The following is a 57,671-nucleotide window of genomic DNA, read 5'->3' as shown; positions in this document are numbered from 1 at the left end:
GCCCTTCTGCCGGGGTGGTTCGACGTGGATCATGGTTCTGCCCCGTCCGCTACCACACCCGAGGACGCAGCCTGTGCATGACGACGAACCGGTCTTCAAACGGAGCAAGTGGGGGACGAACCGCTACTACTACAACCCGCGCAACCCCGTGGGACTCGCGCTGATCGTCATCTCGCTGCTCTTCGGCGGGACGATGATGATCCTGATGGCCAACCGGGCCGGGCCGTTCGCGCCGGAGCCCGAGCCCCCGCTGCCCAGCCCGCCGCCCTACCACTACGCGCCGCCGATGCCGTCGGGCAGCCCCTCGCCGTGGCCTTCCCTGCCGCCCACCGCCGGCCCGGGGGGCGGGTGAGGTGGACGGGGCCGGCGGACGGGGGGCCAGTCGGCGAAGATGGCATCGTCACCCGTAACGCGCAACCCGTCACCCATCACCGGTCACCCGTCACCCGGCGCGCGAGCCGTCGACCGATCGAGGAGCGTCCTGCCGATGTCCAGCCCCGGATCCGGTTCCGGTTCCCGCAGGCGGCCGCCGACGATCGCCGATGTCGCCCTGGCCGCCTCGGTGTCGCGGACGACCGTGTCCCATGCCCTCAACGGGCTCGGCAAGGTCGACCCCCGGACCCGTGAACGCATCAAGCAGGTGGCCGCCGAGCTCGGGTACCGGCCGAACCTGCGCGCGCAGCGCCTTCGCCAGGGGCAGGCCAAGGCCATCGCACTCGCCTCCTCGATGCCCTTCGCGGTGGCCGGCGGCCCCTCCCGGCTCGGCTTCTACATGGAGGTCGCCGCGGCGGCGGCCGAGCGCGCCCTGCTCCACGGGTACGCGCTCGTCCTGGTGCCTCCCGTCCAGTCCGGATCCGCGCTGCACTCCCTCGACATCGACGGCGCGATCGTCGTCGAGCCAGGCGAGGACGACGCGGCCGTCGCGCAGTTGCGCGAGCGGGGCCTGCCGTACGTGGCGCTCGGACGCGAGATGCCGTCGGGTACGGACGCCCCGTACGTCGACCTGCGCGGCGGCCTGGTCGCCGAGCTGCTCCTGGAGCACCTGCGGGCCCAGGGCGCCCGCCATCCCGCGCTCATCATCGGCGCCGGCACCCGCCACTCGGCCGTCGACGCCCGCGCCGCCTACGAACGGGCCGCCGCCGAACAGGGCTGGACCCCGGTCGTCGCCACCGCTCCGGAGGAGGGCGGGGAGGACGCCGGCTACGAGCGCTGCGCGGCCCTGCTGGCCGAGCACCCCGAGACCGACGCCGTCTGCGCACTCGTCGACGCCTTCGCGGTGGGCGCCGTCCGCGCGATCCGGGACAGCGGCCGCAGGGTTCCCGAGGACGTCATGGTGGTCACCCGGTACGACGGTCCGCGGGCCCGCACCTGTGAGCCCCCGCTCACGGCGGTCGACCTCCAGCTGGACCGGGCGGCCTCGGAGGCGGTGGAACTGCTCCTCGCCCGCCTGCGCGACGACGCGGGAGCCGGTACGGAGGCCACCGCCGCCGGGGCGGCCCCCGCGGCGGCGGTGTCGGCGCCCGAGCCCCGCGTCATCGCGCGGGCCTCGTCCCTGCGCATCACGGGGCGAGGATGAGCACTGCCCCGGAAACGAGGGCGAAGACGAGGACGAGGGGGCGCATCTTCGCGGCGTCCACACGGTGGTGTGCCAGTCGGCTCAGCCACGCCCCGACGGCCAGCGCGGGCAGCAGCAGCACGGCCCAGCCCAGTTGTGCGGGGCTGCCCTGGCCGGTCGCGAGCAGCAGGGCGAGGGAGACGACCTCGCCGATGAGGAAGCACACCGCGACCGTGGACCGCAGCTCCGCCGGGGGACGGTGCTGGTAGACGAGCGCCAGTGGCGGACCGCCCACACCGGTCGCGGTCTCGGTGAGCCCCGTGACGAGCCCCGCGCCGAGGTAGGCGGCGCGGCCGGGCACGAAGGCCGGTGCGGCCAGACTCACCACCGCCGCCAGTACGGTCGCCACGCCGACGACCACCCCGAGCTGCTGCTCCGGCACCGCCCAGAGCAGTACGAGTCCGCCCGGGGTCGCCACCAGCCGGGCCGCCGTGATCCAGCCGGCGCCCCGCAGGTCCAGGGAGTGCCGCTCGCGCCAGGCCACGTACACGTTCAACGGGATCATCGACGCGAGGACGAACACCGGGAGCAGGGCGGGCGCGAGGAGTCCGGCGACCGGTGCGACGACCAGGGCGAAGCCGAGGCCGCTGGTGCCCTGGACGAACGCGGCGGCGGCCACCACCAGGGCGAGGACCGCCAGGGTCGAGGCGCTCACCGCGCGGCGCTCCTCTCCCGTGCGTCCGTGGAGGTGCGGTGCACGCGTTCGACCCCGGCCCGCCCGACGACCTTTCCGGCCAGCTCGGCCGCCCGCCGTACCAAGGCGCGGCCGTCCCAGCCGACGGGCCGGCCCTGGAACATGCGCAGCCGTCCGGCGACGAACACGGCGGTGATCTGGTCGCGGTTGCCGCGGCGCACCAGTTCCCAGGTCAGGTCCCAGGAGGCGCGCATCTCCGGTCCGCTCGCGTCGACGAGCAGGAAGTCGGCCGCTGCGCCCGCCTCGATCCGGCCGGTGAGCGCTCCGAGGCCGACCGCGTCCGCTCCGCCCGGACCTGCGTGTTCGAGCCAGGTCCAGCCGGCTCCGCAGGAGGAGTCCCCGGTGGCCAGGCCGTAGGCGAGGCGCTGGGCGAACTCCGCGGCCTCCATCAGCCGGAAGCCGTCGCCCCGGGTGCCGTCCGTGCCCAGTCCGAAGCGGATCCCGCGTTCGGCCATGGTGGTCGCGGGCGCCACGGCGTTGCCCTTCCAGGCACTGGCGACGGGGTTGTAGCTGACGGCGGCGCCGGTGTCGGCGAGCAGGGTCAGCTCGGCGGGCGTGACCAGGGTGGCGTGGGCGGCCAGCAACTGCGGTCCAACGGCGCCGACCTCCCTCAGGTACTCCAGGGGGCGCAGGCCGTGCCGGACGAGGGAGCGCTCCACGCCGGCGAGGTGCTCGTTGACGTGGATCTGGACGACGGTGCCCGCTTCGGCGGCGAGCCGGGCGGTGGCCCGCAGCGTGTGCGCCGTGGCGGCCTCCGGCACGGCGACCGCCAGCGAGGGGTGGACGAGTTCCTCCCCCTCGTAGCGGGCGAGGTGCTTCTCGGCCCGGGCCAGGACCTCGGCCGGCGTACGGGTGGGGACCGCGGGGTCGCCGGCGTCCTCGGCGTCGTGGCAGACGAGTCCCAGCACGCAGCGGATTCCGGCGTCGCGGGTGGCCGAGGCCACGACGTCGACGTCCACGGGGGCCCGGGTGCCGGCGTCCGCGACGGTGGTGAATCCTCCGCGCAGCGATTCGAGCGCCGCCAGTTTCGCCGCCACGTAGGCGGATTCCTCGTCCAGGGCCCCCTCCAGCGGGACCCACACCCGGCGGAAGATCTCGGAGGGCTCGCCGAAGGCGAGTGCGGAGCCGAAGCTCTGCGTCAGGTGGTGGTGTGCGTCGACGAAGCCGGGCATCAGTACGTGTCCGGGCAGTCGGAGGGGTGTGAGGTGCGGGTGGTCGCGCTCCAGCAGGGCGGCCGGTCCGACCGCGAGGAAGGAGCCGTCGGCCACGACGACCGCGTACCGCTCCTTCGGGCCGTCGGGGGTCATCACGACGGCGGGTTCCAGGAGCCGGACCTCGCCGGTGAGCTGGTCGGGGCGCAGGGCCTCGGGGGCCGGGCCGCCGCCCGCGTGCGCGTCGTACTGCGTCAGGTCGGTCATCTCACTCTTTCCGTACGGGTCATGCGTGGGGGACGGCGCGGGACTCGCCCGCGTCGACGAGGGGGGTGAGGGGCTCGCCGGGGCGTGCCCGGGCGAGCCGGGGCCGTACGTGGTTGAAGAGGACGTTGAGGATGGCGGCGGTGAACGCGCCGACGGCGACGCCGCTTTCGAGCAGGATCCGCGCGCCTGACGGCAGTCCCGCGTAGACACCGGGGACCAGGATCGGGAGCAGTCCCAGGGCGATGGCGACGGCGCAGATGAACCCGTTCGAGTGCCGGTCCAGGTCCGCCTTCCCCAGCATCTGGACGCCGAGGACGGTGATCACCGCGAACACGACCATCGCGGTGCCGCCGACGACGGCGGACGGGATGACGCTGATGGCGCGGATGACGGGGGCGAGGAAGCCGATGGCGATGAGGACGATGCCGGCGGCCGCGGTGACGAACCGGCTGCGTACGCCGGTGACGCGGACGATTCCGATGTTCTCGCCGCTGGTCACCATCAGCGGAAGTCCCAGGAATCCGCCGAAGAGGGAGACCAGTGCGTCGCCCCGGATGGTGCGGGGGACGATCGTCCGCTTGTCGATCTCCTTGCCGACCGTCTCCGCGTTGATGACGGTCTGCCCGGTGGCCTCCGCCATGGAGGCGAGTCCGTAGAGCATCAGCGGCAGCGCGGCGACGAGGTGGAACTCGGGTGAGCCGAAGGGCATCAGCTGCGGTGCGCTCAGGATCCCGCCGTCGGCGACGCCGCCGAAGTCGAACCGGCCGAGTGCGAAGGCCAGTGCGGCGCCGGCGATCAGGCCGAGCATCACGGCGAGTTGCCGCACGACGCCGGTGAACAGCCAGTAGAGGGCGACGGTGAAGCCGATCGTGGCCATGCCGAGCGCCAGGTTGGTGGGGTCGGCGAAGCCGGGTGTGCCGGGCCGGCCGGTGACGAGAAGCGCGCCGACCTTCACCAGGTTGACCCCGACGATGACGATCATCGTGCCGATGACGAGGGTGGGGAAGAACTTCAACAGGCGCGAGAAGACGGGCAGGACGACGAAGTAGAAGGCGGCGCTGATGATCACCGCTCCGGTGGCGGTGCGCACGCCGTGCTGTTCGGCGATCGCCAGGAACAGGATCAGCGGTGCTCCGCCGGGCAGCATGACGAACGGCAGCCGGGGCCCGAACTTCCAGGGTCCCAGGGACTGGATCAGGGAACCGACCCCGGAGAGCACGAAGGCCGCCGAGAGCAGGTTCACGGTGAGGCCGGGGTCGAGGTGGAGGGTGGCGCTCATCAGGAAGATCGCCGAGACGGGGGTCGCCGCCATGACGAGGACGTGCTGGATGCCGAACAGCAGGATCCTGCTCAGCGGTCGGGATTGGTCCACGGGGTGGGGGAGAGTGCTGGGACTGGACACGTTCGAGCTCCGTTCGGCTCGCTCCGGCTTCGGCCACGATCCGGCTCCGGGCAGGGGCCAAATCGATTTGGCCAAATCGATTTGGCCGTCAGTATGTGAGGGCTCCGGAGGCCCGTCAAGGGTTGCGGACGCACCGCTTCCACCGAGTTTCCGGCGAACTCCTGGCGGACCGGACGCCGGCAACCCCACGGAATCGGGCCCCATTTGGGGCCAGAAGGGACGACCCGGCCCGCCGCCGTCTCAAAAACGACCCTGGCCCCTTCTGGCTCGACGCACTGTCGGGTACCGTCCGGAACCGTTCGATCCGCTTACATGCCGTCGACCCGCTTCGAGGACCCATGCCCGCTCGTGAAGTCCCCGCCCACAGCGCCCGCCGCGGACGCCGCCCCGCGCACGCGGACGCCCCTCGGCCCGCCCCTGACCCTCCGTCCCGCACGCCGGCTGGAGGAGCTCTGGTCCCTTGAGGTTCCGGATCACACGCCCGGCCCGACCGACCGGGGTCCCCCTTCCGCGGGATCCCGACCCCGCGCCCGACCCCGCTCCGGCCGCCTCACCCACCGCCCCGCCCACCGCCCCGCCGGAGCCCGTCCCGCCCCCGCTGTCCGCCCACGAGACGGCCCTCATCCGCGCCTCGGTCGCGGTGGTCGAGCCGCTCGCCGCGGACATGACGGTCTACTTCTACGCGATCCTCTTCGCCCGGCACCCCGCGGTGCGGCCGATGTTCCCGCCGGGCATGGACGCCCAGCGCGGCCGCCTGCTGCGTGCGCTGCTGCACATCGTCGACCTGGTCGACGATCCGGAGGGTCTGGTGCGCTTCTGCTCCCACCTCGGACGCGACCACCGCAAGTTCGGCGCGCTCGGCGCGCACTTCCCCGCCGTGGGCGAGTGCCTGCTCGCCTCACTGGCGCGTTACGCGGGCCCCGCCTGGAACGCGGAGACCGCCGCCGCGTGGACCAAGGCCTACGGCGCGGTCGCCGACGTGATGATCGACGCCGCCGAGCAGGACGCCGCGGTCCGCCCCGCCGTGTGGCCCGCCACGATCGTGCGCCTCGTACCGCACGGGCACGGGATCGCCGAGGTCACCGTACGTCCCCATACCCCGTACGAGTACGCCGCCGGCCAGTTCGTCAGCATCGAGACCCCCTGGTACCCCAGGCAGTGGCGGTACTACTCCCCCGCCCACGCGCCGCGCGAGGACGGCACCCTCACCTTCCACGTCCGCGCCGTGGCCGGCGGTTCGGTCAGCACCGCACTGGTGCACCGGGCCTCGGTGGGCGACGTACTGCGACTGGGCTCGCCGATGGGCGACATGGTGCTGGACGCCGCCGTCTGCCGGGAACTGGTCTGCGTGGCCGGCGGTACCGGTCTCGCCCCCATCCGGGCGATCGTCGAGGAGGTGGCCCGGCGCGACGGGCGCCACCAGGTGGAACTCTTCCTCGGCGCCCGCACCGGTGCCGAGCTGTACGGGGTCGACGACATGCTGCGGCTCTCGCAGCGGCACCACTGGCTCACCTTCAGGGGAGCGGTCTCCCACGAGTACATCCCCGGCATCCGCGGATCGCTGCCCGAGGTCCTGGCCGAGTACGGACCGTGGCACCAGCACGACGTCTACCTCAGCGGTCCGGCCCCGATGGTCGTCTCCGCGGTGGAGACGCTCACGCTCGGCGGCACGCCGCCCGACCGCATCCACCACGACCCGTTCGAAACCCCCGTCCTGACCGCGTCCTGAGACACGGCCCGATCACCTCCGCGACCGCGAGGCCGTGCCGTCCTCGGTGCGATCGGGGTCGATCCGGTCGACGACCACGACCGCCACGTCGTCCGCCAGCGCACCCTGGGTGTGCCGGAGCAGAGCCTGACGCAAGCCCTCCAGGAACTCGGGCCGGGTGTGGTCGCGCATCGCCGCCAGGGCCACCGGCAGGTCGAAGAAGGCGTTGGAGGCGTCACGGGCCTCGATGACCCCGTCGGTGTGCAGCAGCAACCGGTCCCCCGGCTCGAAGGGATAGTCGTCCGTCCGCCCGGGAGGGCCGATGATGAACTCCTCCAGACCGAGCGGCGGCAGCGAGGTGGTGGGCACCAGGGGCCGGACCTTGCCGTCGCTCAGCAGCAGCGGCGCCGGATGGCCCCGGTTGACCACCTCGATGACGGGGCCGTCCGGGATCTGGGCCACGAGCGCGGTGACGAACCCCTCCAGGAGCGCTTCCTCACCGTCGGCCAGGGCCGCGCCGACGCCCGCGCCCGCCAGGGCGGCGTCCCGCCGCAGGGCGGCTCCGCAGTGGTTGACGACCTCGACCAGGTCGTCCTCGTAGTGCACCGACTCCCGGAACGCGCCGAGCACGACGGCGGCCGCCCGTACGGCGGGCAGCCCCTTGCCCCGTACGTCCCCGACGATCATCCGGACCCCGTACCGGGTCTGGACCGCGTCGTAGAGGTCGCCGCCGATCTGCGCGCCCGTCTCGGCCGCCAGGTACATGCTGGCCGCCCGTACGGGGCCCAGCCGGTCCGGCACGGGTCTGAGCAGGACCTCCTGGGCCGCCTCCGCGATCCGGCGGACCTGGTTGAGCTCGTTCTCCCGGCGCGTGCGCACGGCGCTGCTCGTCATGTAGCTCGCCACCGTCACCAGGCACAGGGCGACCAGGTTCGTGTAGACCTGCTGGCCGCCCCAGGCCTGGTTGTGGGTGACGGTGATCACGCTGACCACCAGGGCCACCCCGGCCGCCGCGAGGGTGCCCATGGGTCCCATCGTCACGGCCGCCAGTGCGGGCGTCGCCACCAGCAGGGGGCCCGTGTAGACGAAGTGGAGGGGCGTGAGCTCGATGACGAGCACCACCAGCGCGATCACGAAGGGCACGCACTCCGCGAACGCGAAGAGGACCTGGTGGCCGCCGGCTCCCGGTTCCGGGGGCGAGCGCAGGGGCGCTCTCATGTGTACAGCCTGCCCCGCCCGGGCGTACGGCCGCCACTCTTCGGCGCACCGGCGACCGGGGGCGCGTCCGGTCCCCGCCCGGAACGGGTACGCATGTGTGAACGGCGGAGCCCCTCGAATCCGCCGCCCTAGAGAAGTCTGGAGCGCCGCACGCCCATGAGCACCGACCCCCCGGAGGTTGCCCGGGTCTCCCGCCGGGAATTCGATGCCCTCTTCGCCTCGGTCCGCACCTGGGGCCGCTGGGAACGAGCCGACCGGGGCGCCTGGAACCGGGTCACCCCGGACCATGTGCTCCGGGCGGCGGCCCTGGTACGGGACGGAAGGACGGTATCCCTGGGGCTGCCGTGGAACACCCGGCCAGGCCCCGACAACGCCAGGCCCGCGCTGCACTACATGTCCGACCTCGGCGACATGGAGCCGCCGGAACCGGCCGCGTACAAGGACTTCCTCGCCGTCGACTACCACGGCAAGGCCGTCAGCCACCTCGACGCGCTGTCACACATCGCCTACCGAGGGCTGCTGTACGAGGGGTACCCGGCGCGCGATGCCTTCGGTGCCGCCGGCGCCCGCTTCGGGTCGGTGGCGGCGCTCGGCCCGCTCGTCACCAAGGGGGTGCTCCTCGACCTGCCCGCCGTGCTCGGGACGGACTGGCTGGAGCCCGGGCGGGCGGTGCGCGCCGGTGATGTGCTCGCCGCCGAGCGGGCGCTCGGCGTCGGGATCGACGACGGGTGCGCCGTCCTGCTGCGCTCCGGCCGGTTCCGGCGCCGCCGCGAGCTGGGTCCGTGGGACGTCGGCGCCGCCGGCGCGGGCTTCCACGTGGACGCGGTGCCGCTGCTGGCCGAGCGTGCGATCAGCCTGCTCGGCGCGGACGGCGACAGCGACGTACGGCCCTCCCCGGTCGAGGGCCTCCACTCCCCCGTCCACGCCCTCGCGGTGGCGGCCATGGGAGTGCCCCTGCTGGACAACCTGGACCTGGAGGCGCTGTCCGCCGCCTGCGCCGAAGCGGGACGCTACGAGTTCATGATCGTCGTGACACCCCTCGACGTCCCCGGCGGGACGGGCTCCCCGGTCAATCCGGTCGCTCTCTTGTGAACTGACAAATAGCCGGGAATATACTCAAAACGCACCTCGCAGGCCGGGGCGGTCATCCCCGTACGGCCGAGGGCGCACCGGCAAGGGGAAGTGATGCAGATGGGGGTCACGGGAGAGCAGATCGGTCCCGCACGCTCCCGTGAGCGGTTCCTCGTGGGCGAGTGGATCGAAAGCGGGGTACGGGGCCCGATCCTGGACTCGTGGCTGCGCTGCCGACTGCTGGGGCTGTCACCGGACCAGACCGAGCTCCCCTACCGGGACGACTTCGACACGGACAGCCGGCTCGTAAGGGCGGCCTCTCCCGTCCTCGACCAGCTGCAGTCGCGGTTCTCCGGCAGCCGGATGAACATCTCGGTCGCCGACGCGAACGGCACCGTGCTGCAACGCCGCTTCGGTGACCCCTCCCTGGCCCGGAGCCTGCCGCCGATCCAGAGAGTGCCCGGCTTCGTCTTCGCCGAGCGGTATGCCGGGACCAACGGCATCGGCCTCGCGCTGGCCGAGCGGAGCCTGATCCGGGTGTACGGAGCGGAACACTTCGCCGAGCGCGCCCAGTCCAACGCCTGCTGCGCCGTCCCCATCCGCGACCAGCTCAGCGGGCAGATCGTGGGCGTGCTCTGCTTCGGGTACCCGCACTCCTACGAGCGGCCGTCCCTGTCCGTCCTGGTCGGCCGGGCGGCGCAGACGATCGAGCGGCGGCTGATGGAGGAGGGCTCGGCGCGCGAGCGCGGGCTGCTGCGGACGTACCTCGACGCCGAGCGGCGCGCGAGGACGGCCGGGGCCGCCGGGGACGGGCTCCGCCTCGGGCCCGCCGTGCCGGCTGGTCCGGCCGGGCTGGACCGGCTGGACGAAGTGGTCGACCTCCGGCTCGACCCGCACGACCAGACGATCCTCAAGGAGAAGGCGACCGAGCTGATCTCCTCGGCCCGGCCCGGCGCCGTGGACGTGGTCCTGCCGCACGGCCGGGAAGTCACCCTGCTGAGCCACCCGGTCACCAGCCCCTCCGGCGTGGCGGGCATCGTCGTCGAGGCCGTGCTCAGCGGCGGCACCCCGCCGGTCCACCACCTGCCCCTCTCGCCCCCTCCCGGCCCGCCACCGGCCGAAGCACCGGCCGACAGCGCGGCCCCGCGCCCCGGCGCGGTCCGCGGCCTGGTGCTGGTCGGCGAGCCGGAAGTCGGGAAGTACGCCGTCGAGGCACGCCGCCGACTGGAACTGCTCGCCGAGGCCAGCAGCCGTATCGGCACCACCCTGGACGTGAGCCGCACCGCGTGGGAGCTCGCCGAGATCGCGGTCCCGCGCCTGGCCGACTACGTCACCGTGGACCTGCCCGAGGCCGTACTGCGGGGCGACGAGTCCGCCCATCCCGAGGCCGAACTGCACCGTGCCGTGCGCCACGGCCTGCGCGCCGACAGCCCCTTCTTCCCGGTCGGCAAGCACGTGGAGCTCCAATCCGGGTCCCCCCACATGCGCGCGCTGGCCGAAGGGCAGGCGGTCCTGGAGGCAGAGTTCGACCCCGCTGCCGGCTGGATCACCGCGAACCCCGCTCACGCCCGGCACGCCCGGCGGATCATGGCGCACGGCGTGCACTCCCTCATCGTCGTCCCGCTGCTGGCCCGCGGCGTGCTGCTCGGCATCGCGAGCTTCTACCGCGCGCAGGACCCCGCCCCCTTCGGCGACGACGACGCCCGCCTGGCCCAGGAGCTCACCGCCCGCGCCGCCCTGTGCATCGACAATGCCCGCCGCTACACCCGGGAGCACACCCTCGCCCTGACCCTGCAGCGCAGCCTGCTCCCGCGCGCCCTGCCCGAGCAGGGTGCCGTGGAAGTCGCTCACCGCTACCTGCCCGCCGAATCCGGGGTCGGCGGTGACTGGTTCGACGTCATTCCGCTGTCCGGCACCCGCGTCGCCCTCCTCGTCGGGGACGTCGTCGGCCACGGCCTGCACGCCGCCGCCACCATGGGCCGGCTGCGGACCGCCGCACGCAACTTCGCCGAACTGGAACTCGCCCCCGACGAGCTCCTCACGCACCTGGACAACCTCCTCGTCCGGCTGGACCGGGAGGAGGCCGACGACGAGCTCGCGGGCAGCACCGGCATCGTCGGCGCCACCTGCCTGTACGTCATCTACGACCCCACCTCGCGCCGGTGCACCATGGCCCGGGCCGGCCACCTCCCGCCGGCCCTGGTCGACCCGGACGGAACCGTGTCCTTCGCCGACCTGCCCACCGGCCCCCCGCTGGGCCTGGGCGGGCTGCCGTTCGAGACGGCCGAGATCGAGCTCCCCCCGGACAGCACGCTGATCCTCTACACGGACGGGCTCGTCGAGGACCGCCACCGCGACATCGACGTCGCCCTCGACCGGCTGAGCCACGCTCTGGCCCACCCGGACCGGCCCCCCGAGGACACCTGCCAGGCGGTCATGGACGCCATGGCACCGGAGCACCCCACCGACGACATCGCTTTGCTGGTCGCCCGCACCCACACCCTGCCCTCCGACCGGATCGCCGTCTGGGACCTGCCCGCCGATCCCGCGCGGGTCGGCGACATCCGGGCCGCTGCCACGCGCCGGCTCGCCGACTGGGGGCTGGACGAGCTCGCGTTCGCCACCGAGCTGATGCTGAGCGAGCTGGTGACCAACGCGGTCCGCTACGGCGGCGAACCCATCCAGGTGCGGCTGCTGCGCCCGGTCGACGACCGCGTCCTGATCTGCGAGGTCTCCGATGGCAGCAGCACCGCCCCTCACCTGCGGCGGGCCGCCAACACGGACGAGGGCGGCCGGGGCCTGTTCCTCGTCGCACAGCTGTCCCAGGCATGGGGCACCCGCTACACCTCCCGCGGCAAGGTCATCTGGGCCGAATGCTCCCTTGACGCGGCATAACAGCCGTCATGCACGGGATTGCCTGTTCGCTGCCAGTAGCATCCTCGTTGTCCCAGCCTCCCGAAAGGGGGATCCGAGGCCGGCCCCCGGAGACGTCCGTGCATGACGCCCATGGCACTTCCGACACCTCGACGAACCGCCCGCTCCGGCGCTCCGACGGGGAGCCGCTCGTGCGGATACGCGGCCTCGTCAAGTGGTTCGGCGGCACCGTCGCGCTGGACTCCGTCAGCCTCGACATCCACCGAGGCAGCGTGCTCGCCCTCCTCGGCCCCAACGGCGCCGGGAAGTCCACGCTCATCAAGGTGCTCGCCGGGGTCCACCGGGCCGACGCGGGCGAGGTGATCGTGGCCGGGCATCCGCTCGGTTCCGAAGCCGCTTCCGGGAGGATGTCGTTCATCCACCAGGACCTCGGCCTGGTCGAGTGGATGACGGTCGCCGAGAACATCGCCCTGGGGACGGGTTACCCGCGCCGCCGCGGCCTGATCTCCTGGCGGCGGACCCGCGAGCGGTGCGCCGAGGCCCTCTCGATCGTCGCCGGACACCTGGACCCCGGGACCCCCGTCTCGGCCCTCGCGCCCGCCGAGCGCTCCCTGGTGGCCATCGCCCGGGCACTCGCGCGCCGGGCGGAGCTCATCGTGCTCGACGAGCCGACCGCCACGCTCCCCGCCGCGGACTGCGCCCGGCTCTTCGACGTGCTGCACGCCCTGCGCGACCGGGGGCACGGCATCCTCTACGTCAGCCACCGGCTCGACGAGGTGTACCGGGTGGCGGACGCGTTCGCCGTGCTGCGCGACGGCCGTCTGGTCAGCGGAGGCCCCCTCGAAGGGTACGGCCCCGCCCGCCTGGTCCATGACATCGCGGGCGGCGTACCGGCGGGGCGCGGTCCGGCCGTCCCGGTGCCCGCGGGCCGTGCTCCCGTACTGAGCCTCACCGCCGTGACGACGCGGCGCGCCGGGCCCGTCCACCTCGATCTGGCGCCCGGGGAGATCGTCGGCCTGGTCGGACTGACCGGCGCCGGCCACATGCACCTGGGCCGCGCCCTCGCCGGCGCGCTGCCGCTGCTCGGCGGGCGGGTACTGCTCGACGGCCGGCCGTACCACCCCCGCTCCGTCGCCGCCGCCCTCGACCGGGGAGTCGGCTTCGTGGCCGCCGACCGCCAGGAGGAGGGCTGCGCCCCCGATCTGACGGTTCGGGAGAACTTCCTGGCCAACCCCCGGGCGGCCGGGGTGCCGGCGTGGCGCTGGCTCGGCCCCCGGCGCGAGCGGCACGAGGCCGCCGTCCTGATCGAGCGGTTCTCCGTACGCCCCCGGGACGGCGAGGTGCCCATCGCCACCCTGTCCGGCGGCAACCAGCAGAAGGTGGTCCTCGGCCGGGCCCTGCACGGGCGGCTGCGGCTGCTGGTCCTGGAGGAGCCGACGGCGAGCGTGGACGTGGGCGCCAAGGCGGCGGTCCACCGGCTGCTCGACGAAGCGGCCGCCGGGGGTCTGGCGGTGCTGCTGGTGTCCACGGACTTCGAGGAGGTCTCGGACCTCTGCCACCGCGCGCTGGTGTTCGTCCGGGGCTCGGTGGCGACCGAGCTCGCGGGTGCCGCCCTGACACCCGCCGGACTGACCCGTGCCGCCTCGGCGATGCCTGCGATCACCGGGGATGCGGCGCCGTGACCCGCTGGTCCCCGCGCGGGCACCACCTCATCGGGAGCTACGGTCTGCTGGCCCTTGCCGTCCTGCTCTTCGCGGTCTTCTCCGGCGTGCTGCCGGACACCTTCCCCACCCGGGACAACGTGTCCTCGATCCTGTCCAACCAGTCGATCCCGGCGCTCCTCGCGCTCGGCGTGACGCTGCCCATCGCCACCGGCAAGTTCGACCTGTCCGTCGGCTACGGGCTGGGCCTGGCGCACGTGCTGGTGATGTACCTGATCGTCGATGCGGGGACACCCTGGCCGATGGCGGCTCTCGCCGTCGTCCTCGGCGGGGCGCTGGTGGGCGCGCTGAACGGGGTGATCGTCGAGTTCGCCCGGATCGACTCGCTCATCGCCACCCTCGGCACGGGCAGCATCATGTACGCGTTCACGGGCTGGCTGACGGACGGCAGCCGGATCGTGCCCGGTCCGGAAGGCCTGCCGCCCGCGTTCACCGGCCTGTACGACGGGCGGTTCCTGGGTCTGCCGCTGCCGGCCTTCTACGTGGCGGCCGCTGTGGCCGTCCTCTGGACGGTGCTGGAGCGGCTGCCCCTCGGGCGGTACATGTACGTCGTCGGCTCCAACCCGCGTGCCGCCGGCATCCTGGGCATCCGCACCCGCAGGTACTCGGTCTACGCCTTCGCCGGTTCGGGCCTGGTGGTGGGCATCGCCGGGGTGCTGCTGGCCGCGCAGCAGCAGATCGGCAACCCGAGCGTGGGCCTGGACTACCTGCTGCCCGCCTTCGTGGGCGCGCTGCTCGGCTCCACCACGGTCAGGCCGGGCCGTGCCAACGCGCTCGGGACCCTGGTGGCCGTGGGCCTGCTCGCCGTCGGGCTCGCCGGGATCGGGCAGCTCGGCGCCCAGTTCTGGGCCACTCCGCTGTTCAACGGCTGCACGCTGCTGCTGGCCGTGGGCCTCGCCGGGTACGCGTCCCGGCGGCGGCTGCGCGCGCAGGCCACGGACCACCCGCACTGATCACCCCGCGAGCACCTCACGTCAGGAGCACCGTGTACCCGAACCGCACCAGCGTCCTCGCGGCCGCGGCCCTGTGGGCAGCCGTCTCCCTCGCCGCCTCGGGCTGCGGAGGCGGCCCGGACCGGGCCCCGGCCGCCTCCCCGGGAGCGGGCTGCCCGGCGGCGCTCGCACGGGCGAAGTCGGCGGTGGAGCGGGCCGAACGGACCGACCTCGCCTGGAACGGGCCCACGACCGGGCCCACGGCGGTTCCCGGCAAGACGCTGGTGTACGTCGCGCAGACCATGACCAATCCGGGAGTCGCCGGGGTCGCGGCCGGCGTCCGGGAGGCCGCGGCGGCCATCGGCTGGCAGGTCCGGGTGATCGACGGGGGCGGTACACCGGCGGGCATCCAGGCCGCGCTGAGCCAGGCGGTCACCCTGAAGCCCTCGGGCATCGTCATCGGCGGCTTCGATCCCCTGCTCACGACGCAGCAGACCGCGCGGGCGGCGCGGGCGGGCATTGCGCTGGTCGGCTGGCACGCGGTCAGTGCTCCCGGCCCCAGCGCGAGGCCCAGGCTCTTCACCAATGTGACCACCCGGGTGGAGGAGGTGGCGGGGATCAGCGCGGACTGGGTCATCGCCCGGTCCGGCGCGAACTCCGGGACCGTGGTGTTCACCGACGACTCCATCCCGTTCGCCCGCAACAAGGCAGAGCTGATCAAACGGCGACTGGCCGACTGCCCCGGCGTACGGCTGCTGGCGACGGAGAACATCCCCATTCCGGACGCGAGTCAGCGCACTCCTCAGCAGGTCTCGTCCCTGCTGTCCCGCTTCGGGGACGACTGGACCGATTCCGTCGCGATCAACGACCTCTACTTCGCCGATGCCGCCCCGGCGCTGCGCGCCGCAGGCCGTCCCGGCGAGGGACCGCCCTTCAACATGGGTGCGGGCGACGGCGATCCGTCCGCGTTCCAGCGCATCAACAGCCGGCAGTTCCAGGCCGCCACCGTCCCCGAGCCGCTGTCCCAGCAGGGCTGGCAGATCGTCGACGAGTTCAACCGCTCCTTCGCGGGCCGGCCCGCCAGCGGCTACGTCCCGGCCGTTCACGTGGTGACGGCCGGGAACAGCGGAGGGGCCACGTCCTGGGACCCACGGGGCTACCGGGAGGCGTACCGGAGGATCTGGCGCGGGCAGTGAATTCGATCGGGGTCGTGAACCGGTCCCCGAGGGGCCACAGGGTGTGCCCGGTGCGCACCGCACGGGCGAGCCGCCCGCCGAGGACGCCCCGGCGACCGGACCCGCCGAGACGGTGACGCGCGTGCCGCGGATCGCACTCGCATTGCTCCACTTCTTAAAGGGGGGCGCCGTCGGGTGGCTTGAATCCGCCTCTTGCGACCCGCTCGTCAGCCGCCCTGGCCCCGAGACGGCCACGCGCCGACCGCCGGCCGCCCCAGCTGCCGCCCTGAGCGGCAAAACCCCTGGTCAAGCAGGGTGAGTACCCGTGACGACATCCTGAACGAGGCCGGGGAGCGGCGACGCGGAACCGCGGAATCCGGTACTCGGCTCCAGGCGCAAGGCAGCGAATCGACGGAACGCGACTAATCGGGTTGGTCGGTCATACAAAAACGCACAACGCGGGGCCGTTTGTCTTCAGGGAATCAACCGACACCCGCTTGACCGATGGACCCGCGGGCACGTACTTTCGACCGTACCTACTCGTGACGTACCAACTCGTGAGCTGCTGGAAGGAGGCGAAGCCGGATGTCGACCATCTCCGAACTTCTTCGTCTCGCTCACCAGATCGCCTGGGCTCCGGGTCGAGTAGCACACGGCTCTTAGCAGCCGCTTGTCCGGCGTGCCCGTTCCAGGGCCCCGGGGATGTTCCATCTCTGTCACCACCTGCGGCGCGTCTCGCGTGCCGACTTGGCGCTCTCCTGGTTCTCGGGCTGCGCCAACGAAAAAGAAAGCTCCTAAAATGGCGACTAGGGTAGTCCGATCGACCGCGCCCCGAAATGAGGACGTGCCATGGTAGAGGCGCGCATCACGGTAAACGGGAAAGAAACACCGCTTTCCCCTTCCGCACCCCACACCACGGTGCTCGATTTCCTGCGCGAGCGCGGCCTGACCGGTACCAAGGAGGGTTGCGCCGAGGGTGAATGCGGCGCCTGTTCCATCCTGGTCGCCCGTCCCGGTGTCGACAAGCCCACCGACTGGGTCGCGGTCAACGCGTGCCTGGTCCCGGCCGCGGCGCTCGACGGCCAGGAGGTCATCACCTCCGAGGGTCTCGCCACCCCCGGCGAGGCCGGCGAGGCCCCCACGCTGCACCCGGTGCAGCAGGAGATGGCCGTCCGCGGTGGCTCGCAGTGCGGTTACTGCACCCCGGGCTTCATCTGCAGCATGGCCTCCGAGTACTACCGTCCGGGCCGCTGCGCCCAGACCTGCGGCGAGCCGAGCGACGACTCGCACGCCGAGGGCGACGCCGAGCACGGCCCGAACGGCTTCGACCTGCACTCGCTGAGCGGAAACCTGTGTCGCTGTACGGGCTACCGCCCGATCCGCGACGCCGCGTACGCCGTCGGTGAGCCCACCGAGGACGACCCGCTGGCCCAGCGCCGCGACGAGCCCGCTCCCGAGCCGGCCGTCACCGACTACACGCAGGACGGCCGCACCTTCGTCCGCCCGGCCACCCTGGCCGAGGTGACCCAGCTGCTCCGCGAGCAGCCGAAGGCCGTCCTCGTCGCCGGCAGCACCGACTACGGCGTCGAGGTGAACATCCGCTCCCGTCGTGACGACCTCGTGGTCGCCATCGACCGCCTGCCCGAGCTGCGCGAGCTGAAGTTCGAGGCCGACTACGTCGAGATCGGTGCGGCGGTCACGCTCACCGAGATCGAGCGCCGCCTCGACGGCAGCGTCCCGCTGCTGGCCGAGCTGTTCCCGCAGTTCGCTTCCCGCCTCATCCGCAACAGCGGCACCCTCGGCGGCAACCTCGGTACCGGCTCCCCGATCGGTGACAGCCCGCCGGTTCTCCTCGCGCTGGAGGCGTCGCTGGTCCTCGCCGACGCCGACGGCGAGCGCGTGGTCCCGCTGGCCGACTACTTCACCGGTTACCGCCAGACCGTGCGCCGTCCCGACGAGCTGATCCGCGCGGTGCGCATCCCGCTCCCGCTGTCGCCCGTCACGGCTTTCCACAAGATCGCCAAGCGCCGCTTCGACGACATCTCCAGCGTCGCCGTCGGCTTCGCGCTCGAGATCCAGGACGGCATCGTCACCAAGGCCCGCATCGGCCTCGGCGGCGTGGCTGCCACCCCGATCCGTGCCCTCACCACCGAGGCCGCCCTCGAGGGCAAGCCCTGGTCGGCGGAGACCGTGGAGGCCGCGGCCCAGCTGCTGCAGGCCGAGGGCACCCCGATGAACGACCACCGCGCCAGCGCCGAATACCGTTCCGCGATGCTCGGCCAGAGCCTGTTGAAGCTGTTCGCAGAGACCCCTGAGGCGGTGTCGTCATGAGCCATCTGTCCGAGATCCCCGAGAAGCCCGTAGTCGGCGTTTCCATGCCGCACGAGAGCGCCAACCTGCACGTCACGGGTACCGCGCTCTACACGGACGACCTCGTGTACCGCACCAAGGACGTCCTGCACGCCTACCCGGTCCAGGTCATGAAGGCCCGCGCCAAGGTGACGGCGCTGCGCACCGAGGCCGCCCTCGCGGTGCCCGGTGTGGTCCGTGTGCTGACCGTCGCCGACGTGCCCGGTGTCAACGACGCCGGCATGAAGCACGACGAGCCGCTCTTCCCGGACGAGGTCCAGTACTACGGCCACTCGGTGGCCTGGGTGCTCGGCGAGACGCTGGAGGCCGCGCGCCTCGGTGCGGCCGCCGTCGAGGTGGAGCTCGAGGAGCTGCCCTCGATCATGACGCTCAAGGAAGCCATCGCGGCGGAGGCCTTCCACGGCGCCCGTCCCCTGATGGTGACCGGCGACATCGACGCGGGCTTCGAGGAGTCCGCCCACGTGTTCGAGGGCGAGTTCCAGTTCCAGGACCAGGAGCACTTCTACCTGGAGACGCACGCGGCGCTGGCCCAGATCGACGAGAACGGTCAGCTGTTCATCCAGAGCAGCACCCAGCACCCCTCGGAGACGCAGGAGATCGTCGCGCACGTGCTCGGCATCCACAGCCACGAAGTGACTGTGCAGTGCCTGCGCATGGGTGGCGGCTTCGGCGGCAAGGAGATGCAGCCGCACGGGTTCGCGGCCGTCGCCGCGCTCGGCGCCAAGCTCACCGGCCGTCCGGTCCGTCTGCGGCTCAACCGCACCCAGGACCTGACCATGTCGGGCAAGCGCCACGGCTTCCACGCCAAGTGGAAGATCGGCTTCGACGCCCAGGGCCGCATCCAGGCCCTGGACGCCACGCTGACCTCCGACGGTGGCTGGAGCCTGGACCTGTCCGAGCCCGTCACGGCTCGCGCGCTGTGCCACATCGACAACACGTACTGGATCCCCAACGCGCGTGTCGCCGGTCGCATCGCCAAGACCAACAAGGTCTCCAACACCGCCTTCCGCGGCTTCGGCGGCCCCCAGGGCATGCTGGTGATGGAGGACATCCTCGGTCGCGTCGCCCCGCAGCTCGGCCTGGACCCGATGGAGCTGCGCGCGCGCAACTTCTACCAGCCGGGCCAGGGCCAGACGACGCCGTACGGTCAGCCGGTCACGCAGGCCGAGCGGATCTCCCTCATCTGGGACAAGATCCAGAACGACGCCGGCATCGCCGACCGCAAGCGCGAGATCGCGGCCTTCAACGCCGCGCACCCGAACACCAAGCGGGCGCTCGCGATCACGAACATCAAGTTCGGCATCTCGTTCAACCTCACCGCCTTCAACCAGGGCGGCGCTCTCGTGCTGATCTACAAGGACGGCTCCGTCCTGATCAACCACGGTGGCACCGAGATGGGCCAGGGCCTGCACACCAAGATGATGCAGGTGGCCGCGACCGCACTGGGCATCCCGCTGCACAAGGTGCGCCTCGCCCCGACCCGGACCGACAAGGTTCCCAACACCTCCGCCACCGCGGCCAGCTCCGGCGCGGACCTCAACGGTGGAGCGATCAAGAACGCCTGTGAGCAGCTGCGCGAGCGACTGCAGCAGGTGGCCGCCGGCCAGCTGGGCGGGAACGCCTCGGACGTGCGCATCGTCGACGGCGTCGCCCGCGTCCTCGGCAGCGACAAGGAGCTGGCCTGGGACGACCTGGTCCACACCGCGTACTTCCAGCGCGTCCAGCTCTCGGCGGCGGGTTACTACCGCACCGAGGGTCTGCACTGGAACGCGCAGACGTTCCGCGGCTCCCCGTTCAAGTACTTCTCCTACGGCGCCGCGGCGGCCGAGGTCGAGGTGGACGGTTTCACCGGCAAGTACCGCATCCGGCGCGTGGACATCATCCACGACGTGGGCGACAGCCTCTCCCCGCTGATCGACATCGGTCAGGTCGAGGGCGGCTTCGTGCAGGGTGCGGGCTGGCTGACGCTGGAGGACATGCGCTGGGACACCAGCGAGGGTCCGAACCGCGGTCGTCTGCTCACGCAGGCGGCGAGCACCTACAAGCTGCCGAGCTTCTCGGAGATGCCCGAGGAGTTCAACGTCTCGCTGCTGGAGAACGCCTCCGAAGAGGGTGCGGTCTTCGGTTCCAAGGCGGTCGGTGAGCCTCCGCTGATGCTGGCGTTCTCGGTCCGTGAGGCGCTGCGGCAGGCCGCCGCCGCGTTCGGGCCGGCCGACATCAGCCTGGAGCTCGGTGCCCCCGCGACGCCCGAGGCGGTGTTCTGGGCGATCCAGAACGCGCGTGCGGCCGACGCGAAGCTGGACGTCAGCGAGATCTCCGCTGACACGGCCGCTTTGAGCAATGTCTGACATGACGTGGGTGGCCGCGGTCGCGCGGTTGCGGGCGAACCGGGAAGCCGGAGCGCTCGTGACCGTCGCGACCGTGCGCGGCCACGCGCCCCGCAAGGCCGGTGCCAAACTCGTCGTGGGTCGGACCGAGACCTGGGGTTCGATCGGGGGCGGCAACATCGAGGCCGTTGCCATCGACCGGGCCCGCGAGCTGATCGGTTCGCCCGATCCGGAACCGGAACTCATGGAGTTCGCCCTCAACGACAAGGTCACCAGCCGGCACGGCGTCCAGTGCTGCGGTGGGGCCGTGAGCGTGCTCGTCGAGCCGCTCCCGGTGGTCGAAGCGGTGGCGATCTTCGGCGTGGGGCATGTGGGGTTGGAGCTGGCCCGTATTCTGGCCCGCCACAACCTCGACCTGCACTTGATCGACACCCGTCCCGAGATGCTCTCCGACGAACGGCTCGGCGTGCTCTCGGACGCGGTGGCGGAAGTCAACGTGCACCACACATTGCTGCTTCCCGAGGAGGTGCTATCCGAGCTGCCGCCCGGTACGCACGTCCTGATCATGACTCATGATCACGCAGAGGACGCCGCCCTGTGCGACGCCGCTCTGCGCACCAGTGGTCTCGGCTCGGTCGGCCTGATCGGGTCTTCGGCCAAATGGGCGCGGTTCCGGCAGCGCCTGGCCAACGAGGGCGGTCACGACGCGGCCACCATCGATCGGATCAAGACCCCGATCGGACTCACCGAGATCACCGGCAAGGAACCCGCCGTGATCGCGGTCAGCGTCGCGGCGGACCTGCTCCGGACCTTCGAACAGGACCGGCAGTGGGCGGTCTCGAACGCGGTTCCCTCGGTGGTGCCGCAGACTCCGGTCGCCAACCCCGTGTAGGTGACACGGGCCGGGCACGGTCGCCCGGCCCGGCACACGACCTCCACCCTCTGGGTGACGACGGCCCGCCCGCGCAACCTTGCGCGGGCGGGCCGTCGTGCTCTCCTGGCAGGATGGCCGCCATGGAACGAGTGCTGGGAATCGGCGGGTACTTCATGCGGGCCGGCGACCCGGCGGCCCTCGCCGCCTGGTACCGCGACTGCCTGGGCCTGGACGCGGACGAGCACGGCCTGTGGCGTCAGGAAGCCGGGCCGACGGTGTTCGCGACGTTCGAGTCCGGAACCGACTACTTCGGGGCCGGCTCCCAGGGGACCATGCTCAACTTCCGCGTCCGCGACCTGGACGCGATGCTCGCTCAGCTGCGCGCCAAGGGCGCGGACGTGGCCGCGGAGACCCAGGACATGGAGGGCGTCGGCCGGTTCGGCTGGGTCACCGATCCCGAGGGCAACCGCGTCGAGCTGTGGCAGCCCGCCTGACGCTTGCGGACATGCGAACTCCACGACTTGATGTTGGAATGGCCTGGCGGGCTGACCCGCGCCGCCTGTCGTGGTTCGTGAGGAGTGGTTGCGGTTGTCCAATGCCGAGACTCGACCTTCCGAAGCGAAACAGCCCGAAGAGGCGAACCTGTTGGGTGAACTGCTGAGCAGTCCCGGCTATTTGAAGACCCTCGTCTTCTGCGCGCTCATCGGCGTCCCGGTGTCGCTGGTGGCGTTCTGGTTCCTGGTCGGGCTCCACCAGCTGGAGAAGCTGATGTGGGACGGCCTGCCGGATGCGCTCGGCTGGAACGTCCCGCCGTGGTGGTGGCCGTTGCCGCTGCTGCTCGTGGCCGGTGTGACCGTCGGGCTCGTGGTCACCCGTATGCCCGGCGGGGGCGGCCACATTCCCGCCGGGGGACTGCACACGGGAGGTGTCTCGCCCGCAGCCCTGCCCGGCGTGGTGCTCGCCGCCGTGCTGAGCCTTCCCCTCGGTGCCACCCTGGGTCCGGAGGCCCCGCTGATCGCCCTCGGTGGCGGCTTGGCCCTCGTCTTCAGGGATCTGGCGCGGATCCCGGCGAACCCCCAGAGCGCGGCGCTGCTGGGCGCGGCGGGAGCGGCGTCGGCGATCGCGGTGATCTTCGGGAGCCCGCTGGTCGCGGCGGTGCTGCTGATCGAAGTGGCCGGGGTGGGCGGGCCTCAACTGTTCGCGGTCATGCTGCCCGCACTGCTGTCGAGCGGGGTGGGCGCGCTCGTGTTCACCGGGTTCGGCCGCTGGACGGGCCTCGACGCGCCCAGCCTCTCCATGAAGGTCGGCGCCCCGGTGTCGCACCTCGATGCCGGGGACGTGTTCTGGGCGGTCCTGATGGCCGTGGCCATCGGCGCCGGCATCTTCCTGATCATGCAAGGGGGGCAGCTGACCGCGCGGTTCGTCGCGAAGCGCACCGTCCTCCACACCACCCTCTGCGCCGTGGCGGCCGGTGTCTGCGGCGCCGTGTACGCGCTCGCCACCGGCCGGACGCCCGCCGACGTGGCGTCCTCCGGCCAGGCGACGCTGGGCCGACTGGCCGCCGATCCGCACAGCTGGGGGGTCGGGGACCTGATCGCCGTACTGCTGTGCGCCGGCGCCGCCTATGCCCTGTGTCTGGGCAGCCTGCGGGGCGGCCCCATCTTCCCGTCGCTGTTCCTGGGCGGTGCGGTGGGCGTGCTGCTCTCGCCCCTGCCGGGCCTGGGCGTCGTACCGGGAATGGCCGCGGGCATGGCGGCCGCGTCCGTCAGCGCCCTGCGGCTGCCCGTCAGCAGCATCGTGCTCGTCGTCCTGGTACTCGACAGTGCCGCCATGACCCCGGTGATCGTCCTGGCGGCCGTCGTGTCCTTCGTGACCACCCAGTTGCTGATGCGCCGCTCCACGCGCCGGGCCGCGGGCGCACCCGCGCGGCCGACGGCCGCCCCTCCCCCCTCCCCCGGCGCGGCGGGTGCGGCCGGCTCCGCCTGAGCCCCGTCCGCCGCACCTCCGTCGCACACCGAGGAGCCGCGCATGCCCCCGACCGCATCGGGAGAACAGTGGCCGCTGCGCCGCGGCGCGCAGGCCGCGGTGGTGGTCGAGCTGGGCGGCGCCCTGCGCGAGTACGCGGTGGGCGGGCGGCCGCTCCTCGACGGATTCGCCGCCGACGAGCCGGTCACCGGTGGTCGCGGGCAGCTCCTCGTACCGTGGCCGAACCGGGTGGCCGGGGGGCGCTACCGGTTCGGCGGCGGGGAGCGGCAACTGCCGCTGACCGAGCCGGAGAACGGCAACGCGATCCACGGCCTGCTGAGGTGGGTTCCGTGGCGGCTGCTGGCCCACGCGGAGGATGCGGTCACCGTGGGTACCACTCTCTTCCCGCAGCCGGGATACCCGTTCCGGCTGGAGGTGTCCGCCGAGTACCGGCTGGGCCCGGACGGGCTGGAGACCACCGTCACCGCCACCAACCGGGGGGAGAGCGCCGCGCCCTACGGCGTGGGCCAGCACCCCTATCTGACCGTGGGCACCGATCTGGTGGACGACGCGCTGCTGACCGTGCCGGCCCGCCTCCGGCTGGACGCCGACGAGCACGGCGTGCCGATCGGCGAGGAGCCGGTCGAGGGCACGGCGTACGACTTCCGCACGGCCCGGCCCATCGGCGAGGAGCACCTGGACACCGCGTTCACGGGGCTCGACAGGGACCCGGGCGGCCACTGCGCGGTACGGCTGGCGCACCCGTCGGGGGACCGCGGCGTCGACGTACGGCTCCTCCAGGGCGTTCGGTACGTGCAGGTGTACACCGGGGACACGCTGTCCGAGCCCGGGCGGCGCCGGCGGGGTGTGGCCGTCGAGCCGATGTCCTGCCCGGCGGACGCCTTCCGCAGCGGCACCTCGCTCACCGTTCTGCAACCGGGCGACAGGCACGTCTTCCGGTGGGGTCTTTCCCCGTGGGGATCCTGGTGACCCCGGATTCCGGGCCGTCGGCGCCGGGGCGCATGAGCGATGGCGCGTTCCGCGCACTGTACGAGGAGCTGCGCGAGCACACCCCCCGCGCGTCCGACGACCGGCGCGGCGCGCTCGGCCACCTGACGCCCGAGCGCGTCGTGGCCGCCACGGCCGAGGTCCGCTCCGGACGTACGGTGTCCCTCGCCGCGCCCGTCGAGACCCTGGCGGGTGCGGACAATCCCGAGCCCGCGCGGCACCGGATGATCGAGCCCTCCGGGGGTGAGACCGGTGCGTCGGGCGGCGCCGGGCTGCACTTCGCGCGCGACCGGTTCGCGATGAACGTGCACGGGGACGCGGACAGCCATCTCGACGCGCTCTGCCACGTGCTGTTCGACGGGGCGCTCTACAACGGCGTGCCGGCGAGCAGTGTCACCTCCGAGGGCGCCGGCGCGCTCTGCGTGGAAGCCGTCCGGGACGGCATCGTCGGCCGTGGTGTGCTCCTGGACGTTCCGCGGCTGCGGGGCGTGCCGTGGCTGGAGCCCGGGGAGCACGTGACCGCCGCCGACCTGGCCGGGGCGGAGGCGGCCCAAGGCGTGCGGGTCGGGCCGGGGGACGTGCTGTTCGTACGGGTGGGGCATCGCCTGCGGCGCCGGGAGCTCGGGGCGTGGGACGCCGCACGGGCCCGGGCCGGCCTCCATCCCACGGCCGTACGGTTCCTGGCCGAGCGGCGGGTCGCCGCGCTGGGCTCGGACGGCAACAACGACACCGCCCCCAGTGCGGTGGCCTCGGTGGATTTTCCCGTACACGTGCTGGCGGTGCACGCCATGGGACTGCACCTGATGGACTACCTGCAGTTCGAGGAGCTGGCGCCGGCCTGCGCGGACGCGGGCCGGTGGTCCTTCCTGTGCGTGGTGGCGCCGCTCAGGCTTCCCTCGGCCACCGGCTCGCCCGTGAACCCGATCGCCGTCCTCTGACGGCCCGGCGGGGGTGCCGCCTCCGTCGTCCCGCCGGGTCGCCGTTCCCGGCACGGAGGGATACGTTCGAAGAGGTGGGGTGGCTGCCGTGTCGCGGCAGAGCGCAGGGAGAGGGCCGGTGACAGGGCGGGCCCACGAGCGCAAGGACGGTGGTCGCCGTGGGCGACTCCCCGCACTACGACGTCGTCATCATCGGTTCGGGCGCCGGCGGCGGTACGCTCGCCCACCGGCTCGCCCCGTCCGGGAAACGGGTGCTCATCCTCGAACGCGGTGACTACCTCCCCCGCGAGCGGGACAACTGGGACTCCACCGCCGTGTTCGTGAAGGGCAAGTACCGTGCCCCGGAGTTCTGGCTCGACAAGGACGGCAACGAGTTCCCGCCCGAGGTGAACTACTACGTCGGAGGGAACACGAAGTTCTACGGCGCGGCCCTCTTCCGGCTGCGGCCCGAGGACTTCGGGGAACTCCGCCACCACGACGGACTGTCCCCGGCCTGGCCGATCCGCTACGAGGACCTCGAGCCGTACTACACACAGGCCGAGCACCTCTACCTGGTCCACGGACGCCACGGGGAGGACCCGTGGGAAGGGCCGTGCAGTGCCCAGTACGCCTATCCCCCGGTCGAACACGAGCCTCGGATCCAGCAGTTGAGCGACGACCTGGAGAAGCGGGGGCTGCACCCCTTCCACCTGCCCATCGGTGTGAACCTGGTACAGGACGAACACGGGCGTGCGAGCGGCTCCAGCGTCTGCATCCGCTGCGACCGGGTGGACGGGTTCCCGTGCCTGGTGCGCGGCAAGTCGGACGCCCAGGTGATCTGCGTGGAGCCGGCGTTGCGGCACCCCAACGTCGAGATGGTCACCCATGCGCGGGTGGTCCGGCTGGAGACCGACCCCACCGGACGCACCGTCAGCGGTGTGGTGACCCGGAGCGAGGACGGTGCGGAGACCTCCTACACGGCGGACATCGTGGTCGTGGCCTGCGGGGCGGTCAACTCGGCGGTGCTGCTGCTGGCTTCGGCCGGCGACCGCCACCCGCACGGGCTGGCGAACAGCTCGGGCGTGGTCGGCCGGCACTACATGCGGCACAACAACCTCGCGTTGATGGCCATTTCGAAGGAGCCCAACGACACGAAGTTCCAGAAGACCCTGGCCCTGCACGACTGGTACCTCGGCGCCGACGACTGGGACTACCCGCTGGGCGGCATCCAGATGCTCGGCAAGTCGGACGCCGACCAGATCCACGGTGAGGCGCCCCGCTGGGCCGGCGCCGTGACCCCCGACATGCCCTTCGAGGTGATGGCGCATCACGCGGTCGACTTCTGGTTGTGCGGCGAGGACCTCCCCCTCCCCGACAACCGCGTCACGGTCGACGGTGACGGCACCATCCGTCTCGTGCTGGACGAGAAGAACAACGTCGCGGGGCTGACCCGCCTGCGGCACAAGCTCCAGGGCATGCTCAGCCATCTGGGGATGCACGAGCACCGGCTGCTGTCGCGGAGCATCTATCTCCACAAGGGCATGCCGATCGGCGCCACGGCGCACCAGGCCGGCACCGTGCGGTTCGGCGAGGACCCGGCCGCCTCCGCCCTGGACGTGAACTGCAAGGCGCACGACCTCGACAACCTGTACGTGGTCGACACGAGCTTCTTCCCGAGCATCGGGGCGGTCAACCCGTCGCTCACGGCGATCGCGAACGCCCTGCGGGTGGGCGACCACCTGCTGGAACGGCTGGGCTGACCCGGACCCCCACCCCTGTGCCCACCCCTGCCCCACAAGTTCCTCCGACCGGGCGGCGATGCTCCGCCGCGTGGCCCAAGACCACCTCGCCCGGGGCGCCGGTCCGCGGACGGGGTGCTTGGGTGGCGTTCGGACGCTGCCGTGCCGCGGTCCGGCGGCCCGGGCCGGGCATTCGAGGAGGCGGTCTACGTTGAGTTCCCACCGAAGCGGACCGCGGGGAGTGATTCCCGCTCACCTGCTCAAAGGCCAGAAGGCGCTGGTCACCGGCGCCAACAGCGGTATCGGCAAGGCCACTGCCATCGGCCTGGGTCGGGCCGGAGCCGATGTGGTGGTGAACTACGTGGCCGGCGAGGAAGAGGCCCGGAAGGTGGTCGAGGAGATCGCCTCGTTCGGCGTGCGCGCCGCCGCGTACGAGGCGGACGTGTCCCAGGAGGACCAGGTCGTGGCCATGATGGACCGGATGGTCCAGGAGTTCGGCACGATCGACATCCTGGTCGCCAACGCCGGACTGCAGCGCGACGCCCCGTTCGAGGAGATGACGCTCGCCCAGTGGCAGAAGGTGATCGACGTCAACCTCACGGGCCAGTTCCTGTGCGCGCGGGAGGCCACGAAGGAGTTCCTGCGGCGCGGTGTGGTTCCCGAGGTGTCCCACGCGGCCGGGAAGATCATCTGCATGAGTTCCGTGCACCAGATCATCCCCTGGGCGGGGCACGTGAACTACGCCTCCTCCAAGGGCGGCGTGCAGATGCTGATGGAGACCCTGGCCCAGGAGCTCGCGCCCAAGAAGATCCGCGTGAACGCGATCGCCCCGGGCGCCATCAGGACGCCGATCAACCGGGGCGCGTGGGAGACCGAGGCCGCCCGGGAGGACCTGCTCCGGCTGATCCCGTACGACCGCATCGGCGACCCCGAGGACATCGCGCACGCGGCCGTGGCCCTCGCCTCCGACCTCATGGACTACGTCGTGGGCGCCACGCTCTACGTGGACGGCGGGATGACCCTCTTCCCCGGCTTCGCCACCGGCGGCTGAGCCCGGCGGCCCCGGCCCCGTACGGCCCGTGATCCCGAGCGGCAAAGGAACACATGCACACCACGTTCCACCTGCTGGCGGCGGACGCACCCGCGCAGCTGCTCCCGGCCAGGGAACTCATGGCGTTCACCCTCGCCTCCCACATCATCCTGGTGCCGATGGGAGTGGCACTGCCGCTCATCACCCTCCTCATGCACTACCGCGGCCTGCGCCGGAACGACGCCACGGCCCTGCTCCTGGCCCGGCGCTGGTCGGCCGTGATGGCCGTGCAGTTCGCGATCGGCGTCGTCACCGGCACCGTGTTGTCGTTCGAGTTCGGCCTGCTCTGGCCCGGCCTGATGGGCAGGTGGGGCGATGTCTTCGGCATCGGTTTCGGCGTCGAGGCCTGGGCGTTCTTCCTCGAAGCGGTACTCATCGCCATCTACCTCTACGGCTGGCGCAGGCTGAAGCCGCGCACTCACTTCCTGCTCGGGCTGCCCCTGCCGGCCACCGCGCTGCTGGGGGCCTTCGGCATCCTGGCCGCCAACTCGTGGATGAACACCCCCCAGGGGTTCACGCTCGATTCCGCGGGCGACCCGGTCGACGTGAACGTCTGGAAGGCCGTGTTCACCCCGATGTTCGGGCCCGAGTACTGGCATTTCGTGATGGCGATGCTGGTGACCGCCGGCTACGTCGTGGCGGGCGTCTACGCCGTCGGGTGGCTGCGCGGGCGCCGGGACCACTACCACCGGCTCGGCTTCGCGGTCCCCTTCACCCTCGCCGCGGTGGCCACTCCGGTGCAGTTCGTACTGGGTGACTCGATCGCCCGGCAGGTGTTCCACAAGCAGCCCGTGAAGTTCGCCGCGACGGAGCTCGTCTGGGAGACCGGCACCCACGTACCGGAGTACCTGTACGGCCGGCTCCATCCGGACGGGAGCATCTCCGGCGGCATCAGGATCCCCCAGCTCGACTCCATCCTGGCCGGGTTCACACCGGACACGGAAGTGACCGGGCTGAGCTCCGTCCCGGCGAGCGACCGGCCGAACGCCACCCAGGCCACGATCGCGCACTGGGCCTTCGACACCATGGTCGGAATCGGCAGCCTGCTCCTGCTCCTGGCCCTCTGCTACGGCTTCGTCTGGCTGCGCCACCGGCGGCTGCCCCGCTCCAAGTGGTTCTACCGGGGCGCCGCCTGCGCCGGCGTGGCCTCCGTCATCGCCGTCGAGTGCGGCTGGATCACCACCGAGGTGGGGCGCCAACCCTGGATCGTCTACCAGCACATGCGCGTCGCGGAGGCCGTCACCTCGACCCGGTCCACCGCCCTCTGGGTCATGTTCGGTCTGGTGATCGTGGTGTACGTGTGCGTCTTCGGGGTGTTCCTCGGGATCCTGCTGAAGATGCGCGACGGCTGGCGCCTGGCCGACGGGCGGGCGGGCGGGCATACCGGCGGGCCTGCGGTGGATGAGCCCGAGGCGGTCACCCCTTACGGTCCGCGCCCGCCGGCGGGAGGTGGCACGTGATGGCCGGGGTCGTCGCCTTCGTGCTGCTGCTCGCGGTGGCCGCGTACGCCTGCGGCGGCGGGACCGACTACGGGGCGGGGTTCTGGGACCTGACGGCCGGCGGGACCGAGCGCGGCAAGCGCCCGCGGTGGCTGATCGACCACGCCATGGCGCCCGTGTGGGAGGTCAACAACGTCTGGCTGGTCTTCGTCCTCGTCCTCATGTGGACCGGGTTCCCCGTGATGTTCCAGACCGTGTTCACCGCGCTGTGGCTCCCCCTCGCGCTGGCCGCCCTCGGCATGGTCCTGCGCGGCGCCGGGTTCGCCCTGCGCAAACCCGCCCGGCGACTGGCCCGGCGACGCCTCTACGGCGCCGTCTTCGCGATCTCCTCCCTGCTCACCCCGTTCTTCCTCGGGGCGGCGGTCGGCGCCATCGCCACCGGCCGGATCGCGCCGGGCACCGAGGCCTCCGCGGACGCCTGGGCCAACCACGCGTCCCTCGCGTTCGGGCTGCTCACCATCGCCGCGACAGCGCTCCTCGGTGCCGTGTTCCTGACCGCCGACGCCGCCCGCTTCGACGCGCCCGACCTGGTCGGATACTTCCGGCTCCGCGCCCTCGCCGCCCTCGTCGCGGTCGCCCTGACGGCGGTGGGCGTGCTCCTGGTGACCCGGGGCGACTCCCCCCACGTCTGGCACGGACTGACGCACGGCGCGGGGCTCGCCCTCGCGGTCGTGTCGTTGGTGTGCTTCGCCGCCACGGGACTGCTCGTACTGCGGCGGCGGGTCCACTGGGCACGCTTCGGCGCCGTCGGAACCGTCTGCGCGGCCGTCCTCGCCTGGGGGCTCGCACAGCGCCCCTACCTCATCCCCACCTCCCTGACCGTGGCGGACGCCGCGGGCGATCCCCAGACGCTGATCTGGCTGTCGGTGGTCAGCCTCGTCGCCCTGCTGCTCGTCGCCCCGGCCGTCTTCTTCCTCTACTGGCTCGACACCCACGGCGAGCTGGAACCCCTCACCGATTCCGACCTGCGCCGGTCCGGCCCCGCGCGGGGGGACGAGTCGCCGTGACCGGGGAGGGGTCACACCGGGCCGGCGGGCGCCGTCTCCGCGACCCCGGCCCGTTTGTAGGTGCGCATCAGCAGGGCCGTCTCCACCTGGGTGCCGGCGCCGAGCCGGGGGAAGACCCGGGCCGTGAAGGCGTGCAGGTCCGCGAGGTCGCGGTGGCTTGAGTAGCCGAGGAGCCCCGCGGTCCCCGTGGTGACCACGAGGTGCCGTACCGCGGGCTCGTGCGCGAGCTGGCGTACCGCCGCGTCGAGGCTGCTCTGCGCCACCCCGACCCGGAACCGGACCTCCACCGGATAGCCGAGCACCGCCGGATCGGCGTGCAGGCGCAGGTGCAGGATGTGCGAGGTCATCAGGCGGGCGAGGCGCCGCCGGGCCGTGGTCTCGCTCACCCGCAGCTCACGGGCCAGCCGCGTGGTCGACATCCGGGCGTCCGCGCCCAGCAGCGCGACCAGTCGCCGGTCGAGATCGTCGACGGTGAGCGGCGGGGGCACCTCCAGCCCCGCCATGGCCAGCCGCCGCACCGCGGTCGGCTCCTCGTCGTACGGCGCCCAGTCGCTGGCGGTGAGCAGCAGCCGCAGGACCACGCTGGAGTGGATGTCCACGACCCCGTCGAGCCGGCCGATCACCGAGTCCACGAGGGTCAGCAGGGCGTCGTGACCGGGCGCGTTGAGCTCGGCGAACACTTCCAGGGCGCCCGTGGCCACCTCCACGGAGCGGGTTTCGGGCCGGCGGGCGATGGCCAGCGCCGTCTCGTGGACCCGCCCGGGGGCGCAGCGGACGGCCAGCTCGGCGGTGATCCCCTCGCCCTGGTACTCGGGGATGAGGGCAGCGGTGAAGCGGACGTGGCCCGTCGCGGTCATCCGCTCCAGGCGGCGGGCGACCGTCCGCTCGTGCACCCCGGCCGCCTCGGCCACGTCGGCGAAGGCGGCGCGCGGATCGCGGTGCAGGGCGCGCAGCACCGCGTGGTCGACGGCGTCGAGCTCGGGCGGGTCGGCGGAGTGGGGGGCGCGCTGCGCCGCGCCCGGGGTACCGGTGTTCATCGAGGGCCTCCCAACCGCCGGACGGTACGACACTGCGCGCGGCCCCGCCGACGGCTGTCCGAGCCGCGTCCCCACGGCCTCCGTCGTGCCGGATTCCGCTGCCGAACAGGGGGTGAACGCCGCGTTCACCCGATTATCGGCCCCACTCTTGCCCGGGGTGCGGCCCGCACCGGACATTGTGGTGCGGAATCCGCCCCGCAGGCGGCCCGCCCCTCCCCCTGCCTCGGCCGCACGGCCCGTTCCCCGAACAGGTGATACGTATGACGGACACGGACGCCAGACCCTCGCACTCCCCCGCCGGGGCCTCCTGCGGAGTCCGCGCGACCCCCGGGGGCGCGATCATCGCCTCCGTCATGCTCGTGGAGCTCACCAGCGGCATCACCCAGGGCTTCCTCTCGCCGCTGCTGCGCGGCCTCACCGACACGCTGGGCGTGACGGCGGCCGACCTCAACTGGATCAGCATCGCGAACCTGCTGGCCAGCGTCGCCTTCACCCCGGTCCTGTCCCGGATGGGCGACCTCTACGGCCACCGCCGCGTGCTGCGCTGGAACCTGCTGATCGTCCTCCTCGGCTCGGTCCTCGTCGGACTCAGCCGCGACTTCACCACCCTGTTGTGCGGCCAGATCCTGCAGGGCGCGTTCGCCGGCTTCTTCCCGCTGCTCGTGGGCATCCTGCGCAACCGCAGCCGGGGCGGCGACGCCGAGAGCAGGCGCGGTATCAGCGTGATGGTCGCCGCGCTCGTCGCGGGCCTCGCCCTCGGGCTCGTGGCCAGCGGTTTCGTGGCCAGTACGGTCGACAGTCCGACGGCGGCCCTGTGGGTGCCCGCGGTCGCCACCAGCCTGGCCCTCGCCGTCACCTGGCCGCTGCTGCCCGAGTCGGACCACCGGCCGGGCGGCCGGATCGACTGGGCGGGCGGCGTACTGCTCTGTCTCGGCCTGGCCGCCGTCATGCTGGGCCTCGGCCTCGGCGGCACTCCGGGCTGGGAGTGGACCTCCGTCCGCACCCTGGGCTGCCTGGTGGGCGGCGCGCTCGTCACCGCGCTGTGGGTGCGGGTGGAACTGCGCACTCCCCAGCCGATGATCGACGTGACGATGTTCCGCCGCCGGGGTGTCGTCGTCGTCTCGCTGGTCACCTTGACCTTCACCTTCTGCATGATCGGGCTCCAGGTCGCCAACGCGGTGTTCATGGGGACCGACCCCGCCGCGTACGGCTACGGGCTGGGCCTCGACCCGTTCGCGATCGCCGTCGGCATGCTGCCCAACCTGGTGGCCCTGGCCCTCGGGGCGCTGATCGCGCCGGCCGTGGCCGCCGCCATCAGCGACCGGCTCACGCTCGTCACCGGCTCGCTGCTGATGGCCGCCGGGTACGTGCTGTCGCTGTCCTTCCACGGCGACCTGGCCCTCTTCCTCGCGGGCACCGCCGTGGCGGGTCTGGGCACGGGATTCCTCCAGCACTCCACGCGGACGCTGGCCGTGGAGTCCGTACCGCACGACCGCACCTCGGTGGGCTCCGGCATCAACGAGCTCCTGATCAACGTCGGCGGATCCATCGGCGCGGCCGCCGTGCTGACGGTCTTCGCCTCCCGCACCCCGGCCGGGCGGCCGCTGCCCGAGCTGAGCGCCTACACCCTCTCCTGGACGGTGTGCGCCCTGGTCTCGGTGGCCGGCGCCGCCATCGCGCTGGTCTACCGCAGGCCGCGCGCCGAGCGCACCGGGCAGGTGGGCCGATGAGCGCCCCCGAGCTGCTGCGCGAGCGCGCCCGGGCCGTTCTGGCAGCGCGCCAGGACGCGGTCATCGGCCTCAGCCACGCGCTGCACGCCGATCCCGAACTCGCCTACGAGGAGCACCGCGCCGCCCGGCGCATCGCGGACCTCGTCGAGGGGGCCGGTTTCGAGGTCACCCGAGGCGCGTACGGGCTGCCGACCGCGTTCAGCGCCACCGCCGGCAGCGGCGAACTCGTCATCGGGATCTGCGCCGAGTACGACGCGCTGCCCGGCATCGGCCACGCCTGCGGCCACAACGTCAACGGCGCCGCCTCCGTGGCCGCCGCGCTGGCGCTGGCCCCGCTCGCCGACGAACTGGGCATCACCGTCAAGCTGCTGGGCACACCGGCCGAGGAGTCCGGCGGCGGCAAGGTGGACATGCTGCGCGAGGGTGCCTTCGACGACGTGGCCGCCGCGATGATGGTGCACGCCGCTCCCTCCGATTCCGTGGGCATGAGCTCGCTCGCCATCAGCAGTTGGAAGGTCGGCTACACCGGGCGGGCCGCGCACGCCGCGGCGATGCCCGAGCGCGGTGTCAACGCCGCCGACGCCATGATGATCGCCCAGGTGGCCATCGCCGCGTACCGGCAGCAGATGCGGCCCGGCGCGGTGGTCTCGGGGGTGGTCACGGGGGGCGGGGAGGCCGCGAACGTGATCCCGGCGCTGACCACGGCCGACTACGACTGCAGGGCCGTCAGCAGTGAGGAGCTCGCCGAGCTCCAGGCCCGGATCCGGGCCTGCTTCGAGGCGGGAGCCCTGGCCACGGGCGCCGAACTGGCCCTGGAGACCGTCGGGAACGACTACGCGGACCTACGCCAGGACTTCGCGATGGGCCGCAGCTACCTCACGGCCGCCCGCGACCTGGGCCGTCGGGTCCAGGACCTGGACCCGACCTTGCGGGGCGGCTCCACGGACATGGGCAACGTCTCGCACCTCGTGCCCACCATCCACCCGATGATCGGCTACGACTGCGGCGAAGCGATCATGCACAACCCCGAGTTCACCCGGTACGGAGTCACGGCCCAGGCCGACCGCGCCGTGCTCGACGGGGGGCTGGCCATGGCCTGGACGGCGATGGACCTAGCGACCGATCCGGAGCACCGCCGGTCCCTGCTGACCCGCCTGGCCGCCCGGCCCGTTCCGCAAGGCTGAGTGACGCGAGGGGTGACCCCGGGCCGCACGTGCCGGGGCCCCCTCGCCTTCGCCGCTACGGCGCGGCCACGGGCATGGCGTAGCCCAGCAGGCCCTCCCTCGTGTACGGGCCTTCGCAGTCGGCCCTGCCGCTGACGAAGTGGTCGAACACCGACGGGATGTAGCACCGGTAGAGGGGCACGGAGCCCGGAACCTGCTTGGTGTACACGTATCCGACCGCGCCGAGGGGCTGTTGGCCCTCGCACCCCGGATCGTGGGTCAGCAGCGAGTGCTCGGCCGCCTTGCACTCGTAGAGCCGGACCGTACCGGGCGCGGGGTCCCGCAGCACCTTCCAGACCCCCTCGTGGGTGAACCCGGCGGGCAGGGGGCGTGAGGAAGCCAGGTGCCCGCTGTGGGCGCGGTAGCCGCGTACCAGCGGTGCGTACGGGGTGGTGTGGCCGCTGCTGCGCTCCCAGGTGCGCAGGTAGCCCTCGGCGCCCCGCATGAGTTCGTCCACCACGTCCTGGCCGCCGGTGACCCGAATGTCCTCGATCCAGTCCGGTACGAGGCCGTAGTGGGTTCCGCCGCCGTCGGTGTTGACGTCCCAGACCCGGGAGCCGGTGACCTGCCGGTCGAGGACCGAACCGCCGTCGGGGCTGCGGAAGGGGTAGTGGACGGGGCTTCCGGCCGCGGCCCGGGGGCCGGGGAGCCAGGCGAAGCCGTTCATGTCGGTGCCGATCCCGTACCCGGCGCCGTACTTCGCCCGCAGGTCCGCGTGCCTGCGCGCCTCGGCGGTGAAGGCGGTCGCCTCGTACATGTGGCCGGTGATGAAACCGCCCAGGCGGTAGACGCGTTCCGTCCAGTTGTCGTCCATCCAGCCGTGGGTGGACAGGGCACCGGAGTACTGCTCGGCTTCGAGCACGCGCAGCGCCTGGTTCGCCGCCTTGACGCTCATGTGGTCCAGTTCCAGCATCATGTTGCGTTTCGTCATGCCCAGCACCGCGTACTCGCCGAGCGCCGTCAGGCCCCGCCGGTTGCACTGCGCCGCCTGCAAGGAGGTCCCGTACTGGGGCAGTTCGACCCCTTCGGGCAGCGCGGCGCGGACCCTGGCTTCCGCCTCCGCCTGCGAGGTGCCGGGTTCCCCGGCCGACAGGCCCGCTGCGAGTCCGAAGCCGATCGGGTTGTCGTGCTCGGGGCCGGTACAGGGCTCCGTGCTCCAGAAGGTGCCGGTCGACAGGAACTGGCCGACGTTGATCGCCATGCCCGTGGTGCCGGTGTCGAACCGGACGCCGCACAGGGCGTTGTCGAACTTGTGGCACAGGAACATGCTGCGCACGCCGAGCCGGTGCAGTTCGTCCAGGCCGCGGTCGATGTCGGCCATGGTGCAGCGGGCGCCGTCCAGCACCTGCTTGCAGCCGAACGGTTCGGAGGTCTCCACGCCGAGGACGACGGCGAGTTTGCCCTGCTCGATGACCTTGCGGGCCTGATCGGGCTCGGTGACGACCCGGAACCATCCCTTGCCGGCGCCGCCGTACATGGCGTCGACGTAGTCCTGGAGTTCGTAGGTCTTCTGGATCTGGAGCCTGATCGCGGTCATCTCGTCGCAGCCGCGGTCCTTGAAGAAGTACAGCGAGCAGATGACCCCGTTGGTGACCATGTCGTTGACCAGGACGCGCTGGCCGCCCCGCCAGGCTCGCTCGACCCAGGCGTAGTAGGTCTGCTGGTGGGTGGAGGAGTCGTGGGCCGGCCAGTCCCGGAACGTGGGCCAGCCGTTCGGGTCGTGCCGGCCGTCACCACCCTTGGTGATCATGTCGAAGAGGGCGAGGACGCCGTTCGGGTAGTGCTCGGGGCAGTCCCTCAGGGCGTCCGCCACGCCCGCCGGGGAGAAGACCTTCCCGCAGACCAGCCGTCCGCCGAAGCCCTCGTTCGACATCAGGTGGACGTGCCCGTCGACCCAGCCGCGGACCCGGCCCTGGGCGTCGGTCCCGGTGAACGGCTCGCCCGTGACGCCCACCTGCGAGTCCGGAGCCGGGCGCGCCACGGGCTCGCACCACTGCGGGCCCGCCGACGCGCCGGCGGCCGCGGGGCCGAGCACCAGGGTGAGCATCGCGAGGACCAGGCCGAATAACAGGTACCGGCGTCGTCCGAGGACCCTTCGTCGATTCATCCCGAACCCTTTCACGATGAGTTCATGACAATCTGGCCGCCTCGTGGGCACGGACCAGGGCCAGGTAGTCCGCCGCGAGCCGGTGGCAGTCGCCGGGCCACCGCGCGGAGACGTAGTTGCCGTCCTTGACGGTGAAGCCGCGTCCGGGCCGGGCGGCGGTGTCACGGACGGGCAGCGGCGGGCCGGCCAGGAAGTGGCGCGGATCGGCGAGCGCCGCGGTGACCTCCTGCTGCACGGTGGTGCGGTAGGTGCGGTAGTACCGGCCCAGCCAGAGCCGGGTCAGGTTCCACCCGGTCAGCTCCAGCAGGGAGGTCAGGGCCGTGGTGCGCCTGCCGTGGAGGACCGAGCGCCCGGTGGCGGTATCGGTGGCCCGGGCGGCGAGCAACACGCCGTGGCAGACGGCACCGACCGGCAGCCCTTGGGTGAAGACCTGGGCGAACAACCGCTGGGCGGTGGCGTCCTCCAGCAGGGTCCGCATCCCCTCGGCGTGGCCACCGGGTACGAAGAGGCCCGTGACGGCGTCCGGTTCGACGTCCGCGTAGGCCGACGGGGCGAGGAACCAGGGGTCTTCGGTGAGGCGCCGGTAGGCGGCGAGCTCGGCGCGGCGGGTCATGAGCCAGGGCGACAGCCAGGAGAAGCCGAGGTCGGTGAGCCTGGGGTCGGCGTACGCGGCCTTCCCCGCGGGGGTCGCGAACCGCACCTCGAAGCCGGCGTCGCGCAGTGCGGCCCAGGGCACCGCCGCCTCGGTCGGGTCGTAGTCGCCTGCGGGGAGCAGGAAGAGAATCACGGCGTACTCCTCTGAGCGGTGTCCGAAGGCGACCTTAGGAGCGCCCGGCGGCGCCGTCATTCACCCGGGCGGCCAACCCGTTGACTCCCCGGGCCGCCGACCGTCCCCGACCGTCCTGCCTCCCGTGCCCCGGGCGGTGTTGACGCGGCCGGTGCTCCGGCATTGACTGGCGGCCGTGTCCCTCACCGAGCCGCCCACCGTCACCTCGTGCTACGCCCTCGCCGTGCTGAGCGCCGCGGCGGAGGGCACCGGCGGTTCCGGTCCCCGGGCCCTGCCCGCGGACCGGCTGCAGTACGCGGAGATGCGTGTGCTGTGGGACGAGGTCCTCGGCGCCCGGGGCGCGGGCCCGCACACCGGGCTCCTCGTGGGGGACCGCATCCGGCCCACGGGCCTGCACATCCTGGGACACCTCGTCCTCACGAGCGCCAGCCTCGCGGAGGCCGCGCTGGCGGCGGAGCACTACCACTCCCTGGTGAGCCAGGCCGGCAGGGTGAGCGTGGACCGCCGGGGGGACGTCGGCCGGGTCCGCTACCGGCCGACCGTGGACCCGGCGGCCATGCACCCCCAGCAGGTGGAGGCGGTCGTCAGCAGCATGGTGCGGGCGGGCCGCTGGATCGCCGGCGACGGCTGGGCGCCGCTGTCCGTGTCGTTCGCGCACCCGCGTACGGGTTCGGCGGAGCCGTACGCCCGCGTCCTCGGCTGTCCGGTCGTGTTCGACGCCCCGGAGAACGTGATCACGGTCGCCAACGAGGACCTCGACAGGCGCCGACCGCTCCACGATCCGGCGCTCAACGCCCTGCACCGGGCCTACGCCGACCGGCTCCTGCACCGGCTGTCCACGCCCCCGTCCGTGGCCGATCGCGTACGGCAGTGGCTGGAGCCGGCCGCGCTCGGGGACACGGGCCCGGAGGGCCCCGCCAAGGAGCTCGGCCTCAGCGTCCGGACCCTGCGCAGGGCCCTGCAGGCGGAGGGCACCTCGTGGCGCGCGCTCCTCGACGACGCCCGCCACGGCCGGGCCCGTCGGCTGCTGGAGACCACGATCCTGCCGCTGGACCGGATCGCGCCGCTCGTCGGCCTGAGCGGTGCGACGGCCCTGGTGCGCGCCTTCACCCGGTGGGAGGGCATGCCTCCCGGGGCGTACCGCAGCCGCGGGGCCGGACCCGGCGGCGGGTGAGGAAGGTCACCGCCCGGCGGGTCCCCGGGCGGCCGTGTCCGTTGCTAACTTGTCCGGCGGCCTTGCGAGGCCCCGGACGAGATGCGCCGTACCCGGTTACGCACGACGACGCGCGAGGTGCCGCCGACGCGGCGCCGACCGCTGTCCGCACCCGGGCAGCGTCCTCGTCGAGCAAGATGGGCCGTACGCCATGACCGTGCCACTCACCCGCAGCCTGTACCGGACGACCGCGCACGCCGCCGGGGGCCGTTCCGGATCCGTCCGCACGGACGACGGGCGCCTGGACGTCCGTCTCGCCCCGCCGCGCAAGAAGGTGCCCGGCACCACCAATCCCGAGCAGCTGTTCGCGGCCGGTTTCGCGGCCTGCTTCACGTCCGCGCTCGCGGAGGTCGCCGCCGAGTTCGGGGCGGACGCCTCCGCCGCGCGCGTGGCCTGCGAAGTGCAGCTCGGCACCACGGACACCCCGGCCGGCTACGGCCTCGCGGTGGCCCTCACGGTCAGCCTGCCGGGGTGGCGGGCGGCGGACCTCCAGCCGCTGCTGCACCGGGCGGACGCGGTCTGCCCGTACTCGCAGGCGGTACGCGGCAACGTACCGCTGACCCTCCTGGCCGTGGACGACCCCGCCGCCGACCGTGCCTGAGCCCGAGCCGCCGGCGGACCGGTTCCCGGGCGGGCCCGGCATCCCGGTGCCCGAGTACGGTGCCTGGCTGCGCCGCGGCATCAGCCGCGACGGCGGACCTCTCGTGGAGGACCGCGAGGTGGTGTGGCTGCAGGCCGGCCCGTACTACGCCGACAGCCGGGGCTTCGCCGGTACGACCTCCTTCGACGGATCCCAGGTGCGTTTCCACCACCTCACGGGCGAGTCCGGCGAGGACACCGGCACCTTCCGGCGGGAGGGCGCGAACCTCGTCGAGCGGGGCACCAACCCGGACGGGGGCACCTTCCTGGAGATCTGGACCCCGCTGCCCGGCGCGGACGGCGGCGCCGGTTCCTGGGCCGGCCGGGACCATCACGTGGTGCGCGTCGGTCGGCACGTGGTGCACGTCGATTCCCGTGCGGGTACCTACTGGCGGCTGTGAAGCGGAGCCCTGACGGAAGGTCATCGTCCCCTTGCCGGAACGGCGTTGTCAGTGGTGGCGGCTAGGTTCGAGGTGTTGCAAGGGCCGTTTCCCGACAGGAGTGGACGATGACCGAGAGCAGTGTTCAGCCCGTGCTCAGGGTTGTACTGACAGACGTCAACGAGCGTGTGGTGGAGGCGTGGAGGGCGGCTTTCGCGGACACCCCCGGCATCGAGATCCGCCGGGGCTCGATCCTGGACGAGGACGTCGACGCCTGGGTCACGCCGACGAACTCCCGGGGCCGGATGGACGGCGGGGTCGACGCCGTCATCAAGCGGCACCTCGGATCCGGCATCCAGCTGCGGGTGCAGCGCGCGATCCGCGACCGGTTCGGGGGAACGCTTCCGGTGGGCAGCGCGGTCTGCGTCCCGTCGGGGGCGACCGTCCCCCGGTACCTGATATCGACGCCGACCATGGTTCGGTCCTCGCAGAACGTGAGTGCCACGCTGAACGTGGCCCTGGCGTGCGCCGCCGCGTTCCAGGCAATCCACCGGCAGAACCGGAAGCAGCCCGGCAGCATCCGCTCGGTGGCGCTGGTCGGGATGGGCGCGCAGACCGGCCGGGTCCCGGCCAGGGTGTGCGCGAACCTGATGTGGACCGGCTACACGCTCTTCCACGACCACTGGTTCGAGGACGACGACGAGCTGCGTGCCACGATCACCACGCAGCTGGACGGCATCGAGAGCGCCCCGGTCGAGCAGCGGGTGCGCATCGTGCCGCCGCAGGCCCCGGCCCCGGCCGCCGCTCCGGAGCCGGTGCCTGTGCCGGTGCAGGAGTCGGTGCCTGTGCTGGTGCAGGAGTCGGTGCAGGAATCGGTGCAGGAGTCGGTTCCGGCAGCGGCCTCCGAGCCTGCCCAGCCCGTCGCGGACGACCCCCTGGCTCTCGCCGAACTCTTCGACGGGGGCGGTGAGCCCTGGCTTCCGCTCCTGAAGCCCGTCATCGAGGCGCGGCCGGACGCCGCCCGGTTCATCGGGAAGGGGCGCAGCCCCGAGGTCGTCCCGGTCCGGGAGCTGACCTTCCAGGCGCTGAAGCCCAACCCGCCGCACAAGTGGAAGGTCGTCGTCTTCGGTCAGAACCCGTACCCGCGCCCGGAGAGCGCGACGGGCATCGCCATGTTCGACAACACCTTCAACGACTGGAAGGACAGCCAGTTCGGCCGGGTCGTCAGCATCCGCTGCATCATCAAGGCGGCGGCGATGTGGAAGTACGGCATAGCGAAGAAGACGCCCATCGCCGATGTCCGCGCGCTGCTCAAGGAGCGGGAGACGGTCCAGCCTCCCGAGTGGTTCCAGGCGATGCTGACCCAGGGCGTGCTGCTGCTCAACGCCTCGCTGACCGCCAGCGGCGACGGGGCGATGGGCGCCGACCAGCACACGGCGTTCTGGCGGCCCGTCGCCGAACGGATCGTCGAGGAGATCCTCAAGGCCAAGCAGGAGGCCGACGAGGAGGACCGCGGGGTCGTGTTCGCATGGTGGGGAGCGCACGCCCGGAGCCTGAAGAAGGTCGTCCTGCGGCTCCAGGAGAAGTACCCGGACGTCGAGGTCCGCCACATCGACCACGCGAACCCGGCGGCGCAGGGTGACATCTTCTGCGAGGGCGACCACTTCGCCATGGTCAACGAGGCCCTCGCCTCGCTGGGCGCCGACGGGATCGACTGGTTGCCGAGCAAGGGGTGGAACGAGGCGGCGGCCGCCGCCGGCGGCGGGGGCGGGGGTGTCGCGGCACGCATGGGCGCCTTCATCGAGTCGACCATGAACCTGCACCAGCTGTACCTGGAGCGACTCACCAGCGTCAAGGACGAGGGCCTGGTCCTCCCCGCGATCACCGGCGTGTTCGACACTCCGCTGATGGACTTCCAGGAGGCCGTCGCCCCGGTCGCCAAGACGCTGTCCGGGATCGCCGGACACATCGACCGGTCGAGGGACTTCGGCAAGCGGAGGGCGGACGAGACGTCCGCGGGCCTGTCCGCCGACGCGATCGCCGCGCTCTACCTCTACACCTGCGAGTCCGCCTTCTACCGCGAGATCAACGCCGTCCTGCGTTCCCCGGACCGCACCAGGGTCACGCCCTACCTGCCGTACCTGCGGCTGCTGTTCTCGGCGGTCTCGGGGCTGCCCGCCCACACGCAGCCGCTGTGGCGGGGCGTGTCGCTGGACCTGCGGTCGCAGTACCCGGTGGGCCGCACGGTGACCTGGTGGGGCGTCTCCTCCTGCACCTCCGAGCTGAAGGTGGCCCGGTCCTTCCTGGGCAGCCGGGGCAAGCGGACCCTCTTCGAGGTGACGCCCTCCCAGGCGGTCGGGATCCGCAACTTCTCCGCCTTCACCGGGGAGGAGGAGTACATCCTCGCGCCGGGCACGCAGCTCAAGGTGACGGACGTGAAGAGCGAGCGCGGCGGGCTGTGCACGGTCAGGCTCACCGAAGTGGCCGACGCCTCGATGGTGTCCTGACCCGTCCTCCCGGGGCCCCGCCGTGCCATTGCACACGGCGGCGCCCCGGGACCCGTGGAGCGTCAGGAGGCCGGCACGGTCTTCTCGGGCGCCAGGGAGTTCCCGGCCGGAATGCGGCCGCAGTCGGACGGTGCGGTCCTGCCCGCGAACCGGTCGTTCATCCAGCCCATCGCGAGGGGCGCCCAGACGACGGGCACGCCGACGTGGCTGAGCAGGTCGAACTGCTTGTATTCGATCGATCCGTTGCCGGTGGAGCAGTACTGGCGGGCCAGTGCCCGGACGTCTCCGGCCACCATGACCCCGTCACCGGTGCCGATGCCCGGGCGGTTGCCGAAAGTGCCCTCCAGGACTCCCCCGTTGCCCTGGGCGATGAACCCCGGGACGGCCGGGGTGGGCGCCGAGCCGAGGTTGATCCTGTTCACCGCGTCGACGAAGGCGGGCACCGAATTCGGGTCGGCGTACTGCGGCTTCGCCATCTGCTTCCAGGTCAGCCCGGGGTAGTGGCCCAGTGCGTCGACGATCGACCCGCGCTCCAGCTTCTGGTACACCTCCAGCCCGTAGCCGTTCAGGTAGGGCTTCAGGTCGATGCCGTACGACCGGGAGACGCCGATGAGCGCCATGGGGATGACCCCGGTCCACACGAGGGAGCCGTCCACGTACTTGAGGTTGTGCGCGGGATCCACGAGGAGACCGCCCTCGGCGAATCCCACGAGCTTGGCGTTGACCTCGGGAGCGTAGGCCGGCGCCAGCGCGGCCGCCCAGTTGGTCGCGATGGCGCCGCCCGAGTACCCCATCAGCCCGAACCTGGTGTCCTGGCTCATACCGGTCTGCGCGGACCTGGTCGCGGCGCGGATCGAGTCCAGGGTGTTGGTCGCGTACTCCGGGCCGGCCGCGAAGTTCGCGGTCTGCCCCTCGGTGTCGGGGATGACCAGGTTGTAGCCCTGCAGGAGCAGCGGCACCAGGAAGAGGGATTCGGCGTTCGCGATGGCGCCGCCCAGGGTGAGACCGCCGGCGATGGCCCGGGACGGGCCGTCCTCCGGGTTGAGCGAATCGTAGAACGACTGGTAGGACACCGCCTTGCCGCTGTCGCCCGTCAGACTGCGCACCACGGTGGTCACGTTGGCGGACGGACGGCCCTGGGCGTCGGTCGTGCGGTAGAGCAGCTGGATCGCCTTGACCGGCGTGGGCAGGCCCACGAGGTGGTACTGGAGCGTCCGCGTCTTCAGCACGGTGCCCGGTGCGAGCGAGGCGAGGGGTTCGCTGCCGGTGTACCTGTAGAACGAGTCGCCGGCGGTGGCACTCGACGACGTGGCCTCGGCGGCCGTGGCCGCCGGAGCGGCGGTGAGGGCCATCGCGGCGACGAGGGCGGTGGCCAGGAGACGAACAGCGTTTCTGGGCGCGAGCACGGCGGTCCTCCGCTGCGGTGGGGGCGTGGGGATCCGGTGGAGGTTGCGGTCGGGGTCCGAACGCGTCTGGCGAGCCACCGGGCGGGCGTGTTACCAACTGGTAAGTAACGTCCCGGAAACCAGGATGGGTGCGGTAAGGGGCCGCGTCTCCGGGTCGTACAACAGAGATTCGTGAGGTGAATTGTGATCGCGCCCAAACCCGGAGGAGGCGATGAGGGGCCGCAGTTCGGCGGGATTCCGGTCCACAAGCGGCTCCTGGCCGCCGCGCCGACACTCGCCCCGGCCGTGATGGCCCGGCTCGTCGAACAGCTCCCCGCCTACGGCGCGCTGCCCTCGGAACAGCTCCGCGGCGAGATCACCAAGGAAGTGGACCGCGGCATCCGGGCCTTCATCCGGGTGCTGCGCGCCGGCGAGCTGCCGGAGGAGGCCGAGCTGGCGAGGATCAGCGAGTCCTCGGCCCGCCGCGCCGACGAGGGCGTACCCCTGGAAGCCGTCGTCGGCGCCTACCACTTCGGTGCGGAGGAGTGCGCGGCCCAGGTCCTCGCGACCGCCGGGCCGGGCGACCTGGCGGACGTGTTGCTCGTCCAGCGCCGGCTGCTCGGCTACCTCCGGCTCGTGAGCTGCGCGGTCGCGGCGGGGTACGTACAGGAGCGGCAGGCGGCCCTCGGGGACGAGCAGGTCGCGCGGCAGTCACTGCTGTCCCGGCTGCTGGAGGGCGGGAACCCGCAGGCGGCGGCCGACCGGGCCGGGATCCGGCTGCCCCCTTCCTACCTCGTACTCGGCATCACCATGGGACCGCACCCGGACGAACTGCGGCCTGGCGTCAACCATTCCGTCGCCGCCCGCCGCAAACTCCGGCGGCTGCGCAACGAATTGCAGCGCCAGACCCCGGGTGTCCCGCTGTCCGTGCTCTCCGGCGACGGCGGGCTGGTGCTGATCCCGTACGAGACGCCGGCCTCGGACTTCGCCGCCGCGGACCGGGAACGGCTCACCCGGTTGGTCGAGCAGCTCGGCCTGATGTGCGGCGCCGAGCTGCTGGTGGCGGCGGCCGCGGCCGCGCCGGACGGTGTCGCGGACGCCGCCCGGATGGTCGGCGAGGTGCGCAGGGTCGCGGAGGCGTCCGGCCGGGGACCGGGGCTGTACCTGCTCGACGACGTGCTGCTGGAGTACCAGCTGAGCCGCCCGAGCCCCGCCAGGGACGGGCTCGCCGCGCTGCTCGGCCCTCTGTCCGGGCGCCCTGAACTGCTCGACACCCTGCGCACCTTCCTCGCCTGCGGACTCGACCGGCGGCGGGCCGCCGCCCGGCTCCAGGTGCACCCCAACACGGTGGACTACCGCCTGCGCAGGGCGACGGAGCTGACCGGACTGGACGCGGCCCGGGGCGCCGACCTGCTGACCCTGCACGCCGCGCTGGCCGCCCACGACGCCGTACGGCGGAGAGAACCCGACACGGGCTGACCTCCCGCGCGAGTGCGGGGCGGCCGACACACCCGCCCCGGATGCGGCGGATCTCCGGCCCCGTCGACGAGGATCGCACTGCGGCCGGCGCCGGGCCGGACGGGCCCGTCGTCCCTCCCACCTCGCCGGAGTCACCATGGCCCCACCCACGGACCCCTCCCGCCCACGCCGCTCCGGGACCTCGCTCCTGCCCGTCCTGCTCCCCATCGCGGTCCTGATCGTGGCGGCGGTGGGCGTGGGTTCGTGGCTGCAGTTCTCCGAGCGGCAGGCCAACGACACCGTCCACACGGTCGGATCCTCTGCCCCCGACCGGCTGGACGTGGAGGCGGCGATCCAACGCGTCGACGCCGCGGCCAGAGAGCTGGTCCTGCGGGTCCGGGTGATCCCGCGCGGGACCCTCGGCGAGGAGGAGGGAAGCGCCCCGGTGGCCGATCTCACCCTCCAGACCACCGAGGCCACCCTCGGCGACCTGGCCTTCAAGGCGCACGAGCGGCTCGCGACGAAGGACGTCCAGGTCGCGATGACGGGTGGATCGATCAGCGACTACCCGTTCGACACCTATGAGACCGATGTCGGCTTCGTGGCGCTGCTGGACGGCAAGGAGGTACCGGTTCGCATGTCGTTCTCCAACAACGACACCCTCTTCGCCGTCGATGCGACGCCCCTGCCTTCCCGGCGAGGGGCCCTCGTGGCACTGGAGGTGGTCCGCTCGGGCAGCCTGCTCGCCTTCGCCTCGTTCATGATGATCGTGATGTGGGCGCTGGCGGCGTCAGTGATCATCGGGGCCTGGTACCTGATGACCCGGAGCGAGGGAATGGTCTGGCCCGCCCTCTCCTGGATGGCCGCCACCCTCTTCGCTCTGGCCGCGTTCCGCAACACCGCCCCCGGACAGCCTCCGATCGGCTCCGTGCTGGACTGGTTCGCCTTCCTGTGGGCCGAGACGATCATCGCCCTCTGCCTGACCGTCACGGTCGTCACGGGCGTCCGAAGCACCATCCGCGCCGACGACACCCCGCGCCCCTGATCCGGAGTCGAAAAGACGGTCGACATCCGTCGGAACCACTCGCGGGTTACCCGACGGTAGGGAATGATGGCAGACGACCATCCACACGGCCGGGGGCTGAGCAGCGGTGACGACTTTCGACGAACGGACCATCGTGCACGCCTTCCGGGACGACGCCCTGGGAGAACACGACGCCGTCGGTCTCGCCGCGGCGATCCGGCGGGGCGAGGTCTCCCCCGCCGAGGCCGCCCGGGACGCGCAGGCCCGGGTGCGGGCGGTCGAAGGGCGGCTGGGCGCGGTCCAGGCGTACGTCGACGCCCCCGTGCCCGCCACCGGAGCGGGCGGGGCCTTCGCCGGCGTGCCGACGTTCGTCAAGGACAACACGGACTACCAGGGGCTGCCCACGGGCCACGGCAGTGCGGCCTTCCGCCCCCGGGCGGCCCGACAGCACGCACCGTTCGCCCGGCAGTTCCTCAGCAGCGGGGTCACGGTGCTGGGCAAGACCCGGCTGCCCGAGTTCGGCTTCAGTCCGACCACCGAGTACGAGTCCGCCGCGCCGGTGCGCAACCCGTGGCACACGGACTACTCGGCCGGTGGTTCATCGGGCGGCAGCGCGGCGCTCGTTGCCTCCGGGGCGGTGCCGATCGCGCACGCCAACGACGGCGGCGGCTCGATCCGCATACCCGCCGCCTGCTGCGGACTCGTCGGCCTCAAGCCGAGCCGTGGCCGGGTCGTGCCGAGCGCCCTGAGCCGCCAACTGCCGCTCGACATCGTCTCCGACGGGATCGTGAGCCGTTCCGTACGCGACGCCGCAGCGTTCCTCGCCGCCGCCGAGACCTACCGGCGCAGCCCCAAGCTGCCGCCCCTGGGGCTGGTCGAAGGGCCCTCGGCACAGCGGCTGCGGATCGGGTTCCTCCTCGACTCGGTGCACGGCGTCCGCACCGACACCGCCACCCGGGAGGCCGTCGAGGAGACCGTGGCGACGCTCGAACGACTCGGCCACACCGTGGAGCCGGTGGAGCTGAGCGTCGACCCGACTTTCGCCGACGACTTCCTCACGTACTGGGGGATGCTGTCCTTCCTCCTCGGCGTCACCGGCCGCAACCTCGGCGAGGACTTCGACCGGCGCCGCATGGACGGCCTCAGCCGCGGGCTGCGCGAGGAGTACCTGAGGAACTGGCGGCGGACTCCGGGCGTCGTGCGGCGGCTGAAGCGCACGAAGGAGGCGTACGCGGCGTCCTTCCGCGGGCTCGACCTCGTGATGTCGCCCGTGCTCGCCCACACCACGCCCCGGATCGGCCACCTCAGCCCGGCCGTCCCCTACACCACATTGATCGAGCGGATCCTCGGGTACGTGGCGTTCACCCCGGTCGACAACGTCGTCGGCACGCCGTCGATCTCGCTGCCCACCGCGAGCGCGACCGAGGACGGGCTGCCCATCGGCGTCATGTTCTCCGCCCGTCCCGGCGCCGAACGAAAGCTGCTGGAGGTCGCGTTCCAGCTGGAGGCCGACCGTCCGTTCCGGCGCATCCAGGACCTCTGACCTCCGGGCCGTCCGTCATGTGATTGCACCCTGCGGCCAGTCTGTGGCTGCCCGGAGTGCGTGCCTCTGTACCTGCCGGTACCGTCGAAATGAGTGCGTTCCGCCCACACCACTGCGGCGTGGCCCGACTGGCCGCCGCAGGACGCCGGCACGGGAACGGAATCCCATGACACTGCACCGAGTCAACGCGGCGGCTGCCGCGGCCGCTCTGGCTTGCCTGGCGGGGGTCGGCCCGCTGCCGAGCAGTGCCGCCTCACCGTCCGCCGATGCCGCCGGGCCCAGCCCGGCGGCTTCGCCGCGGTTCGTGCCGGGTGCCTGTCCCAGGACACCCGAGCCGATCGAGGCGCTGAGCACGGCACGGTGCGGGTTCCTGGAGGTCCCCGAGAACCGCTCGCGCCCGGGCGGGCGGACCATCAAGCTGGCCGTGGCGGTCATCAAGCCCGCTTCGGCGAAGCCCGCCGCGGATCCCGTGGTGTTCATGGCGGGCGGCCCCGGCGCCGACACCTTCGACGACATCCCCTTCCTCGTCGCCTCCGGCCTGAACAAGGACCGCGAGCTGATCGTGATGGCCCAGCGCGGCAACCTCTACGACCAGCCGAACCTCGCCTGCCCGGAGGTCGACCGGTTCAACGAGGAGTCCGTCGGCTTCGGTTGGGACTCGGCGGCGGCGAAGCAGCTCATGCTGAAGGCGTTCCGGCAGTGCCGGGACCGGCTGACGGCCGACGGGACCGACCTGAGCGCCTACAACAGCACCGAGAACGCGGCTGACTTCGCCGATCTGCGCACGGCCCTCGGCATCCCGCTGTGGAACGTCTACGGGTACTCCTACGGCAGCAACCTGGCCCTCGCGTACCTGCGCCTGCACCCGCGGGGGATCCGCTCGGTGGCGATCGACTCGATCAGCCCGCCCCAGGCCACGAAGCTGCCGTGGGGCTGGAGCAGCGCGAAGGAAGGCATCGACAACACCTTTGACGCGTGCGCGGCGCAGCCCGCCTGCAAGAGCCGTTACCCGGATCTCCGCAAGACCCTGAACGAACAGGTGCGCAGGCTGGAGGCAGGGCCCCTGACGCTCAACGCCACCCCTCCGGGCGGCGGAAAACCGGTGAAGGTCGTCCTCGACGGCGGCACCCTGCTGAACCTGATGGTCGCCTTCAACGTCAAACCGGTCGACCTCCCCGCGGCCCTCGAAGAGCTGGCCCAGGGCAACCCGGAGCGCTTCGCGCAGGGCCGCGCGAAGGACTCGGTCCAGCCCGTCGGCATGACGGCGCACGGCCTGACGCAGTCGGTGGCGTGCAGCGAGTGGGTACCGGGCACCTCGGAGTCCGGCGTGCTGGACGCGGGGCGCGAGGCCTTCCCCACCTGGCCCGAATCGGTCCTGGCACAGGCACCGCAGCTGCCCTTCGAATACGACGTGTGCGGTGTGTGGAAGGTCGCGGACAACGCGGCCCGCCACCGGGTGGCCACCGTCAGCGCGGTGCCGGCGCTCGTCATCTCCGGGACGTTCGACATGAAGACCGGGGCGAGCTACGCCAAGGACGCCTCTCGTACGCTGTCCCGCTCCACCTCCGTGCTGATCCCCGGGATCGGGCACTGGGTCGTCCCGCAGTCGCCGTGCGCGCAGACCGTACTGGCCTCGTTCCTGGCCCATCCGACCGCACCGGACACGCGTTGCGTGGCCGGCCTGAAACCGGCGCCGTTCACGATCACCCCGAAGTGACCGGGAGGACAGATGGCTTCCCACCCCACGCCCCGCCGTCGGTGCACCGCACGACGGATCCGCGCCACCGCGGCCGGTGCGGCGACCGGACTCCTGATCACCGGTCTGCTCGCGGCGCCCGCCCAGGCGAAGGACGACGGCGGAACGCCGATCGGTACGACCGCCGGAAAGGCGGGCGACGCGACGTACGAGCCGGGCCCGTGCCCGAAGACGGCGGACCCGGTCCCCGAGCTCAAGGGGGCCCGCTGCGGAACGCTGACCGTGCCCGAGAACCGCGCCGAACCGAACGGCCGGACCATCAGGCTCGGCGTCGCGATCGTGCCGGCACTGGCCGCGAAGCCCGCACCGGACCCGATCGTGTGGCTGGCGGGCGGACCCGGCGACGATGCCGTCGGGGAGGCGAAGATGGCCGTCGACGGCGGCCTGAACCGCGACCGGGACGTGATCCTCATGTCCCAGCGGGGCACGTACTCGGCCGAGCCGAACGTACTGTGCCCGGGCATCGACGAGTTCAACGCCCGCGCGGTCGGCCTCGCCTCCAACGCACCGTCCACCGGGCGGCTGCACGTCGCGGCCACGAAGGCCTGCCGCGACAAGCTGGCGGCCCGCGGGATCGACCTCAGCGCCTACAACGACACCGAGAGCGCGGCCGACTACGCGGACCTGAGAACCGCGTTGGGCGTCAAGGACTGGAACGTGTTCGGCATTTCCTACGGCACCCACCTGGCGCTCGTCTACATGCGCCTGCACCCGGAAGGACTGCGGTCGGTCGGCATCGACGGCATCCTGCCGCCGTCCAGGGCGGGTTCGGCTGCGACGTGGAGCAGCGCCAAGCAGGGCTTCGACGGCCTGTTCAAGGCCTGCGCCGACGATCCCGCCTGCAACCGGCGCTATCCGAACCTGTCGGCCACCTTCGACCGCCTCGTACGCGAACTGGAGGCCAAGCCGGTCACCACGACCGTCACCGTCCCCGGGCAGCCGAAGCCGGTGAAGGTCGTCCTGGACGGCGGGGCGCTGGTCACCTGGATGACCTCCGCCACCCACATCGCGCCGCAGGTGCCCGCGGAGATCGACGAGCTGGCGCACGGCAAGCCGCAGCGGATCGCCGAGCAGTACGCGGGCGGCAAGCTCAGCCCCCAGGCCATGGGGCGAGTGGCCCACGGGCTCGTCTACGGCGTCTTCTGCAGTGAGTGGACGCCGTTCGAGAAGCAGGGGGCGGCGCTCCGCGGCGGGCAGGAAGCCTTCCCGTCGTACCCCCGTTCGGTGCAGGCCCAGGCCCCGCAGCTCGCCTTCCTCCGCGAGGACTGCGCCGCCTGGAACGTGCCCGCGGCGGCGCGCTCGATCCGGGACGTCACCCGGAGCGACATCCCCACGCTCGCCATCTCGGGCGGGTTCGACTCCCAGACCGGCGCGGACAACGGTCCCTACGTCGCCCGTACGCTGGGCAACGCCACCGTCGTCACGGTCCCCTACGAACCCCACGTGGTCTTCGCGACCTCGAAGTGTGCCCAGGAGATCACCGTCTCCTTCTTCGACAACCCGTCCGCGCCGAACACCACCTGCCTGAGCGCCCTGAAGCCGCCTGCCTTCGAGATCGCGCCTTGAGCCCGGGTGCCGCTCAGTCGAGGCAGAACTCGTTGCCCTCGACGTCCTGCATCGCGAGGCACGACTCGTCGAAGCCATCGGCTCGCAGCAGTTGTACGCGCACCGCACCGAGCGCGACCAGTCGCGCGCACTCGGCCTCCAGGGCCGCGACGCGCTCCTCGCCCACCAGCCCGGTGCCGACCCGTACGTCGAGGTGCACCCGGTTCTTGACGACCTTGCCCTCGGGAACGCGCTGGAAGTACATGCGCGGGCCCACGCCCGTGGGATCCATGCAGACGAATCCCGCTCCCTGACGCTCGGGCGGCAGGGAGCGGTCGTAGTCATCCCAGGTGTCGAACCCCTTGGGTGGCGGCGGTACGACGTACCCGAGCACCTCGCACCAGAAACGGGCGACGCGCTCGGGTTCCGCACAGTCGAAGGTGACTTGGAACTTCTTGATCGCTGACATCGGCCCATCGTAGAGCCGGATCGGGGTCGGTCAGAGTCGGTTTACGTACAGCCCGGCGTCGATGGTGTGGTCGACGGTTCCGGGTGCACCGGTGGTCACCTCGGCCGTGGCGGTCTGCGCGTAGGCCGGGCCGTCGGGTGCCGGGTCGGAGTCGACGTCGGGGCCGGCTCCCTGCACCTTCTGCGGGGACCAGATCAGTTGGGTGGCGGGGTTGGCGGGCGGACGGGGCCTGATCACGCTCAGGTTGGCCGTGGACTTGTCGAAGCGGACCTTGTACTTGGTGTTGGGGCGGACGCCGTGCTCGGGGCCGAAGTAGTAGGAGCCGTCGGCGCCGGTCGTCACGGTGGCGAGCAGGCTGCCGTCCTCGGACAGGAGCTGGACGGTGACGCCCGGGATGCCGGGCTCGTCGTCGTCGACGCTCTGGGCACCGCCGCGGTTGCGGTCGTACCAGACGCGGCTGCCGATCTGGACGGCCGGCTCGTCGCAGAGCACTTCCAGGTCACCGAGGCCGTTGGCCTTGCCGAAGCCGCCGTCGAGCGGGTCGTTGAGCTTCTGGATGGAGAAGCCGTGCTCGAACGTGTTGGTGCCGCGGCTTCCGGTGTTGCGGTCGAAGTACGCGCTGCCGCCGGTCCACGCCTGGTTGGTGGGGTCCATGCTGGTGGAGGCGATGCGGTTCTCGCGCAGGGAGAGCGCGATGGCGCCCTGGGCGGTCTCCTGGTGCACGCCGGGCCAGTTGTCTCCCGGGTAGAACTCGACCACGTTGGCGGCCTGCCCGCCGTTGGGGCGGGTCGGGGCGTTGTTCGGGCAGGCGCCCGTGCCCTCCCATTCGAAGGTTCCGTCGTTCTTGAGGCAGGCCCGGTTGAGGTCGCCGCCGGACATGGTGGAGCCGCTGTTGGCGTAAGCGGGGTTGGGGTTGGGCATCTCGTACCCGGTCATGTCCGCGAACCGGTCGCGGAAGCCGAGGACCAGGTCGCCGTTGCTCTCGACGACGATGTCGGACAGCAGCGGCTCCGGATGGGCCATGAGGTTCTGCGGGAAGGTGGCCGCGCCGACCGTCCACGGGAACCAGCGGTTGAACCCCGGGCTGCTGACGTTGACCTCGCCGCGCGGGAAGTTGAGGTTCTTGCGCAGCACGGGCGCCTGGGCGAAGGTCGCGTTCACCGGGTTGTACGTCCACACGACGGCTTCCATGTCGTTGACGTTCTGGGTGGACTCGCCGGAACACACTCCGCCGACATAGACGACGCGGTCGCGTACGCCGAGGCCGAAGGGGCGCCAGTCGGAGCCGGCCCGGCAGCCCGGGTCGGGGATGGCGACCGAGGTGATAGGGGCCGCGGCGGTGGGCTGGTTGGAGTTGTAGGTGTAGAGCCGCCGGTCGTTGAGGTTGACGGCGTAGAGCTGGCGGTTGTCCTCGGAGATGTCGATGTCGCCGAGGGACTCCTTGCCGACGACGTTCACGAACGGGCCGTCGAAGCGGATCGGGTCCTGGTGGGCGGTGGTACCCGCGTTGGGGACGGTGGTGAAGAGGGTGGTGGCGCCGCCGGCCCTGGGGGTCACATAGATGGCGCCCTGGCCGCCGGGCCCGTAGACGGTGTGCCGCTTGGCGTGGGCGCCGGTGAAGATGCGGCGCTGGGCGGTGTGGTAGGCGAGACCGTAGGTGTTTCCGGTGTCGTTGCGGGTGGCGAGGGTGGTGGTGTTGCCCGCGTTGCTGTCGCCCCGCTCGTTGTAATCGAAGGTGACGGTGGTGCGGACGCCGCCGGACTTGTTGGCGGCGACCTGGCAAGGGGTGGCGAGGCGGGGGTTGCTCTCGCACCAGTCGGCCGGGTTGCGCACGCCCATGGTCAGTGCGGCGTCCTCGCCGTTGCTGACGTCGATGATGGTGCCCTCGGACGCGAGACCGCCCGAGGCGCCGAACGAAGGCTTGAGGAAGGAGTTCGGCGGCAGGTTCATACGGACGTAGTACTTACCGCCGTAGAGGGTGGTGTTGGGCGGGAAGACGGCCACCCCGTCGGGGCCGGTGACGGCGGTGACCTTCGCCCCGTCCATGTCCTCCAGCTCGACGATGATGCCCGCCACACCACGTTCGGAACCGGCGTCGTTCCGTCCGTTGGTGTTGGAGTCGCGGACGACCTTGATGCGGATGGTGCCGTCGTCGGGATCGGCACCCAGGGCTGGTTGTTGGAGGATTCCTGTGGTCAGGGCCAGTCCGGCGGCAAGCGCCACCGCGGCCCTTCTCAGAGCACGCACGCTTTCACTCCTCATCACAATCGGTGACAATGGATACGCTGCGTAACAATGATCACCACGTGATGATCTTCGATGGAATCCCCGGGTGGATGTTTCGCACTTTTGAGTGATCTTTCACCTGATCCGGGCCCGGGTCACCAGGAAGGCCACGCCCCGCCGGCGCGAAGGGTCGCCCCGAGAGGGCGGTCCGCGTCGAAGCCGGGGAGGACCAGGAAGCTGCCGGAGGCGGTGGCCGTGACGAACGCCATCAGGTCATCGCCTTCGTCCAGACGGCGCTGCGTCGCGGTGAAGGTGCGCAGCTCCCGCTGGAAGGCGATGAACAGCAGTCCGCGGTCGTCCGGGCCGTTGTCGTATCCGTAGCCGCGGCGCAGCATCTTCCCGCTGCCGGTGGCGTTCGGATTGGCCCGCCGAGCGTGCGCCATGGCCGGAACGAGATAGCGCCCCCGGGGCGTCTTCGCCGACAGGTCCAGTCGGCCCAGCGGTTCGCCTCCGCCCAGCGGGGCCCCATCGGCCTTCCTGCGGCCGATGACCTCCTCCTGCCGACGCTCCGGCTCCGCGAGGAACCCGGGTACGTCGATGCGCAACCGCCGCACGACGGCCAGGGTCCCGCCCGCCGCGCGCCCGGGGCCGGGCAGCCACACCTCCCGGTCCAACTCGGCGCGGCCCCGCGGGATCTCGATGCCGTCCTGGAACCCCAGCGGGTTGCGGACCGGCCCGGCGCCGGCCGGCCGGAAGCCCGCCTGCGACCAGCGGAGCGAGGCGCGGCCCTCCGCGGCCAGCAGCCGGGCGAGACGTTCGTCGGCGCGGGCGGCCGCCGCCGCTCCCTCGGCGCAGACCTGGACCAGCAGGTCCCCGCCCCAGGCCCGCGCGGTCCGCTCCTCGCGGGCGAAGGCCGGGAGTCCGGCGGCGCCGGGCAGGCGCCGGTCCAGGGCGGCGACGGGTCCGGGCCCGAGCCCGACCGTCACGGTCAACCCGTCCGCCCGCCCCGCCCCGCCACCGGCCGTCGCCTCGAGGACGGCCCCGCCGAGCACCTCCAGGGTCCGCCCCGCTCCCGCCCGGTCGAGGAAGTCGTACACGGACACCACGACATGGGTCTGTGGCCGTTCGGGGCGGTCGACCCCCTCCTGTCGGTCCGCCACGGACGCCGCCGCCGACCCTCCGGCACCCGGCGCCCGCCCGCCTCCCGCTCTCGGATCCGCATCCGATCGACAGCCGACGGACACGGCGAGGGCGGGCGCGGTGGCGAGGAGCACCCGTCGGGTCACCACGGAGCGGTGGTTACTCTGTGCAGTCATGCGCGTACTCTACGTACGCGAAGAAGTGCGTGTCCTTGTCGTGAGTCCTGAGATGAAGCCCGGATCGAGGCCCCTCGTGCGCATGCCCCGCCTCACAATTCTCCTGATCCTCCTGGCCGTTGCCTCGGCGTCCGGCTGTGGAGCCCAGAGCGGTCGGGGCTCCGACAGCGCGCCGCGCGCACCGGTCGTCATCCGCGTACCGGCGGACGCCCCCACGATCAACGCCGCTCTGGAGCGGGCGGCACCGCACGACATGGTCCTGCTCTCCCCCGGCGTCTACCGCGAGACCGTCCGCATCAGGACCGCGCACGTCACGCTGCGCGGGACCGACCGCAACCGCGTGGCCATCGACGGCGAGGGCAAGCGCGGCAACGGCGTCGTGGTCACCGCTCCGGGCGTGAGCGTGGAGAACCTCACCGTGCGCAGCCACCTCCAGAACGGCGTGCTCGTCACCGGGCTCAAGAACGAGGGCGAGGGCATCGGGCGCGGCAGCGACGGCTACCACCGCCTCGACCCTGCGGCGAACCCTCCCCTGAACGGCTTCCGCGTCCGCTACGTCACCGCCGCCGACAACGGCCTGTACGGGATCTACGCCTTCAACGCCCGCCGCGGCACGATCGAGCACAGCTACGCCTCGGGCAGCGCCGACTCCGGCATCTACGTCGGCCAGTGCAGGCCCTGCGAGATCCTGGTCCGCGGGAACACCGCCGAACGCAATGCCGTCGGCTACGAGAACACCAACGCCAGCGGCCCCCTGTGGATCGTCGGCAACCGCTTCACCGGCAACCGCGTCGGCATGACGGTCGGTTCCGACTACCTCGAAGCCCTCACCCCGCAGTCCGGCGCCACCATCGCCGGCAACCTCGTCGCCGACAACACCGCCGCCGACACCCCCGAACAGGCCGACGGCGGCTACGGGATCGGGATCGGCATCGCCGGCGGCCGGGACAACACCGTCACGCACAACCGGATCACCGGGCACCCCCGGGCCGCGCTGATCCTCTCCTCCGCCGAAGACCTGGCTCCCGTGGGCAACCGCCTGACCGACAACGCCTTCGCCGACAACGCCCTGGACGCGGCCTACCTCGCCTCGGCGCACGCCCCAGGCAGTGGGAACTGCCTCACCGGCGAGATCGGCCCGACCCTGCCCGCCGGCCTCGCCGCCTCCATGGCCTGCCCCGCATCCCCGGCTCCCGCCCCCGGTCCCCTTACCCGAATCGACAGCCCGGACGCGCCCGCCGGCCTGCCCTTCCTCGACGTACCGTTCCCTCCGGACCAACCAGAGCTGCCCCGCGCCGCGACCGCGCCCGCCGTCCCGACCGCGCCGGCCCCGCAGCCCGTTGACGCGGCATCGGTTCCGCTGCCGGAGGCGACCCTCCTCGACGCGTGCAGCCGGGACCGCCGATGAAGCCGCCCCGCGCCGCCCGCGTGGCGACGGTCCTGCTCTGCCTGCTCACCCTCACCGGCTGCACGGGCGGCAGCGGCGGCGACACCGGCGACGACCGCGCCCCCTTGGCGCGCCCCCTCACCCCCGCCGAAGCCGACCGCGCCGCCCTCGCCCGGTTCACCACCTACCGGCGCGGCACGGGCAGCGTCACCATGACCATCCCCTACCGCGGCACCACCGTCACCCTCAGCGGACGCGTGGACTGGCGCCGCCACCTCGGCTTCGCCGAGATCATCGGAGCCGGCGCACTGCCCGCCCGCGAGCTCATCCAGTGGAACGAGAGCACGGTGGTCACCCTCCCTGGGTGGTCCGGCGGCCTGCCCGAACGGCCGCCCGCACACGGCTGGCAGCCCCACCGGCTCACCCCGCACGCCTCCCCTCTCGACGCCGCGCTCCGCCTCCTGCTGGGTCTGGGCAGCAACCGCCCCGACAACGCCCAGCTCCTCGCCCGCAGCAGCGCCCGCTGGATCAAGGACGACCGCATCGGCACGACGCCCGTCACCGTCTTCGCCGGACCGGGCAGCCCCGGCCCGAACGCCGACGGGAACCGCCCCGGCAACACCCGCTACTGGATCGACGGCGAAGGCAACCTGCTCCGTTTCAGCGCCCGCGCCGGCGGCGAGACGAGCTGGATGACCGCCGAACTCCCGCAGCACGAGACCGCCGCACTGCCCGACCCCGTCCCGGACCTGACCAGCGCGGCGACCGCCACGGCAGGGCCGGGGTAGCGGGGCGAGTGACCGTCGGGCGGACGACTCGTTGGACGTCGTAAACGATCACGCCGGGAGGCCGAAATGAGTGGACGCGCCAAGGTTCCCAGGCAGCGGTTCCTGGGCAACGCCGAGGACGTGACGCACACTTCGGCGGCCTTGGCCCGGGGCCAGGCGGTGGCACACGGGTTCGGCAATTTCTACGCGCTCACGGCACTCCCCGACCGGGGCGTCGTCGAGCGGGTGAACCTGCTGAAGGGCCGCCCCGCGGACCAGGTCGGCAGCGTCACGACCGTCGGCGAGCACGTGCCGTCCCTGTTCGACTGGTGCCGGCTGCCGGCGGAGTTCCGGCGGCGGCAGATCCAGGACCTGGTGGAGGAGCTCTTCGCCCTCGGCCCGTTCGGATTCCGGGGGCCCGCCGCCCCGCACGTTCCCGCGCACCTGACGGCGGTCCAGGACGGAATCACGACCGTGCAGCTCATCGGGCCCGGCTACCGCTGCCCCTCCAACGCCTTCCTCACCGCGGCACTGGAGGCGACGGCCTC

Annotated in this window: 44 protein-coding genes and 1 riboswitch (1 of these 45 running past the window's edge); of the genes, 33 read left to right on the top strand and 11 right to left on the bottom strand. The window is 72.3% G+C overall.

What is annotated here, in order from left to right; all coding sequences use genetic code 11:
* The first annotated feature begins 73 nt into the window (after positions 1–73).
* On the top strand, positions 74–352 hold the full coding sequence (locus tag ACIQ5Y_RS27110; RefSeq protein WP_403885659.1) for a hypothetical protein: 279 nt from the start codon (positions 74–76) through the stop codon (positions 350–352).
* A gap of 135 nt (positions 353–487) precedes the next feature.
* Entirely contained in the window at positions 488–1,576 is a 1,089-nt protein-coding gene (locus tag ACIQ5Y_RS27105) for a LacI family DNA-binding transcriptional regulator (protein ID WP_403885657.1), read from the top strand.
* Here ACIQ5Y_RS27105 and ACIQ5Y_RS27100 read toward each other — a convergent pair.
* From ACIQ5Y_RS27100 to ACIQ5Y_RS27090, 3 genes are read right to left on the bottom strand one after another with little or no spacing between them, the layout of a single operon-like run.
* Positions 1,560–2,270 (bottom strand): sulfite exporter TauE/SafE family protein, encoded by a 711-nt coding sequence (locus tag ACIQ5Y_RS27100; protein ID WP_403885654.1) that lies wholly within the window; start codon positions 2,268–2,270, stop codon positions 1,560–1,562. The two genes, ACIQ5Y_RS27105 and ACIQ5Y_RS27100, sit on opposite strands and share 17 nt — an antisense overlap.
* Positions 2,267–3,727, bottom strand: coding sequence for an amidohydrolase family protein (locus ACIQ5Y_RS27095; protein ID WP_403885651.1), 1,461 nt, complete (start codon positions 3,725–3,727; stop codon positions 2,267–2,269). Before ACIQ5Y_RS27095 ends, ACIQ5Y_RS27100 begins: the two co-directional genes overlap by 4 nt.
* Positions 3,728–3,746: 19 nt before the next feature.
* The gene (locus tag ACIQ5Y_RS27090; RefSeq protein ID WP_403885648.1) at positions 3,747–5,099 is read right to left on the bottom strand and encodes a uracil-xanthine permease family protein; all 1,353 of its coding nucleotides are present in this window, start codon (positions 5,097–5,099) and stop codon (positions 3,747–3,749) included.
* A gap of 490 nt (positions 5,100–5,589) precedes the next feature.
* Between ACIQ5Y_RS27090 and ACIQ5Y_RS27085 the strand changes: the two genes are divergently transcribed.
* On the top strand, positions 5,590–6,858 hold the full coding sequence (locus ACIQ5Y_RS27085) for a globin domain-containing protein (protein ID WP_403885645.1): 1,269 nt from the start codon (positions 5,590–5,592) through the stop codon (positions 6,856–6,858).
* A gap of 12 nt (positions 6,859–6,870) precedes the next feature.
* On the opposite strand, the gene ACIQ5Y_RS27080 is transcribed toward ACIQ5Y_RS27085, so the two are convergent.
* Positions 6,871–8,055, bottom strand: coding sequence for a PP2C family protein-serine/threonine phosphatase (locus ACIQ5Y_RS27080; protein WP_403885642.1), 1,185 nt, complete (start codon positions 8,053–8,055; stop codon positions 6,871–6,873).
* Between the two features lie 156 nt (positions 8,056–8,211).
* On the opposite strand from ACIQ5Y_RS27080, the gene ACIQ5Y_RS27075 reads away from it, so the two are divergent.
* The 16 genes from ACIQ5Y_RS27075 (at position 8,212) to ACIQ5Y_RS27000 (ending at position 30,624) form a co-directional block, all read left to right on the top strand.
* Positions 8,212–9,147 carry a cyclase family protein gene (locus tag ACIQ5Y_RS27075; protein WP_403885639.1) on the top strand — a complete coding sequence of 312 codons (936 nt, stop codon included), beginning with the start codon at positions 8,212–8,214 and terminating at the stop codon, positions 9,145–9,147.
* A gap of 99 nt (positions 9,148–9,246) precedes the next feature.
* Entirely contained in the window at positions 9,247–12,021 is a 2,775-nt protein-coding gene (locus tag ACIQ5Y_RS27070; RefSeq protein ID WP_403885697.1) for a SpoIIE family protein phosphatase, read from the top strand.
* A 98-nt stretch (positions 12,022–12,119) separates the two neighbouring features.
* A complete protein-coding gene (locus ACIQ5Y_RS27065) occupies positions 12,120–13,682 on the top strand; it encodes a sugar ABC transporter ATP-binding protein (protein ID WP_403885637.1) in 1,563 nt (520 codons plus the stop codon).
* Positions 13,679–14,674 (top strand): ABC transporter permease, encoded by a 996-nt coding sequence (locus tag ACIQ5Y_RS27060; protein WP_403885634.1) that lies wholly within the window; start codon positions 13,679–13,681, stop codon positions 14,672–14,674. The genes ACIQ5Y_RS27065 and ACIQ5Y_RS27060 overlap by 4 nt, the downstream gene beginning before the upstream one ends.
* Before the next feature lie 32 nt (positions 14,675–14,706).
* The gene (locus tag ACIQ5Y_RS27055) at positions 14,707–15,849 is read left to right on the top strand and encodes a substrate-binding domain-containing protein (protein WP_403885631.1); all 1,143 of its coding nucleotides are present in this window, start codon (positions 14,707–14,709) and stop codon (positions 15,847–15,849) included.
* 828 nt (positions 15,850–16,677) lie between these two features.
* Positions 16,678–18,159, top strand: coding sequence for a xanthine dehydrogenase small subunit (locus ACIQ5Y_RS27050; RefSeq protein WP_403885628.1), 1,482 nt, complete (start codon positions 16,678–16,680; stop codon positions 18,157–18,159).
* Positions 18,156–20,546, top strand: coding sequence for a xanthine dehydrogenase molybdopterin binding subunit (xdhB, locus tag ACIQ5Y_RS27045; RefSeq protein ID WP_403885625.1), 2,391 nt, complete (start codon positions 18,156–18,158; stop codon positions 20,544–20,546). The genes ACIQ5Y_RS27050 and xdhB overlap by 4 nt, the downstream gene beginning before the upstream one ends.
* 1 nt (position 20,547) lies before the next feature.
* The gene (gene xdhC, locus ACIQ5Y_RS27040; protein ID WP_403885694.1) at positions 20,548–21,417 is read left to right on the top strand and encodes a xanthine dehydrogenase accessory protein XdhC; all 870 of its coding nucleotides are present in this window, start codon (positions 20,548–20,550) and stop codon (positions 21,415–21,417) included.
* A gap of 122 nt (positions 21,418–21,539) precedes the next feature.
* A complete protein-coding gene (locus ACIQ5Y_RS27035; RefSeq protein ID WP_403885622.1) occupies positions 21,540–21,893 on the top strand; it encodes a VOC family protein in 354 nt (117 codons plus the stop codon).
* A 151-nt stretch (positions 21,894–22,044) separates the two neighbouring features.
* Positions 22,045–23,385 (top strand): chloride channel protein, encoded by a 1,341-nt coding sequence (locus ACIQ5Y_RS27030; RefSeq protein WP_403885619.1) that lies wholly within the window; start codon positions 22,045–22,047, stop codon positions 23,383–23,385.
* Between the two features lie 42 nt (positions 23,386–23,427).
* Complete coding sequence (locus ACIQ5Y_RS27025) at positions 23,428–24,354, top strand: aldose 1-epimerase family protein (RefSeq protein WP_403885616.1); 927 nt, start codon at positions 23,428–23,430, stop codon at positions 24,352–24,354.
* A gap of 32 nt (positions 24,355–24,386) precedes the next feature.
* Positions 24,387–25,310, top strand: coding sequence for a cyclase family protein (locus ACIQ5Y_RS27020; protein ID WP_403885613.1), 924 nt, complete (start codon positions 24,387–24,389; stop codon positions 25,308–25,310).
* A gap of 158 nt (positions 25,311–25,468) precedes the next feature.
* The gene (locus tag ACIQ5Y_RS27015; protein ID WP_403885610.1) at positions 25,469–27,049 is read left to right on the top strand and encodes a GMC oxidoreductase; all 1,581 of its coding nucleotides are present in this window, start codon (positions 25,469–25,471) and stop codon (positions 27,047–27,049) included.
* A 223-nt stretch (positions 27,050–27,272) separates the two neighbouring features.
* Positions 27,273–28,079 carry an SDR family oxidoreductase gene (locus tag ACIQ5Y_RS27010; RefSeq protein WP_403885692.1) on the top strand — a complete coding sequence of 269 codons (807 nt, stop codon included), beginning with the start codon at positions 27,273–27,275 and terminating at the stop codon, positions 28,077–28,079.
* Between the two features lie 53 nt (positions 28,080–28,132).
* On the top strand, positions 28,133–29,578 hold the full coding sequence (locus ACIQ5Y_RS27005) for a cytochrome ubiquinol oxidase subunit I (RefSeq protein ID WP_403885607.1): 1,446 nt from the start codon (positions 28,133–28,135) through the stop codon (positions 29,576–29,578).
* Entirely contained in the window at positions 29,578–30,624 is a 1,047-nt protein-coding gene (locus tag ACIQ5Y_RS27000) for a cytochrome d ubiquinol oxidase subunit II (RefSeq protein ID WP_403885604.1), read from the top strand. Before ACIQ5Y_RS27005 ends, ACIQ5Y_RS27000 begins: the two co-directional genes overlap by 1 nt.
* A gap of 11 nt (positions 30,625–30,635) precedes the next feature.
* On the opposite strand, the gene ACIQ5Y_RS26995 is transcribed toward ACIQ5Y_RS27000, so the two are convergent.
* Positions 30,636–31,661 carry an Lrp/AsnC family transcriptional regulator gene (locus ACIQ5Y_RS26995; protein ID WP_403885601.1) on the bottom strand — a complete coding sequence of 342 codons (1,026 nt, stop codon included), beginning with the start codon at positions 31,659–31,661 and terminating at the stop codon, positions 30,636–30,638.
* A gap of 260 nt (positions 31,662–31,921) precedes the next feature.
* On the opposite strand from ACIQ5Y_RS26995, the gene ACIQ5Y_RS26990 reads away from it, so the two are divergent.
* Positions 31,922–33,391 (top strand): MFS transporter, encoded by a 1,470-nt coding sequence (locus ACIQ5Y_RS26990; protein ID WP_403885598.1) that lies wholly within the window; start codon positions 31,922–31,924, stop codon positions 33,389–33,391.
* Complete coding sequence (locus tag ACIQ5Y_RS26985; RefSeq protein WP_403885595.1) at positions 33,388–34,575, top strand: M20 family metallopeptidase; 1,188 nt, start codon at positions 33,388–33,390, stop codon at positions 34,573–34,575. Before ACIQ5Y_RS26990 ends, ACIQ5Y_RS26985 begins: the two co-directional genes overlap by 4 nt.
* Before the next feature lie 55 nt (positions 34,576–34,630).
* Here ACIQ5Y_RS26985 and ACIQ5Y_RS26980 read toward each other — a convergent pair whose 3' ends face one another.
* Positions 34,631–36,721, bottom strand: a complete 2,091-nt coding sequence (locus ACIQ5Y_RS26980) for a hypothetical protein (RefSeq protein ID WP_403885591.1) — start codon at positions 36,719–36,721, stop codon at positions 34,631–34,633.
* Positions 36,722–36,743: 22 nt separating this feature from the next.
* A complete protein-coding gene (locus tag ACIQ5Y_RS26975; RefSeq protein WP_403885588.1) occupies positions 36,744–37,508 on the bottom strand; it encodes a type 1 glutamine amidotransferase domain-containing protein in 765 nt (254 codons plus the stop codon).
* A gap of 175 nt (positions 37,509–37,683) precedes the next feature.
* Here ACIQ5Y_RS26975 and ACIQ5Y_RS26970 point away from each other — a divergent pair, with 175 nt between their 5' ends.
* The 4 genes from ACIQ5Y_RS26970 to ACIQ5Y_RS26955 all read left to right on the top strand — a co-directional run bounded on the left by ACIQ5Y_RS26970 (position 37,684) and on the right by ACIQ5Y_RS26955 (position 42,247).
* The gene (locus ACIQ5Y_RS26970; RefSeq protein WP_403885586.1) at positions 37,684–38,682 is read left to right on the top strand and encodes an AraC family transcriptional regulator ligand-binding domain-containing protein; all 999 of its coding nucleotides are present in this window, start codon (positions 37,684–37,686) and stop codon (positions 38,680–38,682) included.
* A gap of 55 nt (positions 38,683–38,737) precedes the next feature.
* A riboswitch (guanidine-III (ykkC-III) riboswitch) is annotated at positions 38,738–38,797 on the top strand.
* A 75-nt stretch (positions 38,798–38,872) separates the two neighbouring features.
* A complete protein-coding gene (locus ACIQ5Y_RS26965; RefSeq protein WP_403885583.1) occupies positions 38,873–39,322 on the top strand; it encodes an Ohr family peroxiredoxin in 450 nt (149 codons plus the stop codon).
* Complete coding sequence (locus ACIQ5Y_RS26960; protein WP_403885580.1) at positions 39,315–39,761, top strand: hypothetical protein; 447 nt, start codon at positions 39,315–39,317, stop codon at positions 39,759–39,761. The genes ACIQ5Y_RS26965 and ACIQ5Y_RS26960 overlap by 8 nt, the downstream gene beginning before the upstream one ends.
* A 107-nt stretch (positions 39,762–39,868) precedes the next feature.
* Positions 39,869–42,247, top strand: coding sequence for an ADP-ribosyltransferase domain-containing protein (locus tag ACIQ5Y_RS26955; protein ID WP_403885577.1), 2,379 nt, complete (start codon positions 39,869–39,871; stop codon positions 42,245–42,247).
* 62 nt (positions 42,248–42,309) lie between these two features.
* Here ACIQ5Y_RS26955 and ACIQ5Y_RS26950 read toward each other — a convergent pair whose 3' ends face one another.
* Positions 42,310–43,599, bottom strand: coding sequence for a lipase family protein (locus ACIQ5Y_RS26950; RefSeq protein ID WP_403885689.1), 1,290 nt, complete (start codon positions 43,597–43,599; stop codon positions 42,310–42,312).
* A 237-nt stretch (positions 43,600–43,836) separates the two neighbouring features.
* Between ACIQ5Y_RS26950 and ACIQ5Y_RS26945 the strand changes: the two genes are divergently transcribed.
* The 5 genes from ACIQ5Y_RS26945 to ACIQ5Y_RS26925 all read left to right on the top strand — a co-directional run bounded on the left by ACIQ5Y_RS26945 (position 43,837) and on the right by ACIQ5Y_RS26925 (position 50,979).
* On the top strand, positions 43,837–45,111 hold the full coding sequence (locus ACIQ5Y_RS26945; RefSeq protein WP_403885574.1) for a PucR family transcriptional regulator: 1,275 nt from the start codon (positions 43,837–43,839) through the stop codon (positions 45,109–45,111).
* 136 nt (positions 45,112–45,247) lie between these two features.
* Complete coding sequence (locus tag ACIQ5Y_RS26940) at positions 45,248–46,135, top strand: DUF4436 family protein (RefSeq protein ID WP_403885571.1); 888 nt, start codon at positions 45,248–45,250, stop codon at positions 46,133–46,135.
* A gap of 106 nt (positions 46,136–46,241) precedes the next feature.
* On the top strand, positions 46,242–47,657 hold the full coding sequence (locus ACIQ5Y_RS26935) for an amidase (protein ID WP_403885568.1): 1,416 nt from the start codon (positions 46,242–46,244) through the stop codon (positions 47,655–47,657).
* 166 nt (positions 47,658–47,823) lie between these two features.
* Positions 47,824–49,374 carry an alpha/beta hydrolase gene (locus tag ACIQ5Y_RS26930; protein WP_403885565.1) on the top strand — a complete coding sequence of 517 codons (1,551 nt, stop codon included), beginning with the start codon at positions 47,824–47,826 and terminating at the stop codon, positions 49,372–49,374.
* 12 nt (positions 49,375–49,386) lie between these two features.
* Entirely contained in the window at positions 49,387–50,979 is a 1,593-nt protein-coding gene (locus ACIQ5Y_RS26925) for an alpha/beta fold hydrolase (RefSeq protein ID WP_403885562.1), read from the top strand.
* Between the two features lie 13 nt (positions 50,980–50,992).
* Here ACIQ5Y_RS26925 and ACIQ5Y_RS26920 read toward each other — a convergent pair whose 3' ends face one another.
* The 3 genes from ACIQ5Y_RS26920 to ACIQ5Y_RS26910 form a co-directional block, all read right to left on the bottom strand.
* Positions 50,993–51,427: a VOC family protein gene (locus ACIQ5Y_RS26920; protein ID WP_403885559.1), complete on the bottom strand. Its 435-nt coding sequence runs from the start codon at positions 51,425–51,427 to the stop codon at positions 50,993–50,995.
* A 30-nt stretch (positions 51,428–51,457) separates the two neighbouring features.
* Positions 51,458–53,674 carry an SdrD B-like domain-containing protein gene (locus ACIQ5Y_RS26915; protein WP_403885556.1) on the bottom strand — a complete coding sequence of 739 codons (2,217 nt, stop codon included), beginning with the start codon at positions 53,672–53,674 and terminating at the stop codon, positions 51,458–51,460.
* 134 nt (positions 53,675–53,808) lie between these two features.
* Positions 53,809–54,969, bottom strand: coding sequence for a Dyp-type peroxidase (locus ACIQ5Y_RS26910; protein ID WP_403885553.1), 1,161 nt, complete (start codon positions 54,967–54,969; stop codon positions 53,809–53,811).
* Between the two features lie 82 nt (positions 54,970–55,051).
* Between ACIQ5Y_RS26910 and ACIQ5Y_RS26905 the strand changes: the two genes are divergently transcribed.
* The 3 genes from ACIQ5Y_RS26905 to ACIQ5Y_RS26895 form a co-directional block, all read left to right on the top strand.
* The gene (locus ACIQ5Y_RS26905) at positions 55,052–56,377 is read left to right on the top strand and encodes a nitrous oxide reductase family maturation protein NosD (RefSeq protein ID WP_403885550.1); all 1,326 of its coding nucleotides are present in this window, start codon (positions 55,052–55,054) and stop codon (positions 56,375–56,377) included.
* Complete coding sequence (locus ACIQ5Y_RS26900; RefSeq protein WP_403885547.1) at positions 56,374–57,144, top strand: hypothetical protein; 771 nt, start codon at positions 56,374–56,376, stop codon at positions 57,142–57,144. The genes ACIQ5Y_RS26905 and ACIQ5Y_RS26900 overlap by 4 nt, the downstream gene beginning before the upstream one ends.
* 66 nt (positions 57,145–57,210) lie before the next feature.
* A protein-coding gene (locus ACIQ5Y_RS26895; protein ID WP_403885544.1) for a hypothetical protein crosses the window boundary here: on the top strand, positions 57,211–57,671 show its 5' portion. Its footprint extends 373 nt past the window's final position; only the first 461 of its 834 coding nucleotides appear in the window; it begins with the start codon at positions 57,211–57,213; its stop codon lies beyond the right edge, outside the window.

The sequence above is a fragment of the Streptomyces sp. NPDC096339 genome (genome assembly GCF_044762985.1).
GTDB lineage: Bacteria > Actinomycetota > Actinomycetes > Streptomycetales > Streptomycetaceae > Streptomyces.
Note: the sequence above shows the minus strand (reverse complement) of the source record. Positions and strands in the feature narration are given on the sequence as shown.

What these genes read in the sequence shown, in the direction of transcription:
- ACIQ5Y_RS27005 (WP_403885607.1), top strand. Translation starts at nt 28,133, where the DNA reads ATGCACACCACGTTCCACCTGCTGGCGGCGGACGCACCCGCGCAGCTG.
- ACIQ5Y_RS26900 (WP_403885547.1), top strand. Translation starts at nt 56,374, where the DNA reads ATGAAGCCGCCCCGCGCCGCCCGCGTGGCGACGGTCCTGCTCTGCCTG.
- ACIQ5Y_RS27025 (WP_403885616.1), top strand. Translation starts at nt 23,428, where the DNA reads ATGCCCCCGACCGCATCGGGAGAACAGTGGCCGCTGCGCCGCGGCGCG.
- ACIQ5Y_RS26955 (WP_403885577.1), top strand. Translation starts at nt 39,869, where the DNA reads ATGACCGAGAGCAGTGTTCAGCCCGTGCTCAGGGTTGTACTGACAGAC.
- ACIQ5Y_RS27050 (WP_403885628.1), top strand. Translation starts at nt 16,678, where the DNA reads ATGGTAGAGGCGCGCATCACGGTAAACGGGAAAGAAACACCGCTTTCC.
- ACIQ5Y_RS26965 (WP_403885583.1), top strand. Translation starts at nt 38,873, where the DNA reads ATGACCGTGCCACTCACCCGCAGCCTGTACCGGACGACCGCGCACGCC.
- ACIQ5Y_RS26995 (WP_403885601.1), bottom strand. Translation starts at nt 31,661, where the DNA reads ATGAACACCGGTACCCCGGGCGCGGCGCAGCGCGCCCCCCACTCCGCC.
- ACIQ5Y_RS26940 (WP_403885571.1), top strand. Translation starts at nt 45,248, where the DNA reads ATGGCCCCACCCACGGACCCCTCCCGCCCACGCCGCTCCGGGACCTCG.
- ACIQ5Y_RS27035 (WP_403885622.1), top strand. Translation starts at nt 21,540, where the DNA reads ATGGAACGAGTGCTGGGAATCGGCGGGTACTTCATGCGGGCCGGCGAC.
- ACIQ5Y_RS27000 (WP_403885604.1), top strand. Translation starts at nt 29,578, where the DNA reads ATGGCCGGGGTCGTCGCCTTCGTGCTGCTGCTCGCGGTGGCCGCGTAC.
- ACIQ5Y_RS27095 (WP_403885651.1), bottom strand. Translation starts at nt 3,727, where the DNA reads ATGACCGACCTGACGCAGTACGACGCGCACGCGGGCGGCGGCCCGGCC.
- ACIQ5Y_RS27070 (WP_403885697.1), top strand. Translation starts at nt 9,247, where the DNA reads ATGGGGGTCACGGGAGAGCAGATCGGTCCCGCACGCTCCCGTGAGCGG.
- ACIQ5Y_RS26930 (WP_403885565.1), top strand. Translation starts at nt 47,824, where the DNA reads ATGACACTGCACCGAGTCAACGCGGCGGCTGCCGCGGCCGCTCTGGCT.
- ACIQ5Y_RS26985 (WP_403885595.1), top strand. Translation starts at nt 33,388, where the DNA reads ATGAGCGCCCCCGAGCTGCTGCGCGAGCGCGCCCGGGCCGTTCTGGCA.
- ACIQ5Y_RS26910 (WP_403885553.1), bottom strand. Translation starts at nt 54,969, where the DNA reads ATGACTGCACAGAGTAACCACCGCTCCGTGGTGACCCGACGGGTGCTC.
- ACIQ5Y_RS26950 (WP_403885689.1), bottom strand. Translation starts at nt 43,599, where the DNA reads ATGGCCCTCACCGCCGCTCCGGCGGCCACGGCCGCCGAGGCCACGTCG.
- ACIQ5Y_RS26925 (WP_403885562.1), top strand. Translation starts at nt 49,387, where the DNA reads ATGGCTTCCCACCCCACGCCCCGCCGTCGGTGCACCGCACGACGGATC.
- ACIQ5Y_RS26990 (WP_403885598.1), top strand. Translation starts at nt 31,922, where the DNA reads ATGACGGACACGGACGCCAGACCCTCGCACTCCCCCGCCGGGGCCTCC.
- ACIQ5Y_RS26920 (WP_403885559.1), bottom strand. Translation starts at nt 51,427, where the DNA reads ATGTCAGCGATCAAGAAGTTCCAAGTCACCTTCGACTGTGCGGAACCC.
- ACIQ5Y_RS27075 (WP_403885639.1), top strand. Translation starts at nt 8,212, where the DNA reads ATGAGCACCGACCCCCCGGAGGTTGCCCGGGTCTCCCGCCGGGAATTC.
- xdhB (WP_403885625.1), top strand. Translation starts at nt 18,156, where the DNA reads ATGAGCCATCTGTCCGAGATCCCCGAGAAGCCCGTAGTCGGCGTTTCC.
- ACIQ5Y_RS27105 (WP_403885657.1), top strand. Translation starts at nt 488, where the DNA reads ATGTCCAGCCCCGGATCCGGTTCCGGTTCCCGCAGGCGGCCGCCGACG.
- ACIQ5Y_RS26980 (WP_403885591.1), bottom strand. Translation starts at nt 36,721, where the DNA reads ATGAATCGACGAAGGGTCCTCGGACGACGCCGGTACCTGTTATTCGGC.
- ACIQ5Y_RS27020 (WP_403885613.1), top strand. Translation starts at nt 24,387, where the DNA reads ATGAGCGATGGCGCGTTCCGCGCACTGTACGAGGAGCTGCGCGAGCAC.
- xdhC (WP_403885694.1), top strand. Translation starts at nt 20,548, where the DNA reads ATGACGTGGGTGGCCGCGGTCGCGCGGTTGCGGGCGAACCGGGAAGCC.
- ACIQ5Y_RS26905 (WP_403885550.1), top strand. Translation starts at nt 55,052, where the DNA reads ATGCCCCGCCTCACAATTCTCCTGATCCTCCTGGCCGTTGCCTCGGCG.
- ACIQ5Y_RS27080 (WP_403885642.1), bottom strand. Translation starts at nt 8,055, where the DNA reads ATGAGAGCGCCCCTGCGCTCGCCCCCGGAACCGGGAGCCGGCGGCCAC.